Genomic DNA, 57,671 nt, shown 5'->3' on the forward strand with positions numbered 1-57,671 from the left:
GAACGTCGAGGCGATCGTGGCGCTCAAGCCCGATCTGATCGTCGCCACGAAAGTGCGCCATGAGAAAATATACGCGCAGCTCGAAGCGATTGCTCGACCATCGTAACGGAGGATTTGGCCGATTGGAAAACGAGCCTGCCGATTGTCGCCAAGGCGCTCGGCAAAGTGAGCGAAGCAAATGCTCTTCTGGAGGACTGGAACGGCCGCGTGGCCGAATTCAAGAAGAAGATGGCGATAAGCTCGCGTCGACGACCGTTTCTCTTATCCGCGTGCAAAGGGACGGCAGCGTGAAAGTGTATTTGAAAGGCTTCCCGGGCTGATGATGCAAGAGCTCGGGCTCGCTCCGCCGAAGTCGCAGCAGGTCGAATTTTCGGGCTCGGTCTCGACATCACGTCCAAAGAGCATATTCCGCAGTTCGACGCCGACTACATCTTCGACTTAACGACCGTACTGCCGGGACAAGAGAGCATTCCGGACTTGTATAAGGAATGGACGTCTCACCCTCTCTGGAAAGAGCTGAATGCCGTCAAAAACGGGAAGCTGATCCAGGTCGACCCGATCATGTGGAATTTCGGCGCCGGCCCGCTCGCCGCGAAGGCGATGCTGGCAGACGTGTTCCAGTATTTTAACCTGAGCTAGGACTGGTTTCGCTTAAATCTAGAAACGCGAATGCACGAAGAAATGAGGAGTTCTCTCATTTTTTTGTGCGTTCTTCGGGGGACGACATGAAGCTGCGTACGGTAAGGCTGAAAACTTCAGGAGCGGCGGCATGCCTCGCCCTGCTTCTTCTGGCGATGGGCTCGAGCGTGTTGCTGGGAGCGGCGAATTACGAGCTTCAAGAAGGCTGGGCCGCGATTTTTCATTACGACGGAACGACGCAAGCGGAAATTATTATTCGGACGACCCGCGTGCCGCGGGCGCTGATGGCGGCCGCAGTCGGCGCCAGCCTTGCCGTGGCAGGGGCTTTGATGCAGGCGTTGACCCGCAATCCGCTCGCTTCTCCGGGAGTGCTCGGCATTAACGCTGGAGCGACGTTCTTCATCGTGACGGCATCCCTCGTATTTTCGGTGTCCTCCATGCAGGCGCAAATGTGGATTTCGTTCGCGGGCGCGGCGGCGAGCGCCGTCATCGTCTATTCGCTCGGATCTCTCGGAAAAGGCGGGACGGGGCCGCTCAAATCATTTTGGCGGGCTCCGCAGTTACTGCGTTGTTCGCTTCCTTCACCCAAGGAATGCTCGTTATGAACAAGCAAGGCTCAATTCGGTTTTGTTCTGGCTGACAGGCTCCATTGCCGGGAGACCGATCGAATTGCTCGCATCCGTATGGCCATATATGATAGTCGGCTTGCTGGCGTCTTGCTTGCTGGCCAAAGACATGAACGTGATCGCGATGGGCGAAGCGTTCGCCAAAGGGCTGGGACAGCGGACGTCTGCCGTCAAAGTCGCGGCGGCTCTAATCGTCGTCGCATTGGCGGGCGCTTCCGTGTCCGTGGCCGGACCGATCGGCTTCATCGGCATCGTTGCGCCTCATGCCGCTCGTTTTCTCGTCGGACGAGACCACAGATGGGCAATTCCTTACAGCGCGATGATCGGAGCTGTGCTGCTCGTCGCTGCCGATTTGGCTTCACGGTATCTGATCGAACCGGAGGAAATACCAGTGGGAGTCATGACGGCGATTCTCGGCGGGCCGTTCTTCGTCTATATCGCCCGAAGGGAGCTGACCAGATTGTGATCAGAAAACCGTTCGCCGCTCCTGTTGTCATGCTGCTGCTGTGCGCAGCTTCGGTTGTTGCCAGCGCGGCGCTCGGGAAGATGGCGCTGTCTCCCTTGGAGGCGATTCGCGGCCTGCTCGGAATCGGCGCGGAGGACCATGAAATGGTCATTCGGAATTTGCGGCTGCCCCGCATCCTGGTCGCGCTGCTTGCCGGGGCTTCATTGGCCGCTTCCGGAGCGGTGCTTCAAGGAATGATTCGCAATCCGATGGCTTCGCCGGACGTTCTGGGCGTGACGGGAGGAGCGAGCTCGGCGGCTGTCTGTTTCCTGTCTTACTTTGCAGGGACGGTCAGCATCCGCTTTCTCCGGTGGCGGCCATGCTGGGAGCGGCTATCGTAACAGTTGCATTGTACTCGTTGGCGTGGAAGCGAGGGGTGACTCCGCTGAGGCTCGTTCTGGTCGGTGTCGGCCTTTCGGCGATACTGTCCGGCATAACGACGATGATGGTGCTGTTCAATCCGAGGAACGAGGCCGATCAGGCGTACGTCTGGCTAACGGGCTCCGTGTACGGGGCGAATTGGGAGAACGTGCTGACGATATTGCCTTGGACCGTCATACTTCTTCCGTTGGCGTTCGCGTATGCCGCGCCATATCGACATCGTCCAGTTAGGCGACGAGACGGCCACGGGCAGCGGCAGCCGAGTGCAATTCAACCGGTTTCTGCTGCTGTGCGTCAGCGTCGGATTGGCCGGTTCCGCTGTTTCGGTAGCCGGAGGGCTCTCCTTTGTCGGATTGATCGCCCCGCACATGGCGCGCAAGCTGATGGGACCGTCCTTCGGAAAAATGTTTCCGGTATCTGTGCTGCTTGGAGCCATCGTCGTCGTTCTCGCCGATTTGGCGGGCAGGATGTTGTTCCAGCCGCTGGACGTGCCTGCGGGCGTTTTTACGGCTGGCGTCGGTGCGCCGTTTTTCATTTATTTGCTGTATTCCAAGAGGAATTCCATATAGATTCGGAGCGGCTGTCCGATGACGGGGGAGGGTGGAAGGATGAAAAATTCAGCGGGCAAGGGGCGGGCTATATACGAAGTCTCCTTTCTGAGTTCGATACGCGCAAGACGTTATATCAATAAAAAGGAGCTCAAGTTCGACCGCTTCCGGTGGACATGCTCTGTTTCGTGACGGACGGCGTCGGGAAGCTGTTCATCGGGGACGAGATGACTGAGATCGGACCGATGCGGCTCTATTATTTGCCGAGGGGAGAGGCGATCAAGGCGTCGGTAAGCTCGGAATCGGTCGGTCTGTACCTGTTGGCTTTCGAGTATTTTGCAGGAGGAAAGGCCGCTGCGGAAAGGAAGGGAACGCGGCTTTCGCTTCTTGCTTCCCGCCCTTCCTCGCTCCCGAGAGGCTCGATCCGGCTCCGAGGAACGGATCGAATTCTCAATTGGATTCGGCAGCTCTACGAAGCAACAGGCAGCCAGTCCAAAGGCTGCCGGCTCCAGCTTCTATTCCAGGAGCTATTGAACGGGATTGCGCAGGAGTACGAAGCAGGCGCCGAGCGGAAGTCGGCTCAATCCGGCATCGAGCTTGCCATCGCTCATATGAAAGCCAACTTCCGAAGCAAGCTCGACATGGGAACGGTCGCCGACATCGCGAATCTGACGTTAAGCTCATTTTCCCGCCTTTTCAAAAAACGACGGGAGAATCTCCGATCGAATATTTGACGAAGCTTCGAATGGACAGCGCCAAAAGCTTGCTCTCGCAAAAAAAGTGCACGATAAAAACCGTATCGTCGGCCGTCGGATACGAGGATGAATTCCATTTTAGCCGCATGTTTCATCGGCATGTCGGAGTGCCGCCGACTTTTTACCGGAAAGTAAAAAAGCTGAGGGTGGCGGTAGCCGCCAGCCTTCCATATCGCGATAGTCTGCTCTCGTTCGGCGTTGAGCCGGTCGCTTCGGTAAATTTGTTCCGCTATCCCGGAATGGCCGTCAAAGAGTACGAGCTCGTCTTCGCCAGCCAATGGGAGGAATTAGAAAGAGCGAAGCCGGACTTAATCATCGGCGATTTCTATCATTTTTCCTTTCGGGATCGATTCCAAGGGATCGCTCCCGTATCAAGCCTGCTGGCGGATCGAAGCTGGGTGAACAATTACCGGAAAATGGCGGAAATTCTCGGCAGCTCCGAGGAGGCTGAGCAAGCGGTTAACCGTTTGGCCATGCGAGTTGCCGCTGCGAGAAGCCTATTGGCTGCCAGAATGGGCGGCAAATCGATCGTCGTCCTGCAAGTTACGAACCACAACATCCGGATTCAAGGGGCGACGGATCATCCGCTCAGCGAGCTTTTGTTCGGGGAGCTGGGGCTTCAACCCGGCAGAACCGAGCAGTCCAACGCGAAGAGACTAGAGCTGCAGCCGGAGTGGCTGCCCCAGATAGACACGGATTACGCGCTTGTCTTCCAAAACCATATTCGCGCCGGAAGCGAGACGATCTACGACCGGATGTGCGGCACGCACGCTTGGCGCTCGATGCGCGCGGTCCAGAACGGTAACGTCCTTCTCATTCCGAACTGGTTCAAGATGAGCTGGTCTCCGATCGGAAGAGAGGAGATCATCGATGAGTTGCTCATGATGACCGATACGCTCCCAGAAGCGGCGAAGGAATCGCAATAATCGCCGAACGTTTCAAGAGAAAGCGTATTCGACCACTACGATAGCGAGGTGAAATGCTCCGACATGCATCAAGACCAACTCGAATACCCGGTAGCCCAGCTTATACGTGACAGACGCACGGTTCGGCAGTTCAGGGAAGATCCCGTACCCCAATTATTGATAACGAAGCTGCTCGATATCGCTTGTTGGGCGCCCAACCACGGATTTCGGGAGCCATGGCGCTTCATCCAATACCGGGGTGAAGCTCGGCGGACGTTCGCCGAATCAGTCGTCGCTACCTTCTCTGCGGAGGAGAAGGAAAAAAACGGAGACAGGCGTCTGGCTTATTACATGGACATTCCTGTTCACTTGATCGTCGTTGCAAAGGAGGATCCGCGTGCCAAACAAAGAGAAGAGGACTTCGCGGCAGTCTGCTGCTGGATCCAGAACTTCAGCTGGCGGCTTGGGAAAGAGGGCTCGGCGTCGTCTGGAAAACGAATCCCTATTTGCACGCTCCGGCTTTCCGGGAGACGGTAGGCGTCCACGCGGGGAGAGAATAGCCGCCGTGTTGCACGTCGGATATCCGGCGGCCATTCCGATGCCCGGCCTCGAATAAGCGGCGAAAGCCTTCTGACCCTTCATGAATGAGTTGATTAACACTTTCATTTAACGTGCCATTATCCCATCGCGTCAGGAAGAACGAGCAATTGGCAAAAACGTCCCATTATCCCTTTGTCTCAGAATAATGACGAATCTGAGCGGAAAGGGATAATGGGACAGCTTTCTGAATGAGGGAATGTATAACGTGCGCTGAATATCATGAAAATATTGAGATTTGTTGAGCGGCAAAACTGAGTCGAGGGATAATGGGACAGCGTTCGCGCTTATCGAGGCCGGGCATCGGAATGGCGCCGGATATCCGACGTGCAACACGGGGCTATTCTCTCCCCGCGTGGACGCCTACCGTCTCCGGAAAGCCGGAGCGTGCAAATAGGGATTCGTTTTCCAGACGACGCCGAGCCCTCTTTCCCAGCCGCCAGCTGAAAGTTCTGGATCCAGCAGCAGACTGCCGCGAAGTCCTCTTCTCTTTGTTTGGCACGCGGATCCTCCTTTGCAACGACGATCAAGTGAACAGGAATGTCCATGTAATAAGCCAGACGCCTGTCTCCGTTTTTTTCCTTCTCCTCCGCAGAGAAGGTAGCGACGACTGATTCGGCGAACGTCCGCCGAGCTTCACCCCGGTATTGGATGAAGCGCCATGGCTCCCGAAATCCGTGGTTGGGCGCCCAACAAGCGATATCGAGCAGCTTCGTTATCAATAATTGGGGTACGGGATCTTCCCTGAACTGCCGAACCGTGCGTCTGTCACGTATAAGCTGGCTACCGGGTATTCGAGTTGGTCTTGATGCATGTCGGAGCATTTCACCTCGCTATCGTAGTGGTCGAATACGCTTTCTCTTGAAACGTTCGGCGATTATTGCGATTCCTTCGCCGCTTCTGGGAGCGTATCGGTCATCATGAGCAACTCATCGATGATCTCCTCTCTTCCGATCGGAGACCAGCTCATCTTGAACCAGTTCGGAATGAGAAGGACGTTACCGTTCTGGACCGCGCGCATCGAGCGCCAAGCGTGCGTGCCGCACATCCGGTCGTAGATCGTCTCGCTTCCGGCGCGAATATGGTTTTGGAAGACAAGCGCGTAATCCGTGTCTATCTGGGGCAGCCACTCCGGCTGCAGCTCTAGTCTCTTCGCGTTGGACTGCTCGGTTCTGCCGGGTTGAAGCCCCAGCTCCCCGAACAAAAGCTCGCTGAGCGGATGATCCGTCGCCCCTTGAATCCGGATGTTGTGGTTCGTAACTTGCAGGACGACGATCGATTTGCCGCCCATTCTGGCAGCCAATAGGCTTCTCGCAGCGGCAACTCGCATGGCAAAACGGTTAACCGCTTGCTCAGCCTCCTCGGAGCTGCCGAGAATTTCCGCCATTTTCCGGTAATTGTTCACCCAGCTTCGATCCGCCAGCAGGCTTGATACGGGAGCGATCCCTTGGAATCGATCCGAAAGGAAAAATGATAGAAATCGCCGATGATTAAGTCCGGCTTCGCTCTTTCTAATTCCTCCCATTGGCTGGCGAAGACGAGCTCGTACTCTTTGACGGCCATTCCGGGATAGCGGAACAAATTTACCGAAGCGACCGGCTCAACGCCGAACGAGAGCAGACTATCGCGATATGGAAGGCTGGCGGCTACCGCCACCCTCAGCTTTTTTACTTTCCGGTAAAAAGTCGGCGGCACTCCGACATGCCGATGAAACATGCGGCTAAAATGGAATTCATCCTCGTATCCGACGGCCGACGATACGGTTTTTATCGTGCACTTTTTTTGCGAGAGCAAGCTTTTGGCGCTGTCCATTCGAAGCTTCGTCAAATATTCGATCGGAGATTCTCCCGTCGTTTTTTTGAAAAGGCGGGAAAATGAGCTTAACGTCAGATTCGCGATGTCGGCGACCGTTCCCATGTCGAGCTTGCTTCGGAAGTTGGCTTTCATATGAGCGATGGCAAGCTCGATGCCGGATTGAGCCGACTTCCGCTCGGCGCCTGCTTCGTACTCCTGCGCAATCCCGTTCAATAGCTCCTGGAATAGAAGCTGGAGCCGGCAGCCTTTGACTGGCTGCCTGTTGCCTTCGTAGAGCTGCCGAATCCAATTGAGAATTCGATCCGTTCCTCGAGCCGGATCGAGCCTCTCGGGAGCGAGGAAGGGCGGGAAGCAAAGAAGCGAAAGCCGCGTTCCCTTCCTTTCCGCAGCGGCCTTTCCTCCTGCAAAAATACTCGAAAGCCAACAGGTACAGACCGACCGATTCGAGCTTACCGACGCCTTGATCGCCTCTCCCCTCGGCAAATAATAGAGCCGCATCGGTCGATCTCAGTCATCTCGTCCCCGATGAACAGCTTCCCGACGCCGTCCGTCACGAAACAGAGCATGTCCACCGGAAGCGGTCGAACTTGAGCTCCTTTTTATTGATATAACGTCTTGCGCGTATCGACTCAGAAAGGAGACTTCGTATATAGCCCGCCCCTTGCCCGCTGAATTTTTCATCCTTCCACCCTCCCCCGTCATCGGACAGCCGCTCCGAATCTATTATGGAATTCCTCTTGGAATACAGCAAATAAATTGAAAAACGGCGCACCGACGCCAGCCGTAAAAAACGCCCGCAGGCACGTCCAGCGGCTGGACAACATCCTGCCCGCCAAATCGGCGAGAACGACGACGATGGCTCCAAGCAGCACAGATACCGGAAACATTTTTCCGAAGGACGGTCCCATCAGCTTGCGCGCCATGTGCGGGCGATCAATCCGACAAAGGAGAGCCCTCCGGCTACCGAAACAGCGGAACCGGCCCAATCCGACGCTGACGCACAGCAGCAGAAACCGGTGAATTGCACTCGCTGCCGCTGCCCGTGGCCGTCTCGTCGCCTAACTGGACGATGTCGATATGGCGGCATACGCGAACGCCAACGGAAGAAGTATGACGGTCCAAGGCAATATCGTCAGCACGTTCTCCCAATTCGCCCGTACACGGAGCCCGTTAGCCAGACGTACGCCTGATCGCCTCGTTCCTCGGATTGAACAGCACCATCATCGTCGGTTATGCCGGACAGTATCGCCGAAAGGCCGACACCGACCAGAACGAGCCTCAGCGGAGTCACCCCTCGCTTCCACGCCAACGAGTACAATGCAACTGTTACGATAGCCGCTCCCAGCATGGCCGCCACCGGGAGAAAGCGGATGCTGACCGTCCCTGCAAAGTAAGACAGGAAACAGACAGCCGCCGAGCTCGCTCCTCCCGTCACGCCCAGAACGTCCGGCGAAGCCATCGGATTGCGAATCATTCCTTGAAGCACCGCTCCGAAGCGGCCAATGAAGCCCCGGCAAGCAGCGCGACCAGGATGCGGGGCAGCCGCAAATTCCGAATGACCATTTCATGGTCCTCCGCGCCGATTCCGAGCAGGCCGCGAATCGCCTCCAAGGGAGACAGCGCCATCTTCCCGAGCGCCGCGCTGGCAACAACCGAAGCTGCGCACAGCAGCAGCATGACAACAGGAGCGGCGAACGGTTTTCTGATCACAATCTGGTCAGCTCCCTTCGGCGATATAGACGAAGAACGGCCCGCCGAGAATCGCCGTCATGACTCCCACTGGTATTTCCTCCGGTTCGATCAGATACCGTGAAGCCAAATCGCAGCGACGAGCAGCACAGCTCCGATCATCGCGCTGTAAGGAATTGCCCATCTGTGGTCTCGTCCGACGAGAAAACGAGCGGCATGAGGCGCAACGATGCCGATGAAGCGATCGGTCCGGCCACGGACACGGAAGCGCCCGCCAATGCGACGACGATTAGAGCCGCCGCGACTTTGACGGCAGACGTCCGCTGTCCCAGCCCTTTGGCGAACGCTTCGCCCATCGCGATCACGTTCATGTCTTTGGCCAGCAAGCAAGACGCCAGCAAGCCGACTATCATATATGGCCATACGGATGCGAGCAATTCGATCGGTCTCCCGGCAATGGAGCCTGTCAGCCAGAACAAAACCGAATTGAGCCTTGCTTGTTCATAACGAGCATTCCTTGGGTGAAGGAAGCGAACAACGCAGTAACTGCGGAGCCCGCCAAAATGATTTTGAGCGGCCCCGTCCCGCCTTTTCCGAGAGATCCGAGCGAATAGACGATGACGGCGCTCGCCGCCGCGCCCGCGAACGAAATCCACATTTGCGCCTGCATGGAGGACACCGAAAATACGAGGGATGCCGTCACGATGAAGAACGTCGCTCCAGCGTTAATGCCGAGCACTCCCGGAGAAGCGAGCGGATTGCGGGTCAACGCCTGCATCAAAGCCCCTGCCACGGCAAGGCTGGCGCCGACTGCGGCCGCCATCAGCGCCCGCGGCACGCGGGTCGTCCGAATAATAATTTCCGCTTGCGTCGTTCCGTCGTAATGAAAAATCGCGGCCCAGCCTTCTTGAAGCTCGTAATTCGCCGCTCCCAGCAACACGCTCGAGCCCATCGCCAGAAGAAGCAGGGCGAGGCATGCCGCCGCTCCTGAAGTTTTCAGCCTTACCGTACGCAGCTTCATGTCGTCCCCCGAAGAACGCACAAAAAAATGAGAGAACTCCTCATTTCTTCGTGCATTCGCGTTTCTAGATTTAAGCGAAACCAGTCCTAGCTCAGGTTAAAATACTGGAACACGTCTGCCAGCATCGCCTTCGCGGCGAGCGGGCCGGCGCCGAAATTCCACATGATCGGGTCGACCTGGATCAGCTTCCCGTTTTTGACGGCATTCAGCTCTTTCCAGAGAGGTGAGACGTCCATTCCTTATACAAGTCCGGAATGCTCTCTTGTCCCGGCAGTACGGTCGTTAAGTCGAAGATGTAGTCGGCGTCGAACTGCGGAATATGCTCTTTGGACGTGATGTCGAGACCGGAGCCCGAAAATTCGACCTGCTGCGACTTCGGCGGAGCGAGCCCGAGCTCTTGCATCATCAGCCCCGGGAAGCCTTTCAAATACACTTTCACGCTGCCGTCCCTTTGCACGCGGATAAGAGAAACGGTCGTCGACGCGAGCTTATCGCCCATCTTCTTCTTGAATTCGGCCACGCGGCCGTTCCAGTCCTCCAGAAGAGCATTTGCTTCGCTCACTTTGCCGAGCGCCTTGGCGACAATCGGCAGGCTCGTTTTCCAATCGGCCAAATCCTCCGTTACGATGGTCGGAGCAATCGCTTCGAGCTGCGCGTATATTTTCTCATGGCGCACTTTCGTGGCGACGATCAGATCGGGCTTGAGCGCCACGATCGCCTCGACGTTCGGCTGTCCTTCGTCACCGAGATTTTCAACGCCGTTCATGTCTCCCAAATAAGCGAACCACGGCTTCTGATCGGTCGATTCGACTGCTCCTACAGGTTTGACTCCAAGCGCCGCGCTCATATCCAGCGCTCCCTGATATAAATATACGATCCGCTTCGGCGTTTCCTTAATCGTAGCCGTGCCAAGCGCGTGCGCGATGGTCACTTCGCTGGCGATAACCGGACTGGACGGTGCCTGCTCCTTGGAAGGGCCGCGGCCGAGCCGCTTGGCGTGCTCTGCGAGGAGGAGCCGGACGAACCGCACCCCGAGAAAACGAACAATAGTGTCAAAGCCAATAAAACGTTCGCGATTTTCATCGCCTGTTTTCCATGCTGCAATTTCATGATAACCTTCGTACCTCCTGAATGTAAATGATAATCATTATCATGAATATATCGTATCCCCCGTGCCTCCGAATGTCCATGCGTGATTTTGTCCGGTTTCATGTACTTTTTCCGTAAGCCAAAAAGCAAAGAACGTCTTCGGCATCTTTTGGGACGCTGAAGACGTATTGCGGAATCCTGTCAGAAAAGTATCGAAAAGTTGAATTTTACTGAGGCGCGGGATAATGGCACCTTTTAATAACCAAACAACAAAAAGCCTGCCCCGGTCCACTGACCGAGACAGGCTTGCGCCATTTCCTTTACCCTTTCACCGCGCCGGCAACCATACCTTTAATGATGTACTTTTGCAAGAACAGGAACACGACAACCGGAGGAATCGACGTGTAGACGACGGCGGTCAGCGCGTACTGCCATTCGCTTTTGTACTGGCCGAAAAACTTGTACGAAGCCAGCTGCAGCGTCGACTGCTTGCCGTTCAGCATAATGAGCGGAAGCAAAAAGTCGTTCCAGATCCACATCACGTTCAGGATGATGACCGTGCTAATAACCGGCACCATTACCGGAAATACGATGCGGAAGAAGACGCCATACGACGACGCTCCGTCGATCGCGCCGCTTTCTTCGAGCTCGAGCGGCAACGATTTGACGAAACCGTGGAACATGAATACGGCGAGAGGAGCTCCGAGTCCCCAATAGATAACCGACAGCCCTTCGAGCGAATTAATCAGGTGCAGCTGCTTCGACAGCTTCGTCAACGTAATCATGAAAGACTGGAACGGAAGCATCATCGGCGATATGCACACAAAGAACAGGAACGCGCTCCATCGCGGTTTTGTACGGGACAGCTTATACCCTGCCATGGAACCGATGAACACAATGCCCGCTACGCTGACGAGCGTAAGCAAGAACGTGTTGACGAACAGCGTCGGATACTCCATCAGCCTCCATACTTCGCTATAGTTGATGGTGATGAGCGACTTGGGCAAGGCCATTATGTTCGTTAAAACCTGTTCATACGTTTTGAACGAGTTGAACACGACGAGGAAGAGCGGGTACAGGAACAAGAGAGCGACGATGGCGATGACGATTTCCAACGCTATCAACTGAATTCTCTTTTGACGCTGCGTCATGCTTCCACCTCCCGGCTCTTCGTAAATTTGACTTGTACGACCGTAATGATCAGCACCAAGAAGACGAACAACAGCGATTTCGCGGTCGCGTAACCGAAGCGGTTGTTCACGAAAGCTTCGTTGTAAATGTCCATTGTGACGCTGGTCGTCGCTCCGCCCGGACCGCCGAACGTCAGCGTGTAGATGATATCGAACACTTTGAGCGAGTTCGCAAGCGACAGGAACAACGCAACCGTAATCGATGGCATAAGCAGCGGAAGCGTAATCCGGAAAAACCGGTTGATTCCTACGCAGCCGTCGATAGAAGCCGCTTCGAGAAGATCTCCCGGAACCGACTGCAAGCCGGTAATGTAGATCATCATGTAGAAGCCGACGGACTGCCACACCGCCACGAACAAAATCGACCAGAACGCCAAATCCCCATTGCCGAGCCAGCTCCAATGAAAGACTCCCCAGCCGGTCGCCTCGTACAGAACGTCGAAGCCCTTGGTGAAAATGAACTTCCAAATAAAGCCGATAATAATCAAGCTAATAATATAAGGGACGAAAAACGCGGTACGGTAAAGTCCCCGCAGCTTAAGAGCTTTCGTCAGAACGACGGCCAGCACGATCGCAACCACGTTGGTCAACACGACCGCTAGCAGCGTATATTCGAGCGTGAAGACGAGCGCCTTCAGCGCATTCGTATCCGAAGTTAGAATTTCTCTGAAGTTTTTGAGGCCGATGAATTTGATATGCTTGCCGACCCCGTTCCATTTCGTTAACGAATAGTATAACGACATTAGAAACGGGACGATCGCCGACAGCAATATGCAGACGATGGCCGGTACTACGAAAACGCCGAATTCGATCCGACGGTTCCACCTATTTCGCGTTTTTGAAATCATACGCTTCACTCCACCCGTTTGCGATAATGGACGATCGGCCAGAAGCTTTTCTCCTGGCCGACCTTCCGTCAAGCTTCTGAATTAGTCTGCTGCGTTGACAAGCGTTTTGTACGTTTTGTCGAGCTCCGCTTTAACGGCTTTCTCGCTGGCGCTGCCGGAAACGTATTTCTGCAAAATTTCGCCTACTTTTTGCTCGAAGCCGTCCGGCCAGTAGCCTTTGACCCACGGATACGTAACTCCGCTTTGCAGGAACGTCTGCGTTTCTTTGGACAGCTGCGCGTCAGGGAACGGAGCGTCCTTAACCGTGGAAATTTGTTTCGTGCCGACCGGAATAAAGCTTTTTCCTTCATCCGACGTCGTCATCCAATCGAGAAATTTAAGAACCTCTTGCAAGTTTTTGGAATCCTTATTCACGCGCCATACGATGTTGGAGTCGACCATCAAGCCCGCCTTGGAGGCGTCGTCTCCCACCGGACCGGCCAGGAAGCCCATATCGATTTCCGGATTCAGCTTGCGAACCGAATCTTCAACCCATGTGCCTTGGTGCATGATTGCTGCTTTGCCTTCGGCGAACAGCGCGACTTGCGAATTCAAATCGGTTTCGAGCGGCTTCGAATTGCCGTACTTCGTCGTCAGATCGAGCAGCTTGAAGATGTTCATCGCTTCCGGAATGTCGCTAAGCTTTTTCGTGCCGTCGGCAAGCTCCTCGAACGTTTTCGGATAATCGCCGCCCATCGAAGCCAGCTCCTGGGTAAAGGTCTGCTCCAGCACCCACCATTCTTTGTAGCCGTTCGCGAACGGAATGACGCCTTTTGCTTGAAGCTTTTTGGCCGCATCCTCCAGCTGAGCGAACGTCTTCGGCAGCTCCGTAATGCCGGCGTCTGCGAAGAGCTTCTTATTGTAGACAAAAGAATGGGCTTGAAGCACGAGCGGGAATCCGGTCAATTTGCCGTCGAGCGTAACGCCCGGAAGCGCGGTGTCGACAATGTTCTTCATGAACGGCTCGTTCGTTAAGTCGTATACGTAATCCTGGTATGTTTTATTTTCGTTATAGGCGCCCGTCATGAAAATATCGGGAATATCGCCGGAGTTGATTCGCGATTTGAGCAATGTAGGGTAGTCGTCCTGATGAATCGTTGCGGTGATCGTAACGTTCGGATGCGATTTCTTATAATCGGCCGCCAGCTTGTTGATGGCGTCCGTCATTTCCGGAGCGTATTGCAAAATCGTAATATTCACCGGCTTGGTGCTTTCCGATGCGCTTGCGCTGCCGCTCGGGCTTGCGTTCCCGTTGTTGTTGCCGCTTCCGCATGCCGATAGCAGCGTAGGTACGAGCGCTGCGGTTGCCGCTATGGCGATCCAACGTTTTGCCATTTGAGTGAGCCTCCCTTATCTATCTGTAACTCTTGGATACCTGTTTATTTTGCGTCCAAAGCCGCTTCATCACAATGCAAAAAAAAAGCGGGTTGCGGGTAAAAAAATGACATGCGGTTTTTCGCATGTCATTAATCTGCCACGGATGCTCGATATTCTTGCGGAGATTGTCCCGTAAATTTTTTGAACGCTTTGCTGAAATAATTTTGATCCCTGTAGCCTACCTTTTCGCTGACGGTCTGAATTTTGACCGTCTTGTCGGCTAGCCACTCCTTGGCCTTGGCCATCCGAACCTGCAGCATATATTCGTGAATGCCGAACCCGTACTTTTGCTTGAAAATACGCGTCAAATGCTCCTTGCTCGTATGAAATCGTCCGGCGAAAAAAGAAACGGGCATATCCTCGAAATAATGCAGGTCGATGTATTCCTTCACCTTATCCGCCGCGGACAGCTCGCCCGCCTTGCCTGCCCCAGCCAGCGATTCGAACAACGTTTCGAAATAAGCGAGCGTCGTGTCCTTGAAGTCCTTGAAGACGAACGCCCGATCCCTGATCTTCCGATCAAATTCCTCCAGCGTCGCTATGCTTTCCTGAACGTTCGGGAGGAATGCCGTCAGAAGAGACTCGGCTAGCAAACGAAGCTCGTTCTCCGCCGCAAGCATGGCTCTTAGCGTGAACGTTCCGGCGGCCTCGGTCTCCTCCATCCATCCTCTCAGCAGCTGCCCGGCCTGCCGATAGCTGCCCGATTCGATCGCTTGCTCGAACAATGCGGATTTATCCATCACGGACGGCCTGTCGGAAGACGGTTCCCCCGTCGCCCTGACCGATTGCAAATCCAGCATGTTCCGGGAAAGCAGCTTATCGGTTGCCTCAGCATAAGATTCATCCAGCTCATCCATTCCGACCGGCAATCCGATTTCCGCGATGACCGATACTCGGAATAGCCGCGCGAGGCTATCGGCAAGAACGGATATCGTTTCGTCCCGATCTTTGTCCTCCATGGCGCTGCCAATCACCGCCACAATCTCCTGATCGCCGCGGCTGTTCTTGAAGCTGAACGCTTTGCCCCAGCGGCCAAGCAGCTCGTCTATGGCGTTCGTTACCGCGAAGTAGAATGCGTGGCTGTCGCCGGCGAACTTCAATCGGACGGCCTCCGCCACATTAAGAAGCTTGAAGACGGCGACGCGGCAAGGAGTAGCCGAATCCGTATCGAGAACGGCCTGAAGCTCGCTAATATGATGAAAGCGACCGTTGCGGTCGATGATGGACGAATATATTTTTTCTTTGACGAGGGGCACGGACAAGTTGCGGTAAATGTCCGATTTGCGTTCTTTTCTATCCTTGTCGCGAAGCTTGTCGATCAGCGCGATTGCCCGGTCAATAACATCGCTCAGCTCGGCTTTCCGAATCGGCTTGAGCAAATAATCGATCGAACCGGCCTGGATCGCGCTGCGCGCGTAGTCAAAATCGTCAAAGCCGCTTATTACGACATAGCAGGCGTTTGGATGTTTGCGTTTCGCTTGCTCCAGAAAAGCTTGCCCTCCAAGCAGAGGCATCTTCATATCGACGAACACGAGATCGGGACTATGCTCGTCCAGCATTTGCAAGCCCGTTATCCCGTTATCGGCTTCCCCCGCCAATTCGATTCCGTGCTTGTCCCATTCCCCCAAAGCCCGAATCGCCCGGCGAGCGGGCAGCTCGTCATCGATGATCAACGCTTTGTACATAGGGTCTCTCCTCTCTCATCGGCAGCGTGACGGTCACTTCCGTTCCGTAACCGGCCTTGCTGTCGATCTCCAATCGGGATTCCGGCCCGAACAGCAGCTTGATCCTCGCATTCACGTTGTTCAAACCGATTCCTTCGCGGTATTCCAACTGATTGACGGCCAATCTTTCGCGAATATGCGTTAATCGGTCCGGCGCTATTCCCGGTCCGTTGTCGGAGACGCGAATAAGGAGAAGGCCGCCCGCCTCCTCCGTAACGATTCGAATATCGATATCGCCCGTCATTTGCTCAAGCCCGTGTTTAATCGCGTTTTCGACCAAAATTTGCAGCGTCATTTTCGGAATCCACGCCTCCGCCGACCGTTCGTCCGATTCGATATGAAGTCGGAGACGTTCGCCGAACCTCGCCTGCTGCAGCAAGGCGTAATTGCGAATATGACTAATTTCTTCCCTGACGCGCACCGTTTCCGCCTCTTTGATGGAATAACGCAGCGAGGATGCGAGGGCATCGACCATCTCCTGAATCGTATCCATGCCGCCTATGATCGCTTCGGTCGAAATCGCCTGCAATGAATTGTACAAAAAATGAGGATTGATTTGCGCTTCTAGAGCGATAAGTCGGGCATTTCGCTCGTTCAGCTGCATTTCGTAGCGTTCGGCGATCAAATCGTTAATCCTTGCCACCATTTGGTTGTACTTCCGCGAAAGCTGGGCAATCTCGTCGCTGCCTTCGATTTTACTCTGAACGTCGAAATTGCCTTCGCCGAGCAAGCCGATTTGCCGGGAAAAACGATTTAATCTCCCTGTAATCGCGTTAGCGGCAATAACGATGAACACAACGAGAACGAAGACCGCGCCTGCGCCTGCGAGAAGATTGATCCGGCGCGCTTGGGAAGCTTCCTCGTTCAGCACCCGGTTCGGCGTCAGCGTGATCAGCTTCCAGCCATTCCTCGGCGATACGTTATAGATGGCCAAATAGTTCTCTCCGTCGATCGTCAAGCTCTTCTGACCGGTATCGGAGGCGTCATTCGGCACCAGTCGCAGCAAACTCTCCGTATTTTCCGGATTCAACGGGGGACCCTTTACGTAAAAAACGTCGTTGCTTTCATTAAATATTCCGATGAATTCTCCCGGCTTATCGGATATATCCTGCAGGATCCGACTGACTTCCTTCAAATTGTAGGTGATGGATATAGCGGCCAACGGCTTCTTATCGGCGATGTTGATCAGAATTCGATGGAACACGAGAAAATAGCCTCTTTCGGACACCTCCACCCTGCCGTATCCCGATTCGATGCTTCGGAACCTCCGGCTTTTCAGCGCTTCCGAGTACCACGCTTGCTCGGCGGGCCGATCGGTATACTCCTGACGCAAATTTACGAATGACCGCGACATCGTATAGAGCTGACCGGCGCTCGGCGTGTAGATGGACACTTCCTCGATGTCTTCGCCGGAATAGAACAACGTTTTCAATTGATTCTGAATGTAGGCTTGACTGGAATACTCCTTGGAAATAATGGCGTCCATGAAGGGGGCATCCTTGCGGGGCGAGATCGACAGTTCGTCGATCCGATCGAGATACCCGTCCAAGTTCTGGTTGACCAGCTTGAGTATTTTTCGGTTGCTCTCGATATAATTGTCGCGGTTTAGTCCAGCGGATTGCAGATAGGATAAGTAGCTTAGCAAAATAACGATACAAGCCGCGATGGCCGAAAACAGTAATATTAATTTGTTGCGCAGCCTTCCGGACACGAGGCGGCTGAGACGGCTCCATCCTCTTGCGATCAATCGAAAGGCCCCCCGATGCAGAATGGTACCATTATAGCGCAACTTTCGACATAGACAAACAGAAGCCGCGGGTTAGCCCGCGGCTTCTGAATATATTCGCTTCGAGATTATTGTTTGGCGGATGCCGATGCCGAAGCTGCTGGAGAAGCGGTTGCGGAATCAGGCGATATTTTGTCCAGCAGGTTGTCGTAATGACGCTCTTCCTTCACTTTCGTCAGCCAGTCGCTGATCAGAGCTTGCGAGTTCTGGTCAATGTAACGATTGCGAACTTGCTGCTTCACATCGTCGTAGGCTGGGGAGAACGCTTCGATTTTGTCCGTTACCAAAATAATGTGGAAGCCGTTAGGCGATTCCACGACGCCGCTTATCTCGCCTTTTTTCAGCTTGAAGGCTGCGGTTTCGAACGGCTCGTTCATGACGCCGCGTCCGAACCAGTCGAGATCTCCGCCTTTGGCGGCGGAGCCGGTGTCGGTCGATTTCTCCGAAGCAAGCTTTGCAAAATCCGCGCCTTCCTTCAATTGCTTGAGAATCGCTTCCGCGTCCTCCTTCTTCTCCACGAGAATGTGCGACGCGCGCACTTCCTCTTCCTTGCTGAAGCTCGCTTTGTTTTCTTCGAAGAAACTTTTCAAATCGTCTTCCTTCGGATTGATTTTCGGATCGAAAATTTTGCGAAGCTTAAGCTGCGTTCTCACTTGCTCGCGGATCGTTTCGAGCGTCATCCCTTGCTGGGCGATCGACTGCTCGAACACTTCCTCGCTCGGATAGCTTTTCTTGATTTCGCTGACTTCTGCGTCGATATCGGCGTCCGAAATGACGGCTCCCGCTTTATCCGCTTCCAGATCGAGCAGCTTGAGCGTCATAACGGTGTCCAAATTGGAGATAGCCGCTTCGGAGCCCATCTGCTTGATCATCGCCTCGTAATAATCGGCTTTCGTAATGGTGACTCCGTCCATTTTTCCTACCGTTTCATTCATGCCCGAATCGCCGGTTCCGCGAATAAGCACGAAAGCGAGCGCCGCAACGGCGATTACCGCTACTGCCCATGGAAATACCGTGCCAAGCTTGCTTTGCGGAGCTGCTCCCGGGTTTGGCGCCGTCGCAGCTTCCTCTTCCTCGCTAGTAACAAGAGGCAGCGCATCGCCATCGGACGGCTTGTCCGTCTCGACGGGCTTGTCCGTTTCGACTGCCTCAGGTTCCAGGTTTTTCGGTTCTTCGTTAGGATTTTGTTTGTCTTTATCCCATTCGCTCATTCTCGTTAGTTCCTCCTCGTCAATTTCCATCATTTTTTCGACCTTTTCACTATACCATGTCTGGAACTCAATACCTTAAAACCAGATAAAAGTTACCGAAAACGGGGCACAATAATGGCTCTCGGAGCGTAAAAAAACGACAAACGTCCATTCATCACAAAATTAGATGATTATCATCCCTTTTAATCATTTAATTTGAATGGAAAAATACATTAGAATGGTATTGACCAATGACTGCAAGATCAGAATGCCCTAGAGGGGAATAAAAAGCAGAGGGATGTATGATGCAGGAATCCAACAGACAGTTAGAGGAACAGTGGCGTCAGTATTACGGTCCCAATCTCGGATACGTTCAGGAGCAATACGAACGGTATGTCCGTGATCCTCAAGCCGTAAGCGCGCAATACCGTGAATTGTTCGAAAGCTGGGGAGCGCCGCCTGCTGCGGAAGTCTCCGCAAGCCCGAGCGCCGGAACCGCCGCAATCAGCGCGAGCATGCTTCTCAAGGCGATTGCCGCTGGCAAGCTCGCTTCCAACATCCGGTCCTACGGCCATTTGGCCGCAGATATCGATCCTCTGGAGCTTAGCTCACGAGTAGAAACGAAGATGCTCGAACCGGCCAGCTACGGCTTGACCCGGTCCGATCTGGAAGCATTGCCTCCGGAATGCGTCTGGGAGGATGCCCATCATTACCGTCTAGGCAACGGTTGGGAAGCCATTCAGAAGCTGCGCGAGGTGTATTCGGGCTCGATCGCTTACGAGTTCAGCCACGTGCACAACGACGAGGAACGCAAATGGCTGATTCGCAAAGCCGAGAAGGACATTCCATCCTCCGCGCTGGGAACGGCCGAACGCCATGCTCTGCTGAAGCGGCTCATGGAAGCCGAGCAGTTCGAGGATTTCCTTCAGAAAACTTTTATCGGACAAAAACGCTTTTCCGTGGAAGGAGTCGACGTTCTTGTCGCTCTCGCGGACGAAATCGTTCACGAGCTCGCGAACCACGGAGCGCGCCACGTTCTTATGGGCATGGCTCACCGGGGCCGCTTAAACGTGCTTGCCCACGTGCTCGGCAAACCTTACGAAAACATCTTCTCCGAATTCCATCATTCGCCGAACAAGAACTTGATTCCTTCCGAGGGCTCCATCGGAATCAATTACGGCTGGACCGGAGACGTCAAATATCATCTGGGCGCCAACCGCTCCATCTTCACGGGCGAAACGGCGGAAACCCGCGTGTCGCTAGCTAACAACCCGAGCCATCTCGAATACGTCAACCCGGTTGTCGCCGGCTTTACCCGCGCCGCCCAGGAAGATCGCACGCAGCCCGGATACCCGAGCCAGCAGCTCGATTCCGCAGCCTCCATCGTCATGCACGGCGATGCCGCCTTCCCCGGCGAGGGCATTGTGGCGGAGACGCTTAACTTCAATAATCTGCCCGGCTACTCGAACGGCGGAACGATTCATATCATCGTCAACAATCGGATCGGGTTTACGACGGAAAGCTTCCATTCCCGTTCCACCCATTACGCCAGCGACCTTGCCAAAGGCTTCGAAATTCCGATCGTTCACGTTAACGCGGACGATCCGGAAGCGTGCATCGCCGCCGCTCGCATGGCAAGCGAATACCGCATGTTGTTCAAGAAGGACTTCTTGATCGATCTTATCGGCTACCGCCGTTACGGACATAACGAAACGGACGATCCGGAGACGACCCAACCGCTCATTTATCGCAAAGTAAAAGCGCATCCTTCGGTTTCCAACCTGTACGGCGACAAGCTCGTCGCAGGCGGAGCGATTACGACCGAAGCTGTGGCGGATATGAAACGGGAAGTTCTGGAAAAGCTGAAGGAAGCCTATGCGAAAGTGAAAAACGACGAGCATAAAGCGCCTATTCACCAAGGGAAACCGAAGGTCGAGCTCGCCGAAGCCGCACCGGTTACAACGGTTCCGCTCGATAAGCTTCGCCGCATGAACGCTTCGCTGCTCGAGAGACCGGCAAGCTTCAACGTGTATCCGAAGCTTCAACGGATATTGGAGCGCCGCTCCGACGCACTGAACGACGGCGAGAAGGTCGATTGGGGACATGCCGAGACGCTTGCCTTCGCCAGCATTCTATCCGACGGAGTGCCGATTCGATTGAGCGGTCAGGATGCCGAGCGCGCAACGTTCGCGCACCGTAACCTCGTCCTGCATGACGCAGAGTCGGGCGATACGTATTGCCCGCTTCACTCTCTGCCGGACGCGAAGGCGTCGTTCGCTATCCATAACAGCCCGCTTTCCGAAGCCGGCGTCCTCGGCTTCGAATACGGGTACAACGTATTCGCGCCAGAGACGATGGCCATCTGGGAAGCTCAGTACGGAGATTTCACCAACGTCGCTCAAGTGTTGATCGACCAGTTCATTTCCGCCGGACGCTCCAAATGGTCTCAGCGCTCCGGCTTGATGATGATGCTGCCGCACGGCTACGAAGGTCAAGGTCCCGAGCACTCCAGCGCGCGCATGGAGCGGTTCCTGCAGCTGTCTGCGGAGGAGAACTGGACCGTCGCCTACGTCTCGAGCGCCGCTCAATACTTCCACCTGCTTCGCCGCCAAGCGGCGACCATCGGCACCGAGGAAGCGCGTCCGCTCATTCTGATGGCGCCAAAAAGCTTGATCCGCAATCCGCGCGTAGCGTCTCCCGCTACCGCGCTCAGCGAAGGCTCCTTCCGGAACGTCGTAGAGCACCCGGGACTCGGGAACGTCCGGAACGCGTCGACCGCATCATTCTGTGCACAGGCAAAGTAGCCATCGATCTTGCGGATGCGATCGAGAAGCTGCCGGCCGAAGAACAGCAACGGCTTCATATTTTGCGGGTTGAACAGCTATATCCGTTCCCGCAGCAGGAAATCAAACAAATTCTCGCCCGCTTCCCTAAAGTCAAGGAGCTGGCTTGGGTGCAAGAAGAGCCGAAAAACATGGGAGCTTGGACTTTCATGGAACCGCGGCTACGCAAAATCGCCCCTGCCAAAACGACGCTCGAGTACGTTGGACGCCCTGAGCGGTCAAGTACGGCAAGCGGATATCAACAAGTCCACGCTTACGAGCAGCAGCTTATCGTCACGCAAGCGTTGACGCAAAGCCCGAAATTGGGGCAACCAACTGGGAGGTAACGTCGAATGTCTGAAATTATAGTGCCGGCAATGGGAGAATCGATCACGGAGGGCACGATCTCCAAGTGGCTTGTCAAAGTCGGAGATCAAGTCAACGAAGGCGATCTTCTCCTTGAGCTCGAGACCGATAAAGTCAATATGGAAATTAGCGCCGAGCAAGCGGGCGTCGTGCAGCAAATTCTTAATCAGGAAGGCGATACCGTTCAAATCGGCCAAGTCGTCGGCCTGATCGGCGCCGGAAGCGCCGCAGCCGCCCCTGCAGCCCCTGCGGCGGAAGCTCCGAAAGCGTCGGCTCCTGCCGCTCCTGCAGCCGCACAGCCGGCTGCTATCGCTGCTACGGAAGCCGAGGCTATCCCTTCGGCTTCTCCGGCCGCCAGAAAGCTCGCTCGCGAGAAAGGCATCGACTTGAGCAAGGTCGCTTCCAGCGACCCGCTCGGCCGCGTCTCCCAAGGCGATGTGCTGAACCATGGGACGGCTCCTGCCGCTCCCGCGGCACCGGCTCCGGCGCGTCAGGACAAGCCTGCAGCGGCCGCTCCTCTCGCCATCCCGGGCAAGCCTGCGGAACGCAAGAAGATGTCCCGCCGCCGCCTGACGATCGCCAAGCGTCTGGTCGAAGCGCAGCACAACGCAGCTATGCTGACCACCTTCAACGAAGTGGACATGACAGCGATCCTCGATTTGCGCAAGCGCCGCAAGCAATCGTTCCTGGAGAAGTTCGAAGTGAACCTCGGGTTCATGTCCTTCTTCACCAAAGCGGTCGTAGGCGCGCTGAAAAAATTCCCGCTGCTTAACGCCGAGATCGACGGCGAAGACATTATCGTGAAGCAATATTACGATATCGGCATCGCCGTAGCGGCAAAAGAAGGCTTGGTCGTTCCCGTCGTTCGCGACGCCGACCGCCTCGGCTTCGCCGAGATCGAGCGTACGATCGGCCAACTGGCCGGCAAAGCGCGGAGCAACTCGCTCGAGCTGTCTGAGCTGCAAGGCGGCACATTCACGATCACGAACGGCGGCGTATTCGGCTCGCTGCTGTCGACGCCGATTCTGAACGCTCCGCAAGTCGGCATCCTCGGCATGCACAAAATCCAGCTCCGTCCGATCGCCATCGATCAGGAGCGGATGGAAAACCGTCCGATGATGTACATCGCTCTCTCCTACGACCACCGTATCGTAGACGGCGCGGAAGCGGTGCAGTTCCTCGTCAAGGTGAAGGAATTGCTCGAAGATCCGGAAGCTCTTCTTATCGAAGGCTAATATATGCTTACAGGGGCTGTCTCAAGGTCTATGACCTTGGCGACAGCCCTGTTTTTATGTATGCAATCCGCAGCACTCACTATCTGCAACTCGTAACCCGCTGCTGTATGGCTATTCTTCCACCCTGCCGCTTATCCCCCCATATAACCCGCTGCTGTATGGCTATTCCCCCACTCCGACGCTCTCCCTCCCATGTAACCCGCTGCTGTATGGCTATTCACCTCCCCTGCCGCTTATCCGCCCATGTAACCCGCTGCTGTATGGCTATTACCTACCCTGCCGCTCATCTCGCCCATGTAACCCGCTGCTATACGGCTATTCACCTACCCTGCCGCTCATCCACCCATATAACCCGCTGCTGTACGGCTATTCACCCACTCCGGCGCAATCCCCCCATGTAACCCGCTGCTATACGGCTATTCACCTACCCTGCCGCTCATCCACCCATGTAACCCGCTGCTGTACGGCTATTCACCTACCCTGCCGCTCATCCACCTATGTAACCCGCTGCTGTACGGCTATTCACCCACTCCGGCGCAATCCCCCCATGTAACCCGCTGCTGTATGGCTATTCACCTACCCTGCCGCTCATCCGCCCATGTAACCCGCTGCTGTATGGCTATTCGCTCACCGCAGCACTGGCTTCTGTACGCCGCGCTACTTTCGAACAAAATAAAAACACCGCTAATTTATTGGTTTTATGAACCAATTCAATTTACTATGCTCTGCTATACGCCTCAATTCGTAAAGAGCATCGATGTTAACCTTAAGGAGATATGTTTCTTCATTGGAAAATTGGATAAAATTCAATAGCGGCTGACAAAGTTCAATGAATGTAGGAACCAGCAACGGTTCCAAACCGCCTAAAATTTTACTATAGGTGGCCTCACTCGTCTATTATCAGCACTTGGCGGTTTTCCGTGAAAATGCTCTTTTGATGTTCGTCTATGCATAGCTGAATGTAGCGGTTATGGGTAATCACAACCACATCATGCAGCACGATTTTGTTCGGGGTCTTTTGAAGGACTTAATCGTCTCGGCACATTTATAAACATCTTCATTAAACTGCTTGACTATGAGAAAGCGGAGCCTGTTTCTCGTTCTCATATGCTCGATATGGTCGATGATAATCCTTTCCGTCTCGCTACTCTTGCCTACGCCCGCTTCAAGGTTCACAACGGCAAACTTGTCCGCTCCGGTTTTGGCGTTCAGTATTAGATCGCGTAGTACAGTCTGCCAGCTTGTTTCAGAACTGACAGGACGAACAAGCGGCTCCTTTGAGGTAGGGGGAACTCGTGTTAATCTTTGTAATTCAGCATAAACTTCTTCAAATGTAGCGCCTTTTACAATTACGCTCATACTAGCAATTCCTTTCTCGGCTCGTCTCATTTATTGTTGCTCTGTGCTTTGCCCGAACAGGCTGCTAATGCCTGCTTGCATGTTTGGATTGCTGCTCATATCGGCTTCGATCATGCTTTCAATCAACGCTGACAAGCTTGCGCCTGTCGCCGCCTTTTTGACATTCAAATACTGAATGGCGCGGCGGGTGAGATAGATATACTGCCCTTTCTTTAGCTGGTCTGCATTCATCCGGTTAACCTCCTTTCAAATGTCTTACAGTAGCATAAGCTTCCATTTCTCCCCTGATTGATGCTAGCAAGATAGTAAAATATAATATTAGACGATATGTGAAATATTTCACAATCTAAACTAATATTATAGGGAACGCGATTGCATTCCCTGATTTGATCGTGTGGTAAAGCGGTATGATCGATTATACGCCCGGATGCTGAAATTTGACAAGGATAAACCGAAAAAAATTTTCGCGGCGGGATAAATGAAAAAATCAACAAATCTTATAACCAAATATATCGTTGAATACTTTCGAAGCCATCACAGCCATTTACAGTTTTACTATCGTTCCTCGTTAGCTTAATAAACTAAGCAATAATTTCCCACTCACTTTTTCTAAGCATGTAATTATTATATCTCTCGTTATCAATCTCTTTAGTATTTTGAAAAATAAACCCGCATTTTTGTATTACTCTGTTTGACGGTACGTTGCGCAAAAGAGCAATAGCATTAAGCACCTCGACGTTCGTATTTTCAAATAAATACTTAATTAACCCTTGTGCAGCTTGCGTAGTATAACCCTTTCCTCTATGATCCTTCGAGATTGCAAACATGATCTCACGGTTTGGAGTCGGCAATTCGTCTTTTATTCCAGTACAGCACCAACCGATAAAGTCTCCCGTACCTTTCAACAAAATTCCCAAACGAAGACGGAGTTCACCAATGTCCCCACCTTCCAATACAGCATTTAGAAACTGTTTGTTTTCTGGAATTTCGTAGTTTATAAACCAATCTTCTCTTTGTTCCTTTGATACGTTCCAACCTGGCAAGTATTCATGTATTTCAGGTTGCCATGTTAAAGAATGAAACTTTTCCAAATCATCAAGTATGTACTCCCTTAGGTAAACATCCCTACAGTCAATCATAAAGAAATTATCTTCGAAAGCATAATTTGCACTCAATATCTTCACCTTCGGTTCAATTGGTATGAGTTTCCGACAGTATCATAACATATCCCGATACCCTCATAACTTGGTAAAGATTAATTATTGCTGAATTATCCAACCCGTTAGTTTAGTCCCCAAACGGGTCTATACAATAACATCTTTACCCTAATTTGTTGACAGGATAGCATTCGCTCATTGACCAAATGGCTCAATGGGACAGAAATATTCAGATTATGCCGCCTTTCCTTTGAACTTGGTGCGCATATTTGGGAAATAGCTCATTTAAGTATCGAAGTTAAAAAGCACCATTCGGCACCCGCCATGAGAAAAAAATCTTAATAATAGACCCTACAAGCCCGTGCTAATAAAAGAGCCGTCCGTCGAAAAGGCAGCCTGCGATAGCTCGACTAGAACGTCTTCCTGCACGCGCTGTAAAGCATTTAGAAGGTCTTCCATCATAAAGAAGTCGTATTCATGCCCCCGAACGACAAGCTCCTGTATGACCATATCTATAATGGCTTCGCATGATCGTGCTTGAATCGTCAGCTTGTCGAACTTGCTGACTACGCGCTCGTAATCGGACGCGATAGAAGAAAAATCATTCTGCATTTGCAACACCTTCTCGCGCCGCATACTGGCTTATCAGGGCTTCTCTGTCCGCTCGTAAGGCTTCTATTTCCCTTTGTATGACCTTGCGACGCTCGGGCAGTGTATTTCTCTACTGTACTCTAAAGCAAGCCGTACATGCCTTCTAGCGTTTTCCAGAAGCCGCCGCGCTACATTCCAATAGAAAATCCGGGGAATGGGAATCACGTAAATCCGATAACCGTGAAACGTTTCCCGTTCAAACTGATTTATGCCCCTCTTGATTTCCTCGGGTGTCAGTGTCTTCTTGACTTTTCGTTCGACTTTCGGGTTTTCGATGTTCTCAACCGGATTCTTAGGAATCTCCCGCTCCACCTGATACAAAAAGTTGAAAAATACTTTGATGTTCCTGATGTAATTCGCTATCGTAGTCATGCTGACTTCTTTCTTGAAGTCATTCCTGCTTTCAAGGTGATTTTTGCCCTTTGATTCTTCTTTGTTTACAACCGTGTATTTACCACGTTCGCGAAGATATTTGATGTATTGCCTGATATGCCCCGATATGTCTTCCGGCTCAAGTTCTTGGACGAGCAGTACAGCATGAAGCTGTCCAATTGAAATTCCAACCCTGTCATAATAAAAACACCGCTCCTTTATTGGTTTTTGTGGAAACCAATAAATAAGCGATGTTCGTTGAATTATCATCCAGAAGTTTATCGGTATAGAAACGTCCTTTTCGGATATTTACCGCCATAATTACTGGCTGTAAATCGATTCCAAAATCCGATAAACCTTATCCCATCACTACTTCGCCCCGTTTCTAGCTGACTTTGTGCTCGATCCTTAATTTGTCGGCGACCATGGCGATGAATTCCGAGTTCGTAGGCTTGCTCTTAGCGATGTTGATCGTATAGCCGAACAGGTGGCTGATGCTGTCGATGTTGCCGCGCGTCCATGCGACTTCGATGGCGTGACGGATAGCGCGCTCGACGCGGGATGGCGTCGTTTTGAATTTTTCGGCGATAGCCGGGTAAAGTGTCTTTGTGATCGCTCCGAGAATTTCGATGTTGTTGTACACCATCGTAATCGCTTCGCGTAAATACTGATACCCTTTAATATGGGCGGGAACGCCGATTTCATGAATGATGCTCGTTATGTTCGCGTCGAGATTTTTCGGCTTGCCGAGCGGCACGATATTCGAACGCAAGCCGCTTACGGAATTTACCGAGGAAGAAGACGAAATGGATGCAGCCGCATTATTGCCGGCCAACTGACGGATTCGATTAGCCAGAACGTCCATGTCGAACGGCTTCAATATGTAGTAAGAGGCACCGAGCTGCACCGCTCTTTGGGTAATGTTCTCTTGGCCGAAAGCCGTCAGCATAATAATTTTGGGCATAGGGGACAAATTCATATCCCGAAGTTTCTCGAGTACGCCAAGACCGTCCAGGTGCGGCATAATAATGTCGAGGATCATGACATCCGGCACTCGCCGCGTTTCTTCCAGTTGACGAATGACCTCTTCTCCGTTGTAGGCTACTCCAATGACCGTCATGTCATCCTGTTCTTGGATATACTCGGATAGCAAGTTGGTGAATTCACGATTGTCGTCTGCAAGAAATACTTCGATCCGTGGCAATGTCTGGTGCCTCCCTCTATTCGTATAAGATGATGTTCGAGTAACGCTCACGTTTCTCTTGAGTTTACCGATTCGACATTTCAAATTTAATTCCTTCTTCAATAAATTTTATTTCTTTATTTTTTTTATCCAATGGCATATAATTAATAATTTAACGTCATAACATGAGTTTTTTCGTTTTCATTCGACAAACGTTCGGAATTAGACCAACAGAAAAATCTAAGGCGTCAAACAGCCTTAGATGTCTCCTGTTCCGGACTAAGCATAATATCGGCGTCCTGCAGCATCCACTCGATATAACACCCGTAACCCGAAGTCGGATCGTTCACGAACACGTGAGTGACCGCTCCAACCAATTTTCCGTTTTGCAAAATCGGACTTCCGCTCATTCCTTGCACGATTCCCCCGGTTTGCTCCAGAAGCTTCGGATCGGTCACCCGAATAACCATGCCTTTCGTTGCCGGCTTAGCCTGCTTGCTTACGTGAACGATTTCAATGGCGAACCTTTCCACCGTCTGACCGCCTACGACCGTCAATATTTCCGCAGGCCCTTCCTTCACTTCCTCCGCGAATGCGACAGGCATCGGTTCCGCATGATACGCATGTCCGGGCATTTCGCTCATTTTACCGAAAATGCCGAAAGGAGTATTGCGTTCGACGTTGCCTAACGTACGGCCTTCCTTTACGAAAATGGCTCTTTTTTCTCCCGGCTCCCCATTTTGGCTTTTCGAAATGGACGTCACCTTCGATTGCAAAATTTCCCCGCTGCCGACCACAATAGGCGTCTGGGTGTCCATATCCGTGATGACGTGCCCTAGAGCGCCGTATACGCCTTGATCAGGAGCGTAGAACGTCAATGTGCCTACGCCGGCCGCCGAGTCGCGAATGTACAGTCCGAGACGCCACGCCTTGTCTTCCTGGTCGTAAGCAGGCTTGAGTGTCGTGTGGAACTTTTCCTTGCCCCGTTGGACGAGAAGAGCAAGCGACTTGCCGCTTTGTCCCGCTTCGCTGGCGATGCCGGCAACTTTGGATACGTCGTTCAACGGCTTGCCGTTAATCTCTACGATAAGATCCCCAAGTTTGAGCCTGGCTTCCTCTCCGGGCGAAATTTTCGTATTCGGCGCCGTCTCCACGAGGTGATGTCCTACAACCATAATGCCCGCGGATTTCACTTTGACTCCGATCGTCTGACCGCCCGGAATAACGCGCAAATCCGGAACGACTTGAAGCTTCACCGTTTTGAATGGGATTTTGCCGAACAGCTTCAGCTTCAATTCCGATACGCCGCTGCGTTTCGGTTGAATGGATAAAGGCTTGTTAAGGTTTATGGGAAACGTTCCCATGCTGCTGCCGTTAACGGTCGCTACGTCCGAATTCAAGCTTCCCTCCGCATGAACCGGCATGGCGTAGTCCAAATGAACGGCTTGTCCTTGAAACATGCGAAGGGTGCTCGGAAACGATGCGAAATGGCGTATCGGGGCGGAACTGACGATAACGGCGAGGATAAGTACGGCAACCAAACCGATAAGGCGGCGTTTCATGGGCTTCTGGTACAAGGTCTCACGCTCCCTTACAGTCTTGACCGACGGCAAATGCAACCGTCGATGGCGTACTTATAAGGTAACCGCGACCCCCATCTTTTATGTTGCCGAAAAGCTTCCTAGACAAGTCGTTATTCCGCGTCAGGATGCGTTTTTTCGTTCCTTGGCGAGCGTCAGCATTTCTTGTGCGTGATGCCTTGTTTTTTCCGTTACTTCCACTCCTCCGAGCATTCGGGCAAGCTCCTCGACCCGATCTTCGGCGGGCAGCTCGTTCACGGAAGTAACCGTGCGGCCTTCTTCGGTAACGTCTTTGCGAATTTCGAATTGATGATCGGCCATGCATGCGACTTGCGGCAAATGGGTAATGGCAAAAACTTGGCAATGACGGGACAACAGCGACAGCTTGTCCGCAATAGCTTGAGCCGCCCGGCCGCTGACACCGGTATCCACTTCGTCGAACACAAGCACCGGAATGCGGTCGATTCGCGCAAATATCGCTTTGAGAGCAAGCATGACCCTCGACATTTCCCCGCCGGAAGCGATTTTTCCCAACGGTTTCGGCGGTTCGCCCGGGTTGGTGGACAGCAAAAACTCAGCGTTGTCGCTTCCGGTGGACGTAAGAACGCCCTCAACGAGCTTTACCTCGAATACGGAACGTCCCATCTGCAAATCCGCAAGCTCCTGCTCGATCTGCTTGGCAAGAGTCCGGGAAGCTTCTCTTCGGATCGCAGACAGCTTTTCGGCCTGCATGACGAGCTCCTGCTCCAGTGCATGCTCTTCCTCGGCAAGCACGCGCACCCTGTCGTCCCGGTTCTCAAGCCGATCGGCTTCTTCCCGAATTTTTCGCTCGTATGCCAAAATGTCCTCGACCGTCTCGCCATATTTGCGCTTTAGCCCGTACAGCAAGTCCAACCGTTCCTCGATCCGGCTAAGCCGCTGCGGATTGAATTCAATCGTATCGCGGTAATCGCGCAGCTGATAAGCCGTATCCTCTACGCCGTAATAAGCCGATTGCAGCTGCTCGACGAGAGGCGCCAGCTTCGCGGGATCGACCTTCACGATATCCTGAAGGCGGTTAAGCGCCCGGGACAGCGCCGCAAGCCCTTTGGAGCCGTAGAGCAGGTCGTACGACTCCGAGACGGCGTCCGACAGCTTCTCCGCGTGCGTCAGCTTTCGTCTCTCCTCGGCCAGCGATTCGTCTTCTCCGATTTTCAGCTTGGCGCCTTCGATCTCTTCAAGCTGGAACCGGTATAAATCGAGCATTTGCATCCCTTGCCTCGATTTGTCCTCCAGCTCGCGGCGCTCCCTGCTTACTTCCTGATAGCGCCGGAATTTTTCTTTGTAGGCCGCTTTATGCGGAATAATCGCTTCTCCGGAAAACTGATCCAGCCATTCCAGATGGCGGTCGGTTCTGAGCAGCGATTGATGCTCATGCTGTCCATGAATATTGACCAGATGCTCTCCGACTTCCCGAAGCATCGACAACGTTACGTTTTGCCCGTTAATGCGCGCCGAAGACTTGCCTTGCGAAATCAGCTCGCGCCTGACAAGCAAAGACTCTTCGGAATCGGCTTCGATGCCGAGCCGCTCCAGCACTTCCCAGACGGGATGGCCGGCAGACAAATCGAACACCGCCTCGATATCGGCTTTGGCTTCGCCATGGCGTATCATATCCGCCGAGCCTCGCCCTCCGGCGGCAAGCGCCAGAGCATCGATCACAATCGACTTCCCCGTGCCGGTCTCCCCCGTCAATACATGAAACCCGCGATGGAACGAGACGGACACGTTCTCGATGACAGCCAAATTGCGTATGGACAATTCCCGAAGCATAAAGAGCCTCCTTATACTGAAGACGGTATGGTATGCCAAGCTTACTTAAGCATATCGTGAATGCGCCCAACCACTTGCTGACCCTGCTCTTTGGTTCGGGAGACGAGCAGCGTCGTATCGTCGCCGCCGATTGTGCCGACCACTTCGGGCCAATCCATTCCGTCGATTAGAGCCGAAATAGTGCCTGCGGTGCCGGGCAAGCATTTGAGCACGACGAGATTTTCGGCTGCCTCTGCGCTGACGAAATGATCGTGAAGAGCCCGCTTCAGCTTGCTGGCGGGATTGAAGCGCTGATCCTGCGGCAACGAGTATTTGTATCGGCCGTCTTCGAGCGGCACTTTGATCAATTGAAGCTCCTTGATATCACGCGATACGGTAGCCTGGGTAACATCGAAGCCGCCTACTCCGAGCTCTTCCACCAATTCCTCTTGCGTCTCGATTTCCTTGGAGCCGATCAATTCCCTTATTTTCCGTTGTCGTTGACCCTTCATGTCTCGCCATCCTCTACCTGAAATCGAACTTTACGGACTTGCCGTTCATTCGGATTCGCTACGACGATTCCGTCGCAATCCGGGAACAATAGCTGGTACACGAGCAGCCGTTCGCGCAGCCCGCTGGCCGTCCAATCGGTAGGCTGCCGGGCTCGTTCGAGCTTGACCAAATAATATTTGTCTTCCTTGGATGCCAAATAATCAAAATATAGCCGGGTCGGCTGAGGCGGGCCGTCATCCAGCACGACCCCCAGCGGAATTCGGTGCTTGCCGGAAAGCACCTCATAGCCGTGCTCCTCCAGCAGCGCGACCGCGTCGTTATCCTCGACTTCGATTCCCCCCGCTCTGGCGAGCCCTCGCAGCTTCGCCCCCGGCGGATCGTGCAGCCATCTTCTTAAGCGCCACAACACCCATCCGATCATGAACCCCGCCGCGACGAGCATAAGCAGCCAATCTCCGAAACGCTCCACCCAGGTAACCTCCTCGAAGCTGCCGTCGGTTGCCTGTTCCGGATGCTCTGTCGTTTGCCGCAGCCTACATAACCTTCGCGTTGCGGAATCGAAATTCCTCTTTTGTTTTCGGACGCAAAAAAGAGCTGCCCGCGAATACCGGAACTCATCTCCGGCCGTTCTTCGGCAGCTCCGGACCATTCCGGTATTGAGTATGAATCACATAGGGTACGTAAGCGAATTATCGAAAAGCGCCGGCGGACTGCCCGACAACGTCTCGAATGAGCTGGGCATGCGAGACGGGAGGCCGCGCATCCCCGTCTGTCCTCGCAGGAGGGAATTCCCAGTATGCCAAAAACTCGATGTTCCCCTCGCCGCCCGTAATGGGGGAATACGTCAGCCCGAGAAGCTCAAATCCTAGTCCCTCGGCCGCATCGAGCACTTCCCGCAGCACCGATGCGTGTACGGACGAATCGCGTACAACGCCTGACTTGCCGACCTGCTCGCGGCCCGCTTCGAACTGCGGCTTGATCAGCGCGACCACGCGTCCGTTCGGCTCAAGCAGACCGGTCAATGCCGGCAAAATAAGCTTGAGCGAAATAAAGGAAACGTCAATGGAGGCAAATCCCGGACGAGGACCCGGCAGCTGCTCCGGCGTCATATGGCGGAAATTCGTCCGCTCCATGACCAGAACCCGCTCGTCTTGCCGCAGCGACCAATCCAATTGGTTGTAGCCGACGTCGATCGCGTAGACGAACGAGGCCCCGTTCTGCAGCGCGCAATCGGTGAAGCCTCCTGTGGAAGCCCCGATATCAAGCATAATCGCTCCGTCCAGCTCGATGCCGAACGATTTGATCGCTTTTTCGAGCTTCAGTCCGCCCCTGCTGACGTATGGGTGCGGAGCGCCCTTCACTGTGATGGCCGAGTCTCTGGGCACCTTCGTCCCCGCTTTGTCGACGCGTTCGGTTCCTACGAAGACGAGGCCCGCCATAATCGTCGCCTTCGCCTTTTCCCGGCTTTCAAAATATCCTTGCTCAACGAGCAGCACATCGAGCCTCTCTTTAGCTGCTGCCGTCATGTGGCGTGCTGCCGCTTGCGAACGACCGTCTCCCGAATTTGTTGGGCGACGGCATCCGGCGTAAGCCCCGCTTCTGCGCGCTGCTCCTTCACGGACGCATGCTCCACAAAATGATCCGGCACGCCGGCCAGACGGACGGTCATCCCGAAAATGCCGTTAAGCGCGTAATACTCCAGGATCGAGCTGCCGAGACCGCCGAGCGTCGAGCCCTCCTCCAGAACGAGAAGCGGAAGCCGCTCTTTGGCAAGGGAAGACAGCATCGCTTCGTCGAGAGGCTTAATGAACCGGGCGTTAATAACGCGAACGTTCAAGCCTTCCCTCTTAAGCAGCTCCGCCGCTTCTTCCGCTGCCTGAACCATCGGGCCGATGGCGATAATGGCCGCGTAGTCCCCTTCTCGAACCGTCTCCCACGTGCCGAGCGGAATCGGCGTCGGCTCGGCATCGAAGGCGACGCCCGTTCCTTGAACTCTGGGGTAGCGGATCGCGATCGGACCGTCGTTGTAATCGACAGCCGTCTTCATCATGTTGCGCAGCTCGTTCTCATCCTTAGGCATCATAAGAACGATGTTCGGGATATGGCGCAAAAATGCGATATCGTAGACGCCGTGATGAGTCTCCCCGTCGGCTCCTACGAAGCCTGCGCGGTCGATGGCGAAAATGACGTTCAAATTTTGCCGGCAAATATCGTGGACGACTTGATCGTAGGCCCGCTGCAAGAAAGTGGAATAGACGGCGAATACCGGCTTCATCCCTTCCATCGCAAGGGCGGACGACATCGTCGCCGCATGCTGCTCGGCGATGCCGACGTCGAACATTCGGTTGGGAAACCGTTCCGCGAACGGCAGCAAGCCGGAGCCTCCCGGCATCGCAGGAGTAACCGCCACGATTCGCTCGTCCTTTTCCGCCAGCTCGATCAGAACGTTGCCGAACACTTCCGTATACATCGGCGGTCCGACCGGCTTCAGCATTTGCCCCGATTCGATCTTGTAGGGGCCGCCTCCATGCCATTTGTGGGAATCCGCTTCCGCGGGAGAATAGCCTTTCCCCTTCGTCGTCAAAACGTGTACGAGCACGGGGCCCTGCACGCTTTCGGCATGCTTGAGCGTTTCCAGCAGCTTGTTCACGTCGTGGCCGTCCACAGGACCGATATAGTGGAGACCGAACTCCTCGAACAGCATGCCGTCCGGAGTGATCATATATTTCAAGCTGTCCTTCACGCGCTCGGCCGTCTTCGCCAGCTTGCCGCCTATGGCGGGAACTTTGCGCAGCAGCCAGTCGAGCTCGTCCTTGGCTTTGCGGTACGTTTTGTCGGAACGAACCTTGCCCAAGTAGTTGTGCAGAGCGCCCACGTTCGGAGCGATCGACATTTCATTGTCGTTCAGTATGACGGTCAGCTTGCTCTTCTCGTGGCCGATGTGGTTGAGCGCTTCCAGCGCCATGCCGCCGGTCAACGCGCCGTCGCCGATAATGGCAATGACGCGATTCGAGCCGCCCTTCAAATCACGAGCGATAGCCATCCCCATCGCGGCGGACAACGAAGTGCTGCTATGGCCCGCTTCCCAGACGTCATGCTCGCTCTCGTTGCGTTTCACGAAGCCGCATAACCCGTCTTTTTGGCGCAGCGTATCGAACCGGCCTTTGCGGCCTGTCAATATTTTATGAACGTAAGCTTGGTGGCCAACGTCGAATATGAGCTTGTCGGAAGGGCTGTCGTAAAAATAATGCAAGGCAAGCGTCAGCTCGACAACGCCAAGGTTCGGCGCGAGATGACCGCCGGTTGCGGACAGCTTCTGGATTAGAAAATGCCGGATTTCTTCGGCGAGCTGCGGCAAATCGCTCGTCGCCAGCCGTTTCAGATCAGCCGGGCTGTCGATTCTTTCAAGCAACAAAGGTTGTTCCCCGCTTTCTGGAGAGGCGCCTATAGCGTAGTTTCTTTACAGTAGTATAACACATTCGAAAATTGTTGCCCAACGGAACAACGTCGTAAGGTATCTCAAAAGAAGAAAAAGCCCATTGAGCTGTCTCAACGGGCTTCAAGCGGGTATCGCATTAATGATCGCGCGCCATGATGTAGTCCGCAATTTCCATAAGTCTGTTCGGATCGGCAAGCTTTGCACCCGCGAGTGCGTCCTTCGCTTCTCCGGTCAGCCTGGCAACGCGGGAACGGCTTTCGTCCAATCCGAGCAAATAGGGATAGGTCACCTTTTCCTGCCGTTCGTCGCTCTTGACCGGCTTGCCGAGCTTCGTCTCGTCTCCGATCAGGTCGAGAATGTCGTCCTGAATTTGGAAAGCGAGCCCGACGTTCCGTCCGAACAGCCCAAGAGCTTCCAGCTGCCTCTCCGAAGCTTCGGCGGCATGCCCTCCCGCTCGAAGCGAGAACGCGATGAGGTCGGCCGTCTTGTGCAAATGGATGTTCTCCAGTTGTTCGAGCGAAGTGATGCCTTGCTCGCCAAGCATGTCGTCGGCTTGGCCGCCGACCATGCCGGAAACGCCGGCAAAGCGGGACAATTCGCGAACGACGGCAAGCGCCCGTTCGGCGGGAACGCCCAGCTCCGCCGCTTCGGCCGCTTTATGGAAAGCGTGCGTAAGCAAGCCGTCTCCCGCAAGAATGGCCATGGCCTCGCCATATACTTTATGGTTGGTCGGCCTGCCTCGGCGAAAATCGTCGTTGTCCATCGCCGGCAAATCGTCATGAATGAGCGAATATGTATGGATCATCTCGACGGCAACGGCGAAAGACAACGCGCGGGCCGAGGCCGCTTCCCCCCCTACGCTGTCGGCGGCGGCAAGCACGAAGATCGGCCGCAGCCTTTTGCCTCCGGCCAGCAGAGAATAATCCGCGGCCTCCCGAAGAGGCTGCGGGATGCGCCAATCCGATGGAAGAGCGTCTGCCAGCGCCTTCTCGACGATATCTTTTTGCCTTTTCAAATAGGCTTGCAAGTCCAATGATGAAGTCGTCACGCTGCCCACTGCTCCCCTTTATTCGCCGGCCGCGTCTTCTCGCGACGGAGTGAACGGCTTGCGCGAGACGCCCGCTTCGTCTTCGACGAGCATCTCGATCCGGCGTTCCACCTGCTCCAGCTTGTTGCCGCATAGCTTGGACAACGCCATTCCTTCCTGGAACAGCTCGATTGCCGTCTCCAGAGGGACGTCGCCGCTTTCGAGCTTGGCGACGATCGTCTCCAGCCGCTCCATTGCCTGCTCGAAGCTGACGCTTGCGGCTTCTTCCGCGGATGACTCGCGGCTATCTTCGTTGCGTTTACCCATTCGGCTTTTCCTCCCCTTGAATGCCCCATACTTGGCAGTCCAATCGCCCGTCGGCGAGACGGACTCGGATCAGATCGCCGGGCTGAACTTCACCGATCGAACGAATAAGTTCTTTTTCCTGCTCGTTATAGACAAGGCTGTAGCCCCGGCCCATAACTTTAAGCGGACTTAGCGCGTCAAGCTGCCGAACGAGCGAGCCAAAGCTGCTTTGCGATTGCTTGATCGCGACGCCCATCGATTGCCTGAGCGCGCGCTCCGCCGAGACCGCTCTCTTGCGTGCGAAAGCGGCTTGCTCCATCGGGCTGGAAGCGGCGAGACGGCCTTCGAGGCGGGCCAATCTTTCCTTCGCCCTCCCGGCTTGCGCTTGCGAACGAAACACGAGGCGATCCCGAAGGCGGTCAAGACGCTCCGATTGGGCGAGCAGCGTCCTTCTCGGCTGCGTAAAATAAGGGGATCGCGCCGCATGGCGCCATCGTTCGCGGGATTTGCCGACGAGCAAATGCAAGGATTTGACCATGCGCTGCCGCATATGCACAATGCCTTGCTTCAGCTCGGCTATGTGCGGAACGGCCAGCTCCGCCGCCGCTGTCGGCGTAGCCGCTCGAAGGTCGGAGACGAAATCGGCTATGGTGAAATCCGTCTCGTGACCGACGGCCGATATGACGGGAATCGTCGAACCGCGTATCGCCCGCGCTACGGCTTCTTCGTTGAACGCCCACAGCTCTTCGAGAGATCCTCCTCCGCGTCCGACGATAAGCACGTCCGCTTCGGCTAGCCGGTTCATCGTCTCGATGGCCCGTACGATCGAAGGAGCGGCCCCCGTTCCTTGCACCGATACCGGATAAAGAATGACCGGCACGGATGGCTGACGGCGACCGAGCGTAATGAGAATATCGCGTACGGCGGCGCCGGTCGGCGATGTGATGACGCCGATCGCCCGAGGGAAGCGAGGAATGGGGCGCTTGGCCTCTTCAGCGAAAAGCCCTTCCCCCTCCAGCTTTTTTTTCAGCTGCTCGAATGCGAGAAACAAGCTTCCGATGCCGTCCGGCTGCATCGCCGTTACGTAAAATTGGTAGGCTCCGTCTCTCTCGTAGACGGAGACGCCTCCACGCGCCAGAACCTTCATTCCATCCTTGGGAGCGAACGGAAGGCGCTGATTATAGGAGGCGAACATAATGCTTTTGAGTCGACCGCTTTCGTCCTTGAGCGTGAAGTACATATGACCGCTCGAATGGCGGGTAAAGTTGGAAATTTCGCCGCGAAGCCAAATGTCCTGCAGCTTCGGGTCGCCCTCCAGCTTCATCTTGATGTAGCGGTTGACGTCCCGGATGCTAAGCACTCGGGTCTGGTCCATGCTAGTTCAGCCCGCTTGCGATTTTGGCCGCTTTGAGCGTATTGGACATGAGCATCGTAATCGTCATCGGTCCGACGCCGCCGGGAACCGGCGTAATCCAGCTTGCCGTATCCGCGACATCGTCATAGTCGACGTCGCCGCACAGCTTGCCGTCCGGAAGACGGTTCATGCCGACGTCGATAACGACCGCGCCAGGCTTAACCCAATCGTGCTTGACGAGCTTGGCCACGCCGACCGCCACGACGAGAATGTCGGCTTGACGAGCCATCTCCGGCAAATTAGGCGTCTTCGAATGGCACATCGTCACCGTCGCATTTTCGCGAAGAAGCAGCATCGATACCGGTTTGCCCACGATGTTGCTGCGTCCTATGACGACAACGTGCTTGCCTGCCGGCGAATTGCCCGTCCGTTTCAACAGCTCGACGCAGCCGGAAGGAGTGCATGGAAGCAGCGCGTCGTCGCCGATCATCAGATTGCCTACGCTGATCGGATGGAAGCCGTCGACGTCTTTGGCAACCGCAATCGCGTCGATGACCGCTTTTTCGTGAATATGCTTGGGCAGAGGCAGCTGCACCAATATTCCGTGAATGGCGGCATCGGCATTATATTTGTCGATGAGAGCGAGAAGCTGGTCTTGCGTCGTATCGGCGGGAATCCGCACCACTTCGGAATAAAAGCCGAGATCTTCGCAAGCCTTTGCTTTGTTCCGTACGTACACCTGGGAAGCCGGATCTTCGCCGACGAGAATAACGACAAGTCCCGGACGGAGCCCCTTCTCCTTCAGCCTGTCCACTTCCGCGCGTATTTCGCTTCGAATCGTTTCCGATATTTGTTTGCCGTTAATAATTTGTGCGCTCATTGCTCCGTCTCCTTCCGCTGTTTGGCTTCCCGCTCGCGAACCATCCGTCCGAGCACGCCGTTGACGAATTTGCCGGATTCCTCGGTTCCGAAATGCTTGGCGACCTCGATGGCCTCGTTGATCGCTACTTTGGAGGGCACGTCGTCGCAGTACATGATTTCATAAGCGGCCAGCCGCAAAATTTGCCGGTCCACTCGCGACAGTCTGTCGACCTGCCAGCCGGTCAAATACTCCGCCAGCGCCTTGTCAATCTCTTCCTTGTTCGATTCCACGCCTTCCACCAATCCGCGCGTAAACGCGTCGATGCTCGCGAGCTCGGACACTTCGGTTCCGACCTCATTGTCTTGACGGGCGTCTTCGATGACGTTGTCGACGGCGATCTCTCCCGTAACTCCGTTCATCTCGATCTGGTACAAGCTTTGTACCGTTATTTCCCTAGCCAGTCTGCGCTTCATTGTTCCTCCCGATGATAAACCGACATACCGTTCTTATCCCTCTAGTATGGGGATGTATGGAAACAAAAAAACCTATGAGCGGTCCCCGCGCAAGACGATGGAACTTGGGAAGGTTCCACCGTTCCGCCCGCAAGAACGTTTCACAGGTTTATCGCGATCTTGGAAAGCGATCCGTTACCCATTCCGTCAGACGATCCCAAGGAAGAAGCGCTCCTGCGCGCTCATCCTTCTGTTTGCCGAACCAGTAACAGACGCCGATAATCAGCACGCAAAACAGCATGTCCCAAAAGCCGCTGATCAAATAGACGAGAGCGAACAAAAGCCCCGCCGCGACGCCGGTCGCCCGGCCGCCGTACGTGTCCCACCATATCTTCCACATGGGCGGTCATCCCCCCTATTCGACGCGGCTCTTGAAAGTAGTCGGCGACTGGGTCACGTTGGCGATAAAGACGGACACCTCGGCCACGGGAATTCCCGTCGCTTCTTCGATTTGCTGGGAGACGGTGCGCTGCATGTCCTCGGACATCGCAGGAATCGAGCCTTCCCCTTCGATGAATGCGCGGATCGTAATTTCCAGGCCGGATTCCGCGATGCGAACGCGTGCGCGTAAATCCTTGACGCCCTTCGTGCGGGAAGCGGCCTTGAGAGCGAGATTCTCGACCGTTTCGACCGAAATCCGGATATCTCCGTGCTCCGTGCGCTGATTAATCGTAGGAGCGGACGCTCCCGTGCGGCGTACGGATACGATGAAAAACCGAAGGCTTACTAAAAATAGAACGATGCCAACTCCGATTACGGTACCCTGGATAGAGCGGGACTCTCCCGTGAAATCCGAAACCGCATTTTTCAGGAAGCTTGTCTGAAAGGCCCCGCAGGCAGCTGCGATAGCGATAACCGAAGCGGCGCCGATTGCGATGCTGTAGAGAAACAAAAGCAGCCTGTCCAACATTCTGATCAACGTCTTGTCCTCCCGGTTCCCTATTCAATCGAAAAGTTCCCGACCCGCCGAAAGTCCCCCGTAAGCAATCCCTTCCGGGATATCCTTATCAGAGGACTGTATTTCGGCAGACCGGGGGCTTAGCTATCGGACACGCGTCTGCGTCTCTTCTTCTTCGGGCTTATCGTTCGACTTGCCGAAGTGGACGTCGTGAATATGTACGTTGACCTCCACCACGTTCAGACCTGTCATCGTCTGAATCGATTGCTTGACGTTGCGTTGAATTTCGGCCGATATTTCCGGTATACGACGGCCATAGTGGACGATAATGTTGACGTCGACGGCGGCTTCGCGTTGTCCTACTTCGACCTTAACGCCCTTGGACATGTTCTTCCGTCCAAGAAGCTCGGCTATGCCGGAGGAAATGCCTCCGCTCATACCCGCCACGCCTTCCACTTCCACCGTCGCAAGTCCCGCAATCACTTCAATGACCTCGGGAGCGATTTCGATGGTTCCCAGGTCCGTCCTCTCATAGTCCGGAGCCAACGTTTCCATGCGCAGTTACACCTCCGCTATACCGAATCCTCTGGTGATTCGGGTGCTCGCCTTCATTACTATAACTATAGCATTCGGGCATTATTATGACAAACATGTCCTTAGAGCTCGAATTCGTTGCCCGATGAGTCCGCATAAGGATCGTTGATATCGTGTTCCTCGAGAAATTTGATATCGAAGGTGCCTCTCTCGAAGATCGGATGATTCAACAGCTTCTGATGGAACGGAATCGTCGTCTTTACGCCTTCGATCATGAACTCCGACAGCGCGCGTCTAGCTCTGGCAATCGCTTCTTCGCGGGTCGGCGCCCATACGATCAGCTTCGCGATCATCGAATCGTAATGCGGAGAAATCAAATATTGCGGATAAGCGCCGCTGTCGACGCGAACGCCCGGTCCGCCCGGAGGCAAATAGAAGCCGATCCGTCCCGGGGAAGGCATGAAGTTGCGTTCCGAATCTTCCGCGTTAATGCGGCATTCGATCGCCCAGCCGTTCAGCTTAACGTCTTCTTGCGCGAAGGAGAGCGGCTCGCCTTCCGCAACGGCGATCATTTCCTTGATCAGGTCGATGCCCGTGATCATTTCGGTAACGGGGTGCTCGACTTGAATTCGGGTATTCATCTCCATGAAGTAGAACTGCCCGTCGGGGCCGAGCAAATACTCGATCGTTCCCGCTCCGGAATATTGAACGGCTTGCGCCGCGCGGACGGACGCTTGCCCCATACGTTCCCGCAGCGCCGGGGTCAGCACCGGGCAAGGCGCCTCTTCGACCAGCTTCTGGCGGCGGCGCTGCACCGAGCAATCCCGTTCGCCAAGATGGCAGACGTTGCCGTGCTTGTCGGCGATAATCTGGATTTCAACGTGCTTCATGCCCGTCAAAAACTTCTCCAGATAGACGCCCGAGTTGCCGAATGCTTTCTGGGCTTCTTGCTGTGCAGTCGTGATCTCGCGGACGAGCATCTCTTCGTCTTCCGCGATCCGGATGCCGCGCCCGCCGCCTCCGGCCGTCGCCTTGATGATGACCGGATAGCCTATTTCGCGGGCGACGAGCGCCGCTTCCTCGATATCTTCGACCAGGCCGTCGGAGCCGGGGATAACCGGCACGTCGGCTTCCTTCATCGTCTGCTTGGCAACCGATTTGTCGCCCATTCGGGTAATCGCGCTTGCGGAAGGACCGATGAACGTAATATTGCACGTTTCGCAGATGTCGGCGAAATCGGCGTTTTCGGATAGGAACCCGTAACCGGGGTGGATAGCGTCGCATTCCGTCAAAGTGGCGACGCTCATAATGTTCGTAAGGTTCAAATAACTGTCTTTGGAAGCCGTCGGCCCGATGCAATAAGCTTCGTCTGCCAGACGAACGTGGAGCGATTCCCGGTCCGCTTCCGAATAGACGGCTACCGTGGCGATGCCGAGCTCGCGGCATGCGCGAATAATGCGCACGGCGATCTCGCCTCTGTTAGCCACCAAAATCTTATGGAATTTCAAGATGGAGAGCCTCCTTTGGCGATTATTCCGTTTTGACCAGGAACAGCGGTTGGCCGAATTCGACGAGCTGGCCGTTCTCGACGAGAATATCGACGATTTCGCCTTTTACTTCGGCTTCCAAAGGATTCATCAGTTTCATCGCTTCCAGAATGCAAACGACGGATTTGTCCGATACGCGATCTCCGATGTTGACGAACGAAGGGGCCTCGGGAGAAGGCGAACGGTAGAACGTACCGACCATCGGCGATACGATTTTGTGCAGATTGGACGAATCCGCAGACGGCGTTTCCGTTGCCGGAGCGGCGACGGCTGCTGGCGCTGCGGCGGCCGGAGCTGCCTGTACGTATGTATGGGCAATCGGAGCAGCGGTCTGTACGTTGACGACTTCCGTGCGACCCGGCTTGCGGATGGCAAGTCTCGCTCCTTCGTTTTCGATTTCCAATTCGTGTACGGATGTTTGGTCAACCAATTTAATCAATTCTTTGATTTCGCTAAGCTTGAACAATGTCGGTCACTCCTTGAATTCGGGGTCCTTGTCCGAATAGACTGTTGGACGGCCACTATGTTCCCATAACGGAACTATTATATCACAAGTGTTGCCACAGTCTAGCCATTGGCATGAAACTGACTTCGTTTCAAGCGGCAATGCACATTGGTTGAACGATTAAATACGAACGAATAGTCTATAACGTTGCCAAGAAACGAAAAAATGGCGACTTCTAAGTAAAAGAAACTGTCGGGGGATTTGCCCCCGGCAGTTTCTTTTTTTTTAACGCTTGCTTACGGACGTACGATCCGCAACAACTCCGTTTGACGGCTTCGGCGGCCGCTAACGGATCTCTTGTCCATAGATCGGCTGCTCGCGACTTACGTTCAGTCCCGGCTGCGAAGCTTCGAAAGCAGGCGAAGAATTTCGATATAAAGCCATACCAGAGTGACCATTAATCCGAAAGCGCCGTACCATTCCATGTACTTGGGAGCGCCCTGCTGGGAGCCCTGCTCGATAAAATCGAAATCGAGCACCAGATTAAGCGCCGCAATGACGACTATGAAAAGGGAAATTCCTATTCCGAGCCAGCTGCTGTCATGAAGATAAGGAATGCTCACTCCGAAAAAAGAAAGCACGAACGAAAGCAAGTAGACGATCGCGATTCCCGCCGTGGCGGCGAACACGCCGAGCTTGAAGTTTTCCGTCGCCCGGATGAGCCGCGATTTGTAGGCAAGCAGCAAAGCGATGAACACGCCGATCGTCAGAAGCGAAGCTTGCAGCGTAATTCCTTCGAACTGGACTTCATAGCGTGCGGACAGCGCCCCGATAAACAGCCCTTCGAGCGCCGCGTATATCGGAACGAGATAAGGCGAGGTCGTCGGTCTGAAGCTGATGATTAGCGATAGGACAAGCCCTCCGATCGCCCCTCCGACCGCAATCGGCATAACGTTCCGTCCGTCGAAATACATAGCCCACGCGCAGAAAGCGGCGCCCAGCAGCACGGCCAGCGTAATGAACGTTTTGTTGACGGTGCCTTCCAGAGTCATACGGTCTTGTCCCGACAATCCTCTCGTCCGTTCGAACGTCTTTTCGTTCAAGGTCGGGTTTCCGGTACGTCCAATCACGATCGAATCACTTCATGCGTTTTTTGTCCCGATTTTACCATGGGTTGAACGATTTTCCAATAGCCGCGAACGAACGAGCCTCCCTGCCCGCCCATGGGCGGAGAGGGAGGCTTCGCTCGCCGGAATCATTGCGGAGCGACGAACTGGACGGTAACCCGATCCGGCGTTACGTTGAGCTCCTTGAGAGCCAAGGAAACGATGGAAACCGCTTGTTTCTTCTCCAGCTTCTCGGCTTCCACGACAACGCTGAAGTTGTTCTCGTCCTGAGTGACGACCGCATTGCCGTAATCCAGCAGCAATTTATCTTCGAGGCTCGTCATGCGCGCATCCAAATCCTCCAGACGCATCGATTCTTCCGCCGCCATCGTCGCTTCCTCCGGCGTGTTGCTCTTGGTGTCGGCAATGACGGCCAAATATTGCTCATGCAGCTTGGAAAATCTTTCGTTCTGTTCCATTTGCAGCTTGTCGAAATATTCGCTTCCCAGCTTTTTGATGACGGCTTCGTCTTTCTTTTGCGAAGCGTCCGTACTGTCCCCGGTCGCCGCCGCCCCAGACGCTTCCCCCTGGGCCTTGCCATCGGACTCCCCGCCTGCCGTCGTTCCCGTCGACTCCGTTCCCTCCTGCGAATCGACTTCCGTGACCGTGACGCCGTCCACCGTAGTTCCGGACGTCTTGGTCGCATCCGTCTGCTCGGCTTGGCTCTTCGTCCCGCTTGCGTTCTGCGAAGGGCTCACGTCCTCCGTGAACAAATAATAAGCGGAAAGGATTACCATAAGACTCAGCATCGACACCAGCCAGATCGTTTGCCGTTTGTTGTTCATTGTTTCATTCCTCCTAAAATAGGGTTTGGGATCAAAAGACTAGGATTTACGGGGGACGACGGAAATCCGGTGAATCGGCACGTCGAGCCCGCGAGATACCGCTTCGGCGATCAGACGGTGCACGGTGGCATTCTCCGCTCCTTTGGCGACGATGATAACTCCGCGCACCTTCGGCTTTAGCTTTTTGACGATAATCGGAGACTTGCTGCCGGACGATACCTCGTAGAGAACGACTTGGCCGTCGCGAGTCACATCGGTTATGTGTCGCTTGGCGCCGTTGCGGTCGGTTTCCTCCGTTATTTGGGATGTCGTCTTCTCGTTAAGTTGAACGACCGTCTCTTCCGTCGATTCGACGGTCACCATGACATCCGACGAGCCGACGCCGACCATCGTCTCCAGCATCTCCTTCAGCCGAGTCTCAAGCTGGGCTTCAATATCAGTGAAGGGATCGTCTTTTCCCGATTCTCCCCCGCCTATGAACGCTTCCTGCTGCTTCGGAACATCCTCGTCGCGATAAGGGGAATAGTCGGGCTGTTTGGAAGGATCGACCGTCTTGACGTTGAGCAAAGAAGCGGCGAGCAGAAGAGCGGCGCCAATGAGCCCGATGAGCACGAGCCACCGGAACGCTCTCACCCTGCGGGCTCCTCCGGGTCCTCCGCCGATGAACGTCTCCAGCTTCTGCAGCCATTTGGCCATGGCACACCTCCCTTCAATACTTGGTTGGGGCGTTCGTCTCGGTAACGACGACCGTGTCCGTCGGCAGGCCGTAACGAGCGGCGACGAACGCGGCGATGCGCGTACGGACTTGAATATCCGGCTCTGCTAGCGCGGGCTCGGCACCGTTCTTCGGCCTGAAGGAGTCCGGCCGCTCGCTTCCGGCGATATCCACCTCGACCGGGTCTACCGGCGCTACCGGCGCAATGTCGGCGATCGGCCGGGAAGCGGATTTTTCCGGGGAAGAGGCCGAATCCGCAATAGCTCCGCCTGAAGAATCGGCCTCTCCGGACAAATGGCCGTCCGCTTGCGGCGACGTTCCATCCAGCACGATGGCGACTTCCTTAACCAGCCAAGCTCCGTCCGCATTTCGATCCGTTTTGATATCGACGCTGCGTACCGGCCGGCCTTCGCTTTGCGCCACATCCGCCCGTATTTGTTCGGCCAGTCTGGCGGTAACGAGCTCGGAAGTTTGCTTCGCTTGCCGGTCTCTCAGCTTGGCGCCCTCTTGTTCGATCATCGCCAGCTGGTCGGGAGCGCCGCCCGGAGCTTCCTCCACCTGAGAGAGTCCTGCGGCCAATCGGTCGCCGAAATCGCCTTTCAGCCAGCCTAGCAGCGGCGTAATGACCGTAAGAAGGATGAACAAGCCCGCTACGAGCCGCACATATCGCTGCATCGTCCGATTCGGCAGCAGAAGATCGACCAAGGAAGCCAGCAGCACAACGGCGATAATCTGCTTCAGCCAGCCGGACAGCCCATCCATGATTCCCATGGTCTATCCCCCCTACCGAATCATCAGAGTCGCGTTGCCTGCGGTCAGGATGATCGTCACCGCCAGAAAAAACATTAGTCCGACCGAGGCGAGCGCCGCGAATACGTAGATAAGCGTCTTGCCGATCGTCTGCAAGCATTGAACGATCGGAGAATCGCCGAGCGGCTGCATGACCGCACCCGAGATGTTGAAAATAAGCGCGAGCGCCAATATTTTGATCGCCGGAAAAGCGCACAGGAAGAGCAGCATGACGACTCCCGCAATGCCGACCGCGTTCTTGACGAGCAGGCTGGCAGACATGACGGTATCCGCGGCGTCCGAGAACATTCGGCCGACGACCGGAACGAAATTGCCGGTAACGAACTTCGCCGTTCTCAAAGCGATCCCGTCGGTCACCGCCCCCGTCGCCCCTTGCACGGACAATACGCCCAAAAACACGGTGAGAAGCACGCCCAGCAGCCCGACTCCGACGTTGCGAAGCAAATTCGCAAGCTGCGTCACCTTGAATCGTTCGGACACCGAACTGACCAAATGGAGCACGGCTGAAAAAAACAAGAGCGGGAAGACGATCAGATGAATGAACGTCCCTATCGTATGGATCATAAATACGATTAGAGGATGCAGCACCGCCACCGACGTCACTCCGCCGCTGGCAGCCATGAGCGTGAGAAGGAGCGGCACCATAGCCAGCATGAACTGCACCATGCTGCTTATCGCGTCCCCTGCGTACGCCGTAGCCGTCCGAAAGCTGTTCACCGCCAGTATGAGCAGCACCAGGTAGGCGATCGCGTAGGCGACCTTGCTGACCGCGTTGCGTTCGAACGCATTTTGCATCGTTTCCAGAATCATGGTGAACACGGTGAGCAGAACGATCGTCACGAGCAGCTTTCCGCTGTACAGCACTTCATGCAGCAAAAAGCGGAAAAGCCCTCCCAATGCCTGTCCGAAGCCGAAAGATTTGCCCTCCGGAAACATTAGCTCCTTCAGCTCCGGCAGCTTGCCCTCGGGAAAATAGCCGCCGTACCGGTTTTTCAAATCGTTCCAGTAGCTCTCGATTTCGCCGACGTCCACATCCTTCGACTGCTCCTTTGCCAAATCGCCCGACAAGTCCGAGCTCGCCGCCGGCGCATCCGGAGCAGCCGCAGCCGCCTCTCCCCGCACCCAGCCGATCGCCGTTAGAAGAAGCGCGGCCAGCGGCAGAACCGCGAGCCATTTTCGCCATCCGCCCGCTCGTCTCATCGCGTCCCTCTCCCTCCCCCGCGGCTCCCCGAATTCGGAGTCAAGCGGGCAGCAGGTTCAGCACCGTTTCGATGATGACGCTGATAATCGGCACCGCCATGACCAGGATCAGGATTTTACCGGCAAATTCGATTTTGGATGCGATGCTCTCCATCCCGGCGTCCCGTACGATTTGCGCGCCGAACTCCGCTATGTACGCGATCCCGATAATTTTGAGCATCGTCTTCAGGTAGACCGCCGGAATGCCCGAACGATCGGCGAGCTCTTCCAGCACGGATACGACATTGTCGATTTTGCCGATGAGCGACAAGAAGATCGCGACGCCCAGAAACGCCGCCAGCAAAAAAGCGAACATCGGCTTCTGTTCCCGGATAACGAGAATGAGCACTGTCGTCAGCAAGCCGATCCCGACGATTTGGAGAATGTCCATCGGCGTCCTCCGCTACTGGAACAGGAAAATGGTTTTGATTTCTTGGAACAAGTCGTTAAGCAGACGAACGACCATGAACAACACGACCACGAATCCGATTACCGTCACCCAATGTGCCATGTCCTCCTTGCCCATCTGCTTCAGCACCGTATGAATCATGGCCACGATAATGCCGATGCCCGCGATTTGAAAAATGGTGCTGACGTCGATATTCATCGCTTCGGCCTCCCCTTACACCATCAGAATGACGACAAGGGCGGCCCCCAGCATGCCCAAGCTCCTGCTCAGCTTTTCATATCGCTGCTGCTCTTCCCGCGCGGTTGTCTCCTCCGTCTGCAGTTGAAGCATCGCCAGACGCACGTGCTTAAGCTGATCCTCGCGTCCGCTGGCTCCTAGAGTAGCTCCGAGACGAAGAAGCGCGTCACGCTCGGCGCTCTTCATCGCGGTCGAAGACCAACCGGCGTTAATCGCCGCTTCCCAGCTCTCCCGCACGGTGTTGCCCGCGCCTCCGGCGAGCTCGTCCGCGATACGGTCGAAAATTCCGGTTAGCGGAGGACCGAGCAGGTGGGCCATTCGTTTCAGCGCTTCCGGAAGAGGCGTTTGCCCGTAGCCGATTTCCGTCTCCAGCCGTTGCAGCGCATGCGTCAGCTGACGGATTTGGCGAGGCCGCGCGGCGAATCGGGCAGCCTGCAAATAGCCGATCATCGTACCCGCGAATAGGACGAGAGCCGCTCCGATCAGCTTAATCATGGCGATTCCCTCCTCCTGAATCCGGCTCATTCGGCGAACGGATAGAAGGAATCGGACGCTCCTTCGGCTTTCCTTCCGGGGCGTCCCTTGCCGCCGCCCGCATCCGCGCTCCGCCGCTTCTAGCTTCTGCAAGCGCGTCTTCCGCCGAAACGATTCGGTGCTCGACCCGTCCCCCGCTTCTTGAGAGGAGGACGAACGCTCCGAATACTCCGTCCTCGGCAAGCCTTGCCAGCACGGGGCGGGCGAACACGTCCGCCAAGCTCGTCGCGTGCGCCGTCGCAAGCACCCGGACTCCGGCGTGAAGCGCCTCGTTCACGGCGTAGGCATCCTCCGGACGGCCGATCTCGTCGACGACGACGATTTCGGGCGATAGCGATCTCACCATCATCATGATGCCTTCCGCTTTCGGGCAAGCGTCGAGCACGTCGCAGCGCGGGCCGAGATCGAAGGTAGGCACTCCTTTGTCGCTAGCGGCGATCTCCGACCTCTCGTCCACGATTCCAACCTTTCGTCCGCCCCATCCGGCGGCCCCGGGGTGATGCCACTCCCCGGAGCTAATGCTGCGAGCCATGTCCCGGATCAACGTCGTCTTCCCTTGCTGAGGCGGAGATACGATCAGCGTGTGGCGGATCGTTTTGGCCTTCCAGTCCAGCAGTCCCGGCAGTACGCCCGACGAGCAGCCTAATCGGGCTCTCGCAATCCGCACGTTGAATCCGGCGACGTCGCGCAGATGGGATACCGCCCCCCGGTCAAGCACGGTTCTGCCGGCCAGTCCGACGCGATGGCCCCCGGCCACGGTGATATATCCTCTTCTTAGTTCTTCCTCGACGGCGTAAACGGAATGGTTGGTTACGCGTTCCAGCAAATTCCGGCATTCGCCCGCTCCCGGCACATAAGCGGATCGATAATCTTCCGTCAGCGTCCCGTCCGGCTTCACAAAACCGGATCGGCCGCCATAGCCGACTTCTAGCGGACGCCTCTCGCGAACGCGAATTTCCTCCAGCGATTCGAGTACTTGTCCCGGCAAGAGCAGCAGCACTTCCTTGAGCGGGCCGGGAAACATTTCGATGAGCGACTGCAGCAAGCGCCACACCCCTTTTCTTGCCGCGGCAAGTTGGCCTTTTCTGATTCAAATGTATGCTTGACCGACTGTTTTATGCCTGCTCGGCCGACTCCGCCCGCTCTCTCATTTGCGCAAAATACCGATCAGCAGACATCCGACTCCCGCCAAAATCCATATGAATTTCGCAGGCGACAGCTTGTCCGCGATTCCGACGAGCCCGATCGCCGTCGTGGATATGAGAACGAGCGGGCCGACCAGCGCGAGCGTGGAATTAACGGTCAGAGCCTTCTGCACGTCATTCAGCTTAAGCATCACGAGCGCAGCCGTCAGCTCGAGACTGCCCGACAATATCCGGAGCAGCGCCATTCCGAAAACCGATTTATCCATTCGCAAGCCTCCAATCTATCGATTCCTTATCTACTCTATGCCGGCGTTTCGAAGAATAGTTCCTATTCTTGTTCGTCGGGGCACCGGATTATAGGCGAATGCATATCATGCTCTTATCATTCCACCTTGCGGTTAAACGAGGAGAGTTGATAATGGAAATATCGGCATTGACGAAATGGCCGAAGGCTTTGGCCGACCCAAGCGGAAGCAGGGCAAGCAAGCCCCGTTCCGCCGGCTTAACGATGGTGATCGACAAAGGGCTGGGCCTTCATTCTTTTGCGGAGTTGCTGGAGACGGCGGACGAATATATCGATATCGTCAAATTCGGATTCGGCACGTCGCCGCTCTACAAGACTCCCGTACTGCGCAGCAAAATCGAGCTGGCGAAGCGACACGGAATTACCGTTATTCCCGGGGGCACGCTGCTTGAAATCGCCGTGTCCAAAGATGTCGTTCCGGCTTTCTTCCGTCAAATATTGACGCTTGGCTTTGACGGAATCGAAGTATCCGACGGAACGATAACGCTCGGCCGCAAAGATCGGGACGAATTGATCCGGGACGGATCGGCGCTCGGCTTGCGAGTGTTCACGGAGTATGGGAAAAAGCTGTTCGGCTCCCGAATCGACGCGGAGCAGTTCGCCGAGACGGCGGAGAGGGATTTGGCGGCAGGTGCGGAGCTTGTAACGGTCGAAGCAAGGGAATCCGGCGTCGGCGTCGGCTTATTCGATGAACGGGGGATGTGCCGCCAGCAGGATCTGGAGAGCATGCTGCGGCTCATCCCCTTTCCAAGCCGCATCATGTGGGAAGCGCCCCAAAAGGAACAGCAGGTCGCCTTGATCAAAGCGCTAGGCTCGGATGTCAACCTCGGGAACATTCTCGTGAACGACGTCATGGCTTTGGAAACGATGAGAAGAGGCTTGCGCTCCGACACGTTCGATCATCGGCTTGCGTATTCGGACTATATGATATAAGGAAGCAAGCCCCGCGTTCTATTCGCGGGGCTTGCTCCATATCGTGATAATAAACCAAGGAAGGCGAGGAGCGTGTCCGGACATGAACGGAGAAATCGTGCTGGTAGCGCTCATCGTTATTGGATTGGCCGCGCGATCCCCCATCATCACAACGGCGGCCTGCTTGCTGCTGATCGTCAAGCTTGTCCATCTCCAGCGATATTTGCCGGCCATCGAGCGCCGAGGATTGGAGCTGGGTCTGCTATTCCTGACACTTGCCGTCCTCAGTCCGTTCGCGTCGGGCAAAATGCAGGCCAAGGACGTCATCGCGGCGTTTTCCGGATGGACAGGCTGGGTCGCGCTCGCCGGAGGGGCGCTAGCCGCCTATTTGAACAGCAGAGGGCTCGAACTGCTGAAAGTCGATCCGCAGATGATCGTCGGCCTCGTCATAGGCTCGATCATCGGAATCGTATTTTTGCGCGGCATTCCGGTCGGTCCGCTAATGGCGGCAGGATTGACGGCCATGCTCATTAAAATCGTACAGCTCATCGTCGGCAAGTAAGGTTCCTGTTGTCTTGCATCGTAACGCTGGCACCTCGTACCTCTGTTGCGCGCTCGGACACTTTTCCCGCCCAATGTATGCCACCTCGTACCTCTATTGCGCGTTCGGACGCTTTTCCTGCCCAATGCGTGGTACCTCATACCACTCTTGCTCGCTCGGACACGTGTCTTATTTGGCGGGGCATGCCGTCAATGGACTCGGATAGTAACCGAGAGTGCCTTATTTCGCCGCAATTTCGTTCATCCGTCCGAGATAGTAACTGTGAGTGTCTTATTTGGCGGGGAGCAGAACCGATGGGCGTGGATAGTAACCGAGAGTGCCTTATTTCGCCGCAATTTCGTTCATCCGTCCGAGATAGTAACTGTGAATGTCTTATTTGGCGGGGAGCAGGGCCAATGGGCGTGGATAGTAACCGAGAGTGCCTTATTTCGCCGCAATTTCGTTCATCCGTCCGAGATAGTAACTGTGAATGTCTTATTTGGCGGGGAGCAGGGCCAATGGGCGTGGATAGTAACCGAGAGTGCCTTATTTCGCCGTACTTTCCGCCCAATGCATGGTACCTCGTACCACTCTTGTGCGCTCCGGAACATACAGAAGGCTGCCCCTTAGGTCTAAACAGACCCTCGGGACAGCCTTCTGTATGTTCCGCTTTGAAGTGACGAATGATGGCTTACCTGCTTACCTGCGATCTTGCGGGCCGCCGACAAACGCAGCCACTTCCGTATCGAGGCCGTATGCGGTATGCAGCGCGCGTACCACGTCTTGAAGCGGCTCGGCCGCGATGACGCACGAGCATTTGATCTCGGACGTGCTGACCATCTTGATGCTGACGCCTTGCTTCGAGATCGCATCGAACATCGTCGCGGCGACGCCCGGATTGGACACCATGCCGGCGCCGACGATCGATACTTTTACGAGATTTTCCTCGTAAGTAAGCTCGCTGAACGGAACCTTCGATTTGATGCTTTCGATGACGCGGATCGCGTTCGCTCTGTCCGAGAGCGCTACGGTGAACGAGAAATCCGCCGTTCCGTTCGATACGCCGCTTTGAACGATAATATCGACGTCGATTCCTTCCGCCGCCAGAGCTCCGAACATGCTGGCCAGAACGCCCGGTACGTCAACGACTCCCAGAACGCTAATGCGGGCTACATTTTTGTCAAAGGCGATGCCCCGTACGACGATGCCTTGTTCCATTTCGGCTTCCTCCTTCACTAGCGTTCCAGGATTTTGCGAGAAGCTGGACCGCACGACCAAATTCACATTATAGTTTTTCGCATACTCGACCGCTCTAGGATGCAAAACAGCCGCACCCAAATGGGCGAGCTCAAGCATCTCGTCGTACGAAATGACGTCCAGCTTGCGGGCGCACTTGACGACGCGAGGGTCCGTAGAATAAATTCCGTCTACGTCGGTATAAATTTCACATACGTCGGCTTTGATTGCGGCCGCCAAGGCTACCGCCGTCGTGTCGGATCCGCCGCGGCCGAGCGTCGTAATTTCCCCGTCCTCGGTCATGCCTTGGAATCCGGCTACGATAACGATTTGGCTGTCATCCAGCGCCTTGAATATCCGATCGGGCGAAATATCGCTGATTCGGGCTTTGGCGTGCACCGCTTCCGTTACGATTCCCGCCTGCCAGCCGGTGTAAGACTTGGCGTTATGTCCAAGCTTATGAATAGCCATTGACAGCAAAGCAACCGAAATCTGCTCGCCGGTCGTCAGCAGCATATCCATCTCGCGGGCCGGAGGATTATCGTTAATTTCCTTCGACTTGTCGATCAAATCGTCGGTCGTATCTCCCATCGCCGAAACGACAACTACAACGCGGTGACCTTGCAGCTTTTGATCCACGATCCGCTGCGCGACACGCCCCATACGCTCCGTGGTGCCGACGGAACTCCCGCCGAACTTCATCACGATCAAAGACAAAGGTTACTCACTCCCCGTAAAAAACATCTGCATACAGCAATATATTATAGCATAAGGATATCGGCCCAAAAAGATTTATTTGACTCTTTGATAAAATTCAATTTCGATTGAAAATTACTGTATGAGCCGTATTAAAAATGGAGTCAGTACCTCGGCGATTTAAGACACCCACAGTTACTATACGCTCCATCACCAGCATCCCTCGGCGATTTAAGACACCCACAGTTACTATACGCTCCATCACCAGCATCCCTCGGCGATTTAAGACACCCACAGTTACTATGCGCTCCTCCACCCGCATCCCCGGGCGATTTAAGGCACCCACAGTTACTATATGCTCCATCACCAGCATCCCTCGGCGATTTAAGACACCCACAGTTACTATATGCTCCATCACCAGCATCCCTCGGCGATTTAAGACACCCACAGTTACTATACGCTCCTCTACCAGCATCCCACGGCGATTTAAAGCACTCACAGTTACTATATGCTCCATAACCAGCATCCCTCGGCGATTTAAGACACCCACAGTTACTATGCGCTCCTCCACCAGCATCACCCACAAAGTCTAACGACGTCGCCCTACCCGCCCGCCGCGCATTATTCGAAAACGCGAAAAAGCCCTCCCCTCGCGGATGTTCGCGAGAAAGAGGGCTGCTCCGGTTCCGAATGCGTTACGCGCGCGAGATGTATTTGCCTTCGCGGGTATCGATCAGAAGGACGTCGCCTTCGTTGATGAACAGAGGAACTTGAACGTTATGCCCGGATTCGAGCTTGGCGTTCTTCGTTGCGCCGGTAGCCGTGTTGCCCTTGATGCCCGGCTCGGTCTCGACGACGGCGAGCTCGACGCTGTTCGGCAGCGTAATGCCGATAATTTCGCCTTGGTAGCTGGCGATGTTAACGTTCATGTTTTCTTTCAGGAAGTTGATTTCCCATTCCAGTTGGCTTTTCGTCAGCTCGAACTGGTCGTAGGTCTCGTTGTCCATGAAAGTGAACTCGTTGCCGGAGTTGTACAGGTATTGAACCTGACGATTCTCGACGATTGCGCGAGCAACGTTCTCGCCTGCGCGGAACGTCTTCTCGACGACGTTGCCGTTGCGCAAGTTTTTCAGCTTGGTGCGGACGAATGCCGCGCCTTTGCCCGGTTTAACGTGCTGGAAGTCGGTAACGGAGAAGATGTCGCCGTCCACTTCGATGGTAAGGCCGGTTTTGAAATCGTTAACGGAAATCACTGAAAAATTCCCTCCTGGAATCGTCGCCGCCTAATCCAGAACGATTAGTTCCTTAGGCGAGCGGGTAAGAATTTGAATCCCGGCGTCCGTAATGACGACGTCGTCCTCGATGCGAACTCCCCCGAAACCGGGTAAATAAATACCGGGCTCGACGGTCACAGTCATACCGGGTGTCAACACAATGTCTCCGGTCAAGGAAAGCCTTGGCGCCTCATGAATTTCCATTCCGAGGCCGTGGCCTGTCCCGTGGCCGAAATAGTCACCATAACCATACCGTGTGATGATATCTCTCGTCAAGGCATCGCCTTCGATTCCGGTCATTCCGGGTCCGAGATGATCGAGGGCATACTGCTGCGCTTCCTTGACAATTCCGTATATTTCGAGATGCTTTTCGCTCGGCTTGCCGACGAATACGGTGCGCGTTATGTCGGAGCAATAACCGTTGTAATACGCTCCGAAATCGAGCTTCACGAATTCGTCTTGCCCGATGACACGGGAGCTTGCGACTCCGTGCGGAAGCGCGGACCGTTCGCCGGAAGCAACGATCGTATCAAACGAAGAACTCGTCGCCCCGTTGCTTCTCATGAACATTTCCATTTCGAGAGCGATCGACAGCTCCGTTACGCCCGGTTTAATGAACGATAAAATATGTTCAAAAGTTCGATCGGCCAAATCCGCCGCTTCCTGCATGATTGCGATCTCGGATTCGTCCTTTACCATCCGAAGCTTTTCGACGATTCCTCCGGACGGGACGAGCTCAGCAGGAGCAAGCTTCGCCTTCATCGTGGAATATGCAGCGAACGTAACGTCGAGATCCTCGAACAGAAGCGTCCGAACGCCCCATTGACCGAGCAATTCCGATACAGTGGCATTAATATCGGCTCCGTGCTCCACATTTTCGAATCCGATCACTTGCTGGGCCGCTTGCTCCCGATACCGAAAGTCCGTCAAAAATGCGGCTTTATCCGCCGAGACGAGAACTACTCCCGAGCTGCCGGTAAATCCGGTCAAGTAGCGGCGATTGACGGCGTTCGTAACCAGCAGAGCGTCCGCGCCCGATTTTGCGATTAACGTCCGCAGCTTTGAAACCCGATTGTTAGGCATGCGCATCCATCTCCCGTTCCTATTACGATTGTAAATGCCGACTCAACGCTTCGAGCCCCAGCTCGTAACCGATCGGGCCGAAGCCGGCGATTTGTCCGATGCAGACCGCTGCCGTTACGGATACGTGACGGAACGCTTCGCGCTTGTGAATGTTCGACAAATGCACTTCGACAACAGGCAGTCCTACGGAGGCCAATCCATCGCGAAGCGCATAGCTCGTATGCGTCAAAGCGCCCGGATTGATCAAGATCCCGTCGTCGCGGCCGTAAGCCGCATGAATTTCGTCAAGCAGCGCGCCTTCGTGGTTGGACTGAAAAAATCTCAGCTCAAGACCCAATTTCGATCCTCTCGCTCGCAAATTCGCCTCGATTTCAGACAACGTAGCGGCACCGTAGACGCCGGGCTCGCGAACGCCGAGCATATTCAGGTTCGGGCCGTTCAACACGAGTATACTGGGCATGAAAAATCGTCTCCTTGGCCGACGAAAAGCCGGTAAATTTCACCTGCCATTGTACCATAGAGACGAACGCCTCGTCACTTTAACCGTGCGCGGGCTTTCGGCTTCCGGAAGAGCCGCCGCCTCCCCGTTCCCTGTGCATCTCGTCGTGAAACTCGAAGGCAATGCTGTAGCCGATGAACAGTCCCCAAAGGAGAAATAAGCAAAAATCGGTTATATAGCTGGTCCAGCTGATCGTCTTCAATGGGGGGACGGCTCCGACAAGCGGACCCGCTCCCAGAAACAAAAGCGCCCACCAGACGACACCGAACGCAATTCCCGGCCACGGCCCCCGAAGCTTTCCGAGGACGATCAAATAGAACATGGCTGCGATCATCGACATAACGATAAAGGCGGCGAATCCGATAGCCTGCCAGCCGAAGCTTCCGAGCATGCTCCTTTTTACAAAAGGATCTACAAGAAACGCTTGATGCACCTGAGTGAAATTCATGCCGGTTTCCAGCCACCGAACCACGCCCCAGACGATGCCGGCAAAAAGACCGACTTTTAAGCTGAACAAAATCGGATTCGTAAAATGCTCAATGGCCTTTTCGCCTTCGGAAGCAGTATTCTTGCTCAATTGTGCATGCCCTCCCTGCGTGGAACTAGCGCGACCGTTAGCATTCCCCTTCCTTCCCTGTGGCATTCTCTCTTCCAATCTAGTAAAATGAATAGATCACAAACGCCACACGAAGCAGGTGAAACCATGTCTCAATCGCCAACGTCCGTCTATGGCGGACAAGCGGTTATCGAAGGCGTCATGTTCGCGGGGCGCAACGTCAACGTCACCGCCGTACGCCGCAAAAATCAGGAAATCACTTTTTACGAAGTTCCCAGGAAGAAAGCCTCATCCTTCGTGAGCGCGATCAAAAAGATTCCTTTCCTGCGAGGCATCGTAGGAATCGTGGAATCGGCAGCCAAAGGCTCCCAGCATTTGACTTACTCCGCCGAAGCTTATGCAGAAGACGAGAGCGGCCCGAAGAAGCCGAGGCCCAAACCGAGAAAGGCAAGGAACGATGGAATCTGACGATGATTCTCGGAGTCGCCGTCGTCGGAGTACTTTCCTTCGTTGTCGGCAAGCTTATTTTCACTTTAGTGCCGGCTTTTCTCGAAAGCGTGATCTTTGGAAAAGCATTCGGGAATAAGATATTGCACAACCTACTTGAAGGCGGCATCAAAATCGTATTGCTGCTTGCCTATCTCTGGTTCATCTCCCAGACTCCGCTCGTGAAGAGGCTGTTCCAATACCATGGAGCTGAGCACAAGGTCATTAGCGCGTACGAGGCGAACGCGGAATTAACCGTCGATTCGGTACAGAAGTTCAGTCGTCTGCATTACCGTTGCGGCAGCAGCTTCATCATCTTCACCGTCATCGTCGGGGTGATCCTGTACTCGTTCTTCCAATGGGACAC

The 57,671-nt window shown here is 54.8% G+C and carries 59 protein-coding genes and 6 pseudogenes (1 of these 65 running past the window's edge); 14 read left to right on the forward strand and 51 right to left on the reverse strand.

Translation table 11 applies throughout. From position 1 onward, the window contains the following. Window positions 1–114 precede the first annotated feature (114 nt). The 9 genes and pseudogenes from D3H35_RS30995 to D3H35_RS26240 all read left to right on the forward strand — a co-directional run bounded on the left by D3H35_RS30995 (window position 115) and on the right by D3H35_RS26240 (window position 4,896). The gene (locus D3H35_RS30995) at window positions 115–291 is read left to right on the forward strand and encodes a hypothetical protein (RefSeq protein ID WP_158594282.1); all 177 of its coding nucleotides are present in this window, start codon (window positions 115–117) and stop codon (window positions 289–291) included. Window positions 292–477: 186 nt separating this feature from the next. Continuing rightward, the gene (locus D3H35_RS31000) at window positions 478–639 is read left to right on the forward strand and encodes a hypothetical protein (RefSeq protein WP_158594283.1); all 162 of its coding nucleotides are present in this window, start codon (window positions 478–480) and stop codon (window positions 637–639) included. An 86-nt stretch (window positions 640–725) separates the two neighbouring features. Further along, a pseudogene (locus D3H35_RS26220) lies at window positions 726–1,731 on the forward strand (FecCD family ABC transporter permease). Beyond that, on the forward strand, window positions 1,728–2,111 hold the full coding sequence (locus D3H35_RS33770; protein WP_325050166.1) for an iron chelate uptake ABC transporter family permease subunit: 384 nt from the start codon (window positions 1,728–1,730) through the stop codon (window positions 2,109–2,111). Before D3H35_RS26220 ends, D3H35_RS33770 begins: the two are co-directional and overlap by 4 nt. Beyond that, window positions 2,090–2,293: pseudogene (locus tag D3H35_RS33775) on the forward strand (iron chelate uptake ABC transporter family permease subunit); the annotation flags it as partial. The gene D3H35_RS33770 and the pseudogene D3H35_RS33775, both read left to right, overlap by 22 nt. 58 nt (window positions 2,294–2,351) lie before the next feature. Further along, the gene (locus D3H35_RS33780) at window positions 2,352–2,720 is read left to right on the forward strand and encodes a FecCD family ABC transporter permease (protein WP_267901454.1); all 369 of its coding nucleotides are present in this window, start codon (window positions 2,352–2,354) and stop codon (window positions 2,718–2,720) included. A gap of 167 nt (window positions 2,721–2,887) precedes the next feature. Continuing rightward, window positions 2,888–3,433, forward strand: a complete 546-nt coding sequence (locus D3H35_RS30450; protein WP_147355953.1) for a hypothetical protein — start codon at window positions 2,888–2,890, stop codon at window positions 3,431–3,433. A gap of 11 nt (window positions 3,434–3,444) precedes the next feature. Then, window positions 3,445–4,380, forward strand: coding sequence for an AraC family transcriptional regulator (locus D3H35_RS26235; RefSeq protein ID WP_147355954.1), 936 nt, complete (start codon window positions 3,445–3,447; stop codon window positions 4,378–4,380). Window positions 4,381–4,443: 63 nt separating this feature from the next. Continuing rightward, window positions 4,444–4,896 carry a nitroreductase family protein gene (locus tag D3H35_RS26240; RefSeq protein ID WP_119152091.1) on the forward strand — a complete coding sequence of 151 codons (453 nt, stop codon included), beginning with the start codon at window positions 4,444–4,446 and terminating at the stop codon, window positions 4,894–4,896. Window positions 4,897–5,243: 347 nt separating this feature from the next. Here D3H35_RS26240 and D3H35_RS35135 read toward each other — a convergent pair whose 3' ends face one another. The 14 genes and pseudogenes from D3H35_RS35135 to D3H35_RS26310 form a co-directional block, all read right to left on the reverse strand. Further along, window positions 5,244–5,780, reverse strand: a complete 537-nt coding sequence (locus D3H35_RS35135) for a nitroreductase family protein (protein ID WP_119152092.1) — start codon at window positions 5,778–5,780, stop codon at window positions 5,244–5,246. Between the two features lie 53 nt (window positions 5,781–5,833). Beyond that, a complete protein-coding gene (locus tag D3H35_RS26250) occupies window positions 5,834–6,361 on the reverse strand; it encodes an ABC transporter substrate-binding protein (protein WP_199728620.1) in 528 nt (175 codons plus the stop codon). Further along, window positions 6,358–7,269: a helix-turn-helix domain-containing protein gene (locus tag D3H35_RS26255; RefSeq protein ID WP_119152094.1), complete on the reverse strand. Its 912-nt coding sequence runs from the start codon at window positions 7,267–7,269 to the stop codon at window positions 6,358–6,360. The genes D3H35_RS26250 and D3H35_RS26255 overlap by 4 nt, the downstream gene beginning before the upstream one ends. Window positions 7,270–7,469: 200 nt before the next feature. After that, on the reverse strand, window positions 7,470–7,694 hold the full coding sequence (locus tag D3H35_RS26260) for an iron chelate uptake ABC transporter family permease subunit (RefSeq protein WP_119152095.1): 225 nt from the start codon (window positions 7,692–7,694) through the stop codon (window positions 7,470–7,472). Window positions 7,695–7,903: 209 nt separating this feature from the next. After that, a pseudogene (locus D3H35_RS35140) lies at window positions 7,904–8,448 on the reverse strand (iron chelate uptake ABC transporter family permease subunit). 40 nt (window positions 8,449–8,488) lie between these two features. After that, window positions 8,489–9,481 (reverse strand): annotated as a pseudogene (locus tag D3H35_RS26275) (FecCD family ABC transporter permease). A gap of 86 nt (window positions 9,482–9,567) precedes the next feature. After that, entirely contained in the window at window positions 9,568–9,717 is a 150-nt protein-coding gene (locus D3H35_RS31005; protein ID WP_158594287.1) for a hypothetical protein, read from the reverse strand. Further along, a complete protein-coding gene (locus D3H35_RS26280; protein WP_147355955.1) occupies window positions 9,687–10,511 on the reverse strand; it encodes an ABC transporter substrate-binding protein in 825 nt (274 codons plus the stop codon). Before D3H35_RS26280 ends, D3H35_RS31005 begins: the two co-directional genes overlap by 31 nt. Window positions 10,512–10,890: 379 nt before the next feature. After that, complete coding sequence (locus D3H35_RS26285; protein ID WP_119152099.1) at window positions 10,891–11,721, reverse strand: carbohydrate ABC transporter permease; 831 nt, start codon at window positions 11,719–11,721, stop codon at window positions 10,891–10,893. Then, window positions 11,718–12,608: a carbohydrate ABC transporter permease gene (locus tag D3H35_RS26290; RefSeq protein ID WP_119152100.1), complete on the reverse strand. Its 891-nt coding sequence runs from the start codon at window positions 12,606–12,608 to the stop codon at window positions 11,718–11,720. Before D3H35_RS26290 ends, D3H35_RS26285 begins: the two co-directional genes overlap by 4 nt. Window positions 12,609–12,689: 81 nt before the next feature. Then, window positions 12,690–13,982 (reverse strand): ABC transporter substrate-binding protein, encoded by a 1,293-nt coding sequence (locus D3H35_RS26295; RefSeq protein WP_119152101.1) that lies wholly within the window; start codon window positions 13,980–13,982, stop codon window positions 12,690–12,692. Window positions 13,983–14,113: 131 nt separating this feature from the next. Then, entirely contained in the window at window positions 14,114–15,709 is a 1,596-nt protein-coding gene (locus tag D3H35_RS26300) for a response regulator transcription factor (protein WP_119152102.1), read from the reverse strand. Beyond that, the gene (locus tag D3H35_RS26305) at window positions 15,684–17,495 is read right to left on the reverse strand and encodes a sensor histidine kinase (RefSeq protein WP_158594288.1); all 1,812 of its coding nucleotides are present in this window, start codon (window positions 17,493–17,495) and stop codon (window positions 15,684–15,686) included. The genes D3H35_RS26300 and D3H35_RS26305 overlap by 26 nt, the downstream gene beginning before the upstream one ends. A 107-nt stretch (window positions 17,496–17,602) precedes the next feature. Further along, window positions 17,603–18,745: a peptidylprolyl isomerase gene (locus D3H35_RS26310; RefSeq protein WP_158594289.1), complete on the reverse strand. Its 1,143-nt coding sequence runs from the start codon at window positions 18,743–18,745 to the stop codon at window positions 17,603–17,605. Window positions 18,746–19,029: 284 nt separating this feature from the next. Here D3H35_RS26310 and D3H35_RS26315 point away from each other — a divergent pair. Both D3H35_RS26315 and odhB read left to right on the forward strand, forming a co-directional pair. After that, window positions 19,030–21,893 (forward strand): annotated as a pseudogene (locus D3H35_RS26315) (2-oxoglutarate dehydrogenase E1 component). A gap of 6 nt (window positions 21,894–21,899) precedes the next feature. After that, window positions 21,900–23,147, forward strand: coding sequence for a 2-oxoglutarate dehydrogenase complex dihydrolipoyllysine-residue succinyltransferase (gene odhB, locus D3H35_RS26320; protein ID WP_119152105.1), 1,248 nt, complete (start codon window positions 21,900–21,902; stop codon window positions 23,145–23,147). 978 nt (window positions 23,148–24,125) lie between these two features. On the opposite strand, the gene D3H35_RS26325 is transcribed toward odhB, so the two are convergent. From D3H35_RS26325 to D3H35_RS26480, 32 genes are all read right to left on the reverse strand, one after another. After that, window positions 24,126–24,536 (reverse strand): hypothetical protein, encoded by a 411-nt coding sequence (locus tag D3H35_RS26325; RefSeq protein ID WP_119152106.1) that lies wholly within the window; start codon window positions 24,534–24,536, stop codon window positions 24,126–24,128. Beyond that, window positions 24,537–24,737: a hypothetical protein gene (locus D3H35_RS26330; RefSeq protein WP_119152107.1), complete on the reverse strand. Its 201-nt coding sequence runs from the start codon at window positions 24,735–24,737 to the stop codon at window positions 24,537–24,539. Window positions 24,738–25,087: 350 nt separating this feature from the next. Next, window positions 25,088–25,645 carry a GNAT family N-acetyltransferase gene (locus D3H35_RS26335; RefSeq protein WP_119152228.1) on the reverse strand — a complete coding sequence of 186 codons (558 nt, stop codon included), beginning with the start codon at window positions 25,643–25,645 and terminating at the stop codon, window positions 25,088–25,090. A gap of 369 nt (window positions 25,646–26,014) precedes the next feature. Next, window positions 26,015–26,275, reverse strand: coding sequence for a hypothetical protein (locus tag D3H35_RS26340; protein ID WP_119152108.1), 261 nt, complete (start codon window positions 26,273–26,275; stop codon window positions 26,015–26,017). Between the two features lie 63 nt (window positions 26,276–26,338). Further along, entirely contained in the window at window positions 26,339–26,956 is a 618-nt protein-coding gene (locus tag D3H35_RS26345) for a hypothetical protein (protein ID WP_119152109.1), read from the reverse strand. A gap of 115 nt (window positions 26,957–27,071) precedes the next feature. Beyond that, window positions 27,072–27,890: a sporulation transcription factor Spo0A gene (gene spo0A, locus D3H35_RS26350; protein ID WP_119152110.1), complete on the reverse strand. Its 819-nt coding sequence runs from the start codon at window positions 27,888–27,890 to the stop codon at window positions 27,072–27,074. Window positions 27,891–28,117: 227 nt separating this feature from the next. After that, window positions 28,118–29,431, reverse strand: a complete 1,314-nt coding sequence (spoIVB, locus tag D3H35_RS26355; protein ID WP_119152229.1) for a SpoIVB peptidase — start codon at window positions 29,429–29,431, stop codon at window positions 28,118–28,120. A gap of 141 nt (window positions 29,432–29,572) precedes the next feature. Continuing rightward, window positions 29,573–31,261, reverse strand: coding sequence for a DNA repair protein RecN (gene recN / locus D3H35_RS26360; protein WP_119152111.1), 1,689 nt, complete (start codon window positions 31,259–31,261; stop codon window positions 29,573–29,575). A gap of 41 nt (window positions 31,262–31,302) precedes the next feature. Further along, on the reverse strand, window positions 31,303–31,752 hold the full coding sequence (ahrC, locus tag D3H35_RS26365) for a transcriptional regulator AhrC/ArgR (RefSeq protein WP_119152112.1): 450 nt from the start codon (window positions 31,750–31,752) through the stop codon (window positions 31,303–31,305). Beyond that, complete coding sequence (locus tag D3H35_RS26370) at window positions 31,749–32,222, reverse strand: hypothetical protein (protein ID WP_119152113.1); 474 nt, start codon at window positions 32,220–32,222, stop codon at window positions 31,749–31,751. The genes ahrC and D3H35_RS26370 overlap by 4 nt, the downstream gene beginning before the upstream one ends. 220 nt (window positions 32,223–32,442) lie before the next feature. After that, on the reverse strand, window positions 32,443–33,279 hold the full coding sequence (locus D3H35_RS26375) for a TlyA family RNA methyltransferase (RefSeq protein WP_119152114.1): 837 nt from the start codon (window positions 33,277–33,279) through the stop codon (window positions 32,443–32,445). Then, complete coding sequence (dxs, locus tag D3H35_RS26380; protein ID WP_119152115.1) at window positions 33,276–35,168, reverse strand: 1-deoxy-D-xylulose-5-phosphate synthase; 1,893 nt, start codon at window positions 35,166–35,168, stop codon at window positions 33,276–33,278. The genes D3H35_RS26375 and dxs overlap by 4 nt, the downstream gene beginning before the upstream one ends. Window positions 35,169–35,328: 160 nt before the next feature. Then, on the reverse strand, window positions 35,329–36,240 hold the full coding sequence (locus tag D3H35_RS26385; RefSeq protein WP_119152230.1) for a polyprenyl synthetase family protein: 912 nt from the start codon (window positions 36,238–36,240) through the stop codon (window positions 35,329–35,331). An 18-nt stretch (window positions 36,241–36,258) separates the two neighbouring features. Further along, window positions 36,259–36,546 (reverse strand): exodeoxyribonuclease VII small subunit, encoded by a 288-nt coding sequence (xseB, locus tag D3H35_RS26390; RefSeq protein WP_119152116.1) that lies wholly within the window; start codon window positions 36,544–36,546, stop codon window positions 36,259–36,261. Beyond that, complete coding sequence (xseA, locus tag D3H35_RS26395; protein WP_119152117.1) at window positions 36,539–37,900, reverse strand: exodeoxyribonuclease VII large subunit; 1,362 nt, start codon at window positions 37,898–37,900, stop codon at window positions 36,539–36,541. The genes xseB and xseA overlap by 8 nt, the downstream gene beginning before the upstream one ends. A gap of 1 nt (window position 37,901) precedes the next feature. Further along, window positions 37,902–38,759 (reverse strand): bifunctional methylenetetrahydrofolate dehydrogenase/methenyltetrahydrofolate cyclohydrolase FolD, encoded by an 858-nt coding sequence (folD, locus tag D3H35_RS26400; protein ID WP_119152118.1) that lies wholly within the window; start codon window positions 38,757–38,759, stop codon window positions 37,902–37,904. Then, window positions 38,756–39,214: a transcription antitermination factor NusB gene (gene nusB, locus D3H35_RS26405; RefSeq protein ID WP_119152119.1), complete on the reverse strand. Its 459-nt coding sequence runs from the start codon at window positions 39,212–39,214 to the stop codon at window positions 38,756–38,758. The genes folD and nusB overlap by 4 nt, the downstream gene beginning before the upstream one ends. A gap of 148 nt (window positions 39,215–39,362) precedes the next feature. Continuing rightward, a complete protein-coding gene (locus D3H35_RS26410) occupies window positions 39,363–39,593 on the reverse strand; it encodes a DUF2273 domain-containing protein (RefSeq protein ID WP_119152120.1) in 231 nt (76 codons plus the stop codon). Window positions 39,594–39,608: 15 nt separating this feature from the next. Next, entirely contained in the window at window positions 39,609–40,172 is a 564-nt protein-coding gene (gene amaP / locus D3H35_RS26415) for an alkaline shock response membrane anchor protein AmaP (RefSeq protein WP_119152121.1), read from the reverse strand. A 123-nt stretch (window positions 40,173–40,295) separates the two neighbouring features. After that, window positions 40,296–40,706 carry an Asp23/Gls24 family envelope stress response protein gene (locus D3H35_RS26420; protein ID WP_119152122.1) on the reverse strand — a complete coding sequence of 137 codons (411 nt, stop codon included), beginning with the start codon at window positions 40,704–40,706 and terminating at the stop codon, window positions 40,296–40,298. A 101-nt stretch (window positions 40,707–40,807) separates the two neighbouring features. Beyond that, entirely contained in the window at window positions 40,808–42,193 is a 1,386-nt protein-coding gene (gene accC, locus D3H35_RS26425) for an acetyl-CoA carboxylase biotin carboxylase subunit (protein ID WP_119152123.1), read from the reverse strand. A 22-nt stretch (window positions 42,194–42,215) separates the two neighbouring features. Beyond that, on the reverse strand, window positions 42,216–42,698 hold the full coding sequence (accB, locus tag D3H35_RS26430; protein ID WP_119152124.1) for an acetyl-CoA carboxylase biotin carboxyl carrier protein: 483 nt from the start codon (window positions 42,696–42,698) through the stop codon (window positions 42,216–42,218). Between the two features lie 368 nt (window positions 42,699–43,066). Then, a complete protein-coding gene (locus tag D3H35_RS26435; protein ID WP_119152125.1) occupies window positions 43,067–43,807 on the reverse strand; it encodes a Bax inhibitor-1/YccA family protein in 741 nt (246 codons plus the stop codon). Between the two features lie 125 nt (window positions 43,808–43,932). After that, window positions 43,933–44,628 (reverse strand): SpoIIIAH-like family protein, encoded by a 696-nt coding sequence (locus D3H35_RS26440; protein WP_119152126.1) that lies wholly within the window; start codon window positions 44,626–44,628, stop codon window positions 43,933–43,935. Between the two features lie 39 nt (window positions 44,629–44,667). After that, a complete protein-coding gene (spoIIIAG, locus tag D3H35_RS26445; protein WP_119152127.1) occupies window positions 44,668–45,324 on the reverse strand; it encodes a stage III sporulation protein AG in 657 nt (218 codons plus the stop codon). Between the two features lie 13 nt (window positions 45,325–45,337). Then, on the reverse strand, window positions 45,338–46,114 hold the full coding sequence (locus tag D3H35_RS26450; protein WP_119152128.1) for a stage III sporulation protein AF: 777 nt from the start codon (window positions 46,112–46,114) through the stop codon (window positions 45,338–45,340). A gap of 12 nt (window positions 46,115–46,126) precedes the next feature. Next, window positions 46,127–47,353 carry a stage III sporulation protein AE gene (gene spoIIIAE, locus D3H35_RS26455; protein ID WP_119152129.1) on the reverse strand — a complete coding sequence of 409 codons (1,227 nt, stop codon included), beginning with the start codon at window positions 47,351–47,353 and terminating at the stop codon, window positions 46,127–46,129. 40 nt (window positions 47,354–47,393) lie between these two features. Next, a complete protein-coding gene (spoIIIAD, locus tag D3H35_RS26460; RefSeq protein ID WP_119152130.1) occupies window positions 47,394–47,783 on the reverse strand; it encodes a stage III sporulation protein AD in 390 nt (129 codons plus the stop codon). Between the two features lie 12 nt (window positions 47,784–47,795). Continuing rightward, window positions 47,796–47,999, reverse strand: coding sequence for a stage III sporulation protein AC (gene spoIIIAC / locus D3H35_RS26465; RefSeq protein ID WP_019007235.1), 204 nt, complete (start codon window positions 47,997–47,999; stop codon window positions 47,796–47,798). A gap of 15 nt (window positions 48,000–48,014) precedes the next feature. Further along, a complete protein-coding gene (spoIIIAB, locus tag D3H35_RS26470) occupies window positions 48,015–48,533 on the reverse strand; it encodes a stage III sporulation protein SpoIIIAB (RefSeq protein WP_119152131.1) in 519 nt (172 codons plus the stop codon). Beyond that, entirely contained in the window at window positions 48,526–49,617 is a 1,092-nt protein-coding gene (spoIIIAA, locus tag D3H35_RS26475; RefSeq protein ID WP_233568177.1) for a stage III sporulation protein AA, read from the reverse strand. The genes spoIIIAB and spoIIIAA overlap by 8 nt, the downstream gene beginning before the upstream one ends. Window positions 49,618–49,719: 102 nt before the next feature. Further along, window positions 49,720–49,983: a YqhV family protein gene (locus D3H35_RS26480; protein WP_119152132.1), complete on the reverse strand. Its 264-nt coding sequence runs from the start codon at window positions 49,981–49,983 to the stop codon at window positions 49,720–49,722. A 152-nt stretch (window positions 49,984–50,135) separates the two neighbouring features. Here D3H35_RS26480 and comA point away from each other — a divergent pair, with 152 nt between their 5' ends. Continuing rightward, window positions 50,136–50,954: a phosphosulfolactate synthase gene (gene comA, locus D3H35_RS26485; RefSeq protein ID WP_119152133.1), complete on the forward strand. Its 819-nt coding sequence runs from the start codon at window positions 50,136–50,138 to the stop codon at window positions 50,952–50,954. Window positions 50,955–51,036: 82 nt separating this feature from the next. Next, the gene (locus D3H35_RS26490; RefSeq protein ID WP_119152134.1) at window positions 51,037–51,495 is read left to right on the forward strand and encodes a DUF441 domain-containing protein; all 459 of its coding nucleotides are present in this window, start codon (window positions 51,037–51,039) and stop codon (window positions 51,493–51,495) included. Window positions 51,496–52,173: 678 nt separating this feature from the next. On the opposite strand, the gene D3H35_RS26495 is transcribed toward D3H35_RS26490, so the two are convergent. From D3H35_RS26495 to D3H35_RS26520, 5 genes are all read right to left on the reverse strand, one after another. Next, window positions 52,174–53,427: an aspartate kinase gene (locus tag D3H35_RS26495; protein ID WP_119152135.1), complete on the reverse strand. Its 1,254-nt coding sequence runs from the start codon at window positions 53,425–53,427 to the stop codon at window positions 52,174–52,176. A 674-nt stretch (window positions 53,428–54,101) separates the two neighbouring features. Further along, window positions 54,102–54,659, reverse strand: coding sequence for an elongation factor P (gene efp / locus D3H35_RS26505; RefSeq protein ID WP_119152137.1), 558 nt, complete (start codon window positions 54,657–54,659; stop codon window positions 54,102–54,104). Between the two features lie 30 nt (window positions 54,660–54,689). Further along, entirely contained in the window at window positions 54,690–55,763 is a 1,074-nt protein-coding gene (locus D3H35_RS26510) for a M24 family metallopeptidase (RefSeq protein ID WP_119152138.1), read from the reverse strand. 22 nt (window positions 55,764–55,785) lie between these two features. Beyond that, window positions 55,786–56,223 carry a type II 3-dehydroquinate dehydratase gene (gene aroQ, locus D3H35_RS26515; RefSeq protein ID WP_119152139.1) on the reverse strand — a complete coding sequence of 146 codons (438 nt, stop codon included), beginning with the start codon at window positions 56,221–56,223 and terminating at the stop codon, window positions 55,786–55,788. A gap of 79 nt (window positions 56,224–56,302) precedes the next feature. After that, window positions 56,303–56,839 (reverse strand): YqhR family membrane protein, encoded by a 537-nt coding sequence (locus D3H35_RS26520; protein WP_158594290.1) that lies wholly within the window; start codon window positions 56,837–56,839, stop codon window positions 56,303–56,305. 126 nt (window positions 56,840–56,965) lie between these two features. Between D3H35_RS26520 and D3H35_RS26525 the strand changes: the two are divergent. Then, window positions 56,966–57,671, forward strand: a pseudogene (locus D3H35_RS26525) (DUF1385 domain-containing protein); it runs 238 nt beyond the window's last position.

This window comes from Cohnella faecalis (assembly GCF_003570905.1).
Lineage (GTDB): Bacteria > Bacillota > Bacilli > Paenibacillales > Paenibacillaceae > Cohnella > Cohnella faecalis.

Coding starts and splice junctions, on each gene's coding strand:
- D3H35_RS33780 (WP_267901454.1), top strand. CDS start 2,352: ATGCCGCGCCATATCGACATCGTCCAGTTAGGCGACGAGACGGCCACG.
- D3H35_RS26235 (WP_147355954.1), top strand. CDS start 3,445: ATGGACAGCGCCAAAAGCTTGCTCTCGCAAAAAAAGTGCACGATAAAA.
- D3H35_RS26240 (WP_119152091.1), top strand. CDS start 4,444: ATGCATCAAGACCAACTCGAATACCCGGTAGCCCAGCTTATACGTGAC.
- D3H35_RS35135 (WP_119152092.1), bottom strand. CDS start 5,780: ATGCTCCGACATGCATCAAGACCAACTCGAATACCCGGTAGCCAGCTT.
- D3H35_RS26255 (WP_119152094.1), bottom strand. CDS start 7,269: ATGCGGCTCTATTATTTGCCGAGGGGAGAGGCGATCAAGGCGTCGGTA.
- D3H35_RS26260 (WP_119152095.1), bottom strand. CDS start 7,694: ATGGCGCGCAAGCTGATGGGACCGTCCTTCGGAAAAATGTTTCCGGTA.
- D3H35_RS31005 (WP_158594287.1), bottom strand. CDS start 9,717: ATGGACGTCTCACCTCTCTGGAAAGAGCTGAATGCCGTCAAAAACGGG.
- D3H35_RS26285 (WP_119152099.1), bottom strand. CDS start 11,721: ATGACGCAGCGTCAAAAGAGAATTCAGTTGATAGCGTTGGAAATCGTC.
- D3H35_RS26290 (WP_119152100.1), bottom strand. CDS start 12,608: ATGATTTCAAAAACGCGAAATAGGTGGAACCGTCGGATCGAATTCGGC.
- D3H35_RS26295 (WP_119152101.1), bottom strand. CDS start 13,982: ATGGCAAAACGTTGGATCGCCATAGCGGCAACCGCAGCGCTCGTACCT.
- D3H35_RS26300 (WP_119152102.1), bottom strand. CDS start 15,709: ATGTACAAAGCGTTGATCATCGATGACGAGCTGCCCGCTCGCCGGGCG.
- D3H35_RS26310 (WP_158594289.1), bottom strand. CDS start 18,745: ATGAGCGAATGGGATAAAGACAAACAAAATCCTAACGAAGAACCGAAA.
- odhB (WP_119152105.1), top strand. CDS start 21,900: ATGTCTGAAATTATAGTGCCGGCAATGGGAGAATCGATCACGGAGGGC.
- D3H35_RS26325 (WP_119152106.1), bottom strand. CDS start 24,536: ATGAGACGAGCCGAGAAAGGAATTGCTAGTATGAGCGTAATTGTAAAA.
- D3H35_RS26330 (WP_119152107.1), bottom strand. CDS start 24,737: ATGAATGCAGACCAGCTAAAGAAAGGGCAGTATATCTATCTCACCCGC.
- D3H35_RS26335 (WP_119152228.1), bottom strand. CDS start 25,645: ATGATTGACTGTAGGGATGTTTACCTAAGGGAGTACATACTTGATGAT.
- D3H35_RS26340 (WP_119152108.1), bottom strand. CDS start 26,275: ATGCAGAATGATTTTTCTTCTATCGCGTCCGATTACGAGCGCGTAGTC.
- D3H35_RS26345 (WP_119152109.1), bottom strand. CDS start 26,956: ATGATAATTCAACGAACATCGCTTATTTATTGGTTTCCACAAAAACCA.
- spoIVB (WP_119152229.1), bottom strand. CDS start 29,431: ATGAAACGCCGCCTTATCGGTTTGGTTGCCGTACTTATCCTCGCCGTT.
- recN (WP_119152111.1), bottom strand. CDS start 31,261: ATGCTTCGGGAATTGTCCATACGCAATTTGGCTGTCATCGAGAACGTG.
- ahrC (WP_119152112.1), bottom strand. CDS start 31,752: ATGAAGGGTCAACGACAACGGAAAATAAGGGAATTGATCGGCTCCAAG.
- D3H35_RS26375 (WP_119152114.1), bottom strand. CDS start 33,279: ATGACGGCAGCAGCTAAAGAGAGGCTCGATGTGCTGCTCGTTGAGCAA.
- xseB (WP_119152116.1), bottom strand. CDS start 36,546: ATGGGTAAACGCAACGAAGATAGCCGCGAGTCATCCGCGGAAGAAGCC.
- xseA (WP_119152117.1), bottom strand. CDS start 37,900: ATGGACCAGACCCGAGTGCTTAGCATCCGGGACGTCAACCGCTACATC.
- folD (WP_119152118.1), bottom strand. CDS start 38,759: ATGAGCGCACAAATTATTAACGGCAAACAAATATCGGAAACGATTCGA.
- nusB (WP_119152119.1), bottom strand. CDS start 39,214: ATGAAGCGCAGACTGGCTAGGGAAATAACGGTACAAAGCTTGTACCAG.
- D3H35_RS26410 (WP_119152120.1), bottom strand. CDS start 39,593: ATGTGGAAGATATGGTGGGACACGTACGGCGGCCGGGCGACCGGCGTC.
- D3H35_RS26420 (WP_119152122.1), bottom strand. CDS start 40,706: ATGGAAACGTTGGCTCCGGACTATGAGAGGACGGACCTGGGAACCATC.
- D3H35_RS26440 (WP_119152126.1), bottom strand. CDS start 44,628: ATGAACAACAAACGGCAAACGATCTGGCTGGTGTCGATGCTGAGTCTT.
- spoIIIAG (WP_119152127.1), bottom strand. CDS start 45,324: ATGGCCAAATGGCTGCAGAAGCTGGAGACGTTCATCGGCGGAGGACCC.
- D3H35_RS26450 (WP_119152128.1), bottom strand. CDS start 46,114: ATGGGAATCATGGATGGGCTGTCCGGCTGGCTGAAGCAGATTATCGCC.
- spoIIIAE (WP_119152129.1), bottom strand. CDS start 47,353: ATGAGACGAGCGGGCGGATGGCGAAAATGGCTCGCGGTTCTGCCGCTG.
- spoIIIAD (WP_119152130.1), bottom strand. CDS start 47,783: ATGGACATTCTCCAAATCGTCGGGATCGGCTTGCTGACGACAGTGCTC.
- spoIIIAC (WP_019007235.1), bottom strand. CDS start 47,999: ATGAATATCGACGTCAGCACCATTTTTCAAATCGCGGGCATCGGCATT.
- spoIIIAB (WP_119152131.1), bottom strand. CDS start 48,533: ATGATTAAGCTGATCGGAGCGGCTCTCGTCCTATTCGCGGGTACGATG.
- D3H35_RS26480 (WP_119152132.1), bottom strand. CDS start 49,983: ATGGATAAATCGGTTTTCGGAATGGCGCTGCTCCGGATATTGTCGGGC.
- comA (WP_119152133.1), top strand. CDS start 50,136: ATGGAAATATCGGCATTGACGAAATGGCCGAAGGCTTTGGCCGACCCA.
- D3H35_RS26490 (WP_119152134.1), top strand. CDS start 51,037: ATGAACGGAGAAATCGTGCTGGTAGCGCTCATCGTTATTGGATTGGCC.
- D3H35_RS26510 (WP_119152138.1), bottom strand. CDS start 55,763: ATGCCTAACAATCGGGTTTCAAAGCTGCGGACGTTAATCGCAAAATCG.
- aroQ (WP_119152139.1), bottom strand. CDS start 56,223: ATGCCCAGTATACTCGTGTTGAACGGCCCGAACCTGAATATGCTCGGC.